Source organism: Variovorax sp. GW821-FHT10B04 (genome assembly GCF_059415645.1).
The window spans coordinates 1-56427 of record NZ_JBWKNQ010000013.1 but is presented as its reverse complement, the minus strand read 5'-3'; the positions used below and the strand labels follow the sequence as shown (position 1 = coordinate 56427).

At 64.7% G+C, this 56427-nt stretch carries 53 protein-coding genes and 1 tRNA gene (1 of these 54 only partly in view); 46 read left to right on the top strand and 8 right to left on the bottom strand.

Features of this window, described 5'->3' with window-relative positions; genetic code table 11:
* The 3 genes from ntrB to AC07PZ_RS25955 form a co-directional block, all read right to left on the bottom strand.
* On the bottom strand, window positions 1–762 hold the 5' portion of the coding sequence (ntrB, locus tag AC07PZ_RS25965) for a nitrate ABC transporter permease (protein ID WP_495298044.1). Its footprint begins 171 nt before the window's first position; the window shows 762 of its 933 coding nt (coding positions 1–762); the start codon lies at window positions 760–762; its stop codon lies off the left edge, out of view.
* A 13-nt stretch (window positions 763–775) separates the two neighbouring features.
* On the bottom strand, window positions 776–2020 hold the full coding sequence (locus AC07PZ_RS25960) for a CmpA/NrtA family ABC transporter substrate-binding protein (RefSeq protein ID WP_495298043.1): 1245 nt from the start codon (window positions 2018–2020) through the stop codon (window positions 776–778).
* Between the two features lie 341 nt (window positions 2021–2361).
* Window positions 2362–3636: a nitrate- and nitrite sensing domain-containing protein gene (locus AC07PZ_RS25955; RefSeq protein WP_495298042.1), complete on the bottom strand. Its 1275-nt coding sequence runs from the start codon at window positions 3634–3636 to the stop codon at window positions 2362–2364.
* Window positions 3637–3721: 85 nt separating this feature from the next.
* Here AC07PZ_RS25955 and tsaD point away from each other — a divergent pair, with 85 nt between their 5' ends.
* Complete coding sequence (gene tsaD, locus AC07PZ_RS25950) at window positions 3722–4765, top strand: tRNA (adenosine(37)-N6)-threonylcarbamoyltransferase complex transferase subunit TsaD (protein ID WP_495298041.1); 1044 nt, start codon at window positions 3722–3724, stop codon at window positions 4763–4765.
* 29 nt (window positions 4766–4794) lie between these two features.
* On the opposite strand, the gene AC07PZ_RS25945 is transcribed toward tsaD, so the two are convergent.
* Together AC07PZ_RS25945 and AC07PZ_RS25940 are read right to left on the bottom strand one after the other, a co-directional pair.
* A complete protein-coding gene (locus AC07PZ_RS25945) occupies window positions 4795–5412 on the bottom strand; it encodes a phospholipase D-like domain-containing protein (RefSeq protein ID WP_495298040.1) in 618 nt (205 codons plus the stop codon).
* A gap of 205 nt (window positions 5413–5617) precedes the next feature.
* A complete protein-coding gene (locus AC07PZ_RS25940; protein ID WP_495298039.1) occupies window positions 5618–5992 on the bottom strand; it encodes an Hsp20/alpha crystallin family protein in 375 nt (124 codons plus the stop codon).
* Between the two features lie 123 nt (window positions 5993–6115).
* Between AC07PZ_RS25940 and AC07PZ_RS25935 the strand changes: the two genes are divergently transcribed.
* The 25 genes from AC07PZ_RS25935 (at window position 6116) to AC07PZ_RS25815 (ending at window position 29880) form a co-directional block, all read left to right on the top strand.
* Window positions 6116–7396, top strand: a complete 1281-nt coding sequence (locus tag AC07PZ_RS25935; RefSeq protein ID WP_495298038.1) for a branched-chain amino acid ABC transporter substrate-binding protein — start codon at window positions 6116–6118, stop codon at window positions 7394–7396.
* Window positions 7393–8595, top strand: coding sequence for a pyridoxal phosphate-dependent aminotransferase (locus AC07PZ_RS25930; protein ID WP_495298172.1), 1203 nt, complete (start codon window positions 7393–7395; stop codon window positions 8593–8595). Before AC07PZ_RS25935 ends, AC07PZ_RS25930 begins: the two co-directional genes overlap by 4 nt.
* Window positions 8596–8680: 85 nt before the next feature.
* Window positions 8681–8947: a 30S ribosomal protein S15 gene (gene rpsO, locus AC07PZ_RS25925; protein WP_007837783.1), complete on the top strand. Its 267-nt coding sequence runs from the start codon at window positions 8681–8683 to the stop codon at window positions 8945–8947.
* A gap of 216 nt (window positions 8948–9163) precedes the next feature.
* Window positions 9164–11440, top strand: a complete 2277-nt coding sequence (gene pnp / locus AC07PZ_RS25920) for a polyribonucleotide nucleotidyltransferase (protein WP_495298037.1) — start codon at window positions 9164–9166, stop codon at window positions 11438–11440.
* Between the two features lie 88 nt (window positions 11441–11528).
* Window positions 11529–12527, top strand: a complete 999-nt coding sequence (locus tag AC07PZ_RS25915) for an NAD(P)H-quinone oxidoreductase (RefSeq protein ID WP_495298171.1) — start codon at window positions 11529–11531, stop codon at window positions 12525–12527.
* A gap of 17 nt (window positions 12528–12544) precedes the next feature.
* Window positions 12545–13291 carry a triose-phosphate isomerase gene (gene tpiA, locus AC07PZ_RS25910; protein WP_495298170.1) on the top strand — a complete coding sequence of 249 codons (747 nt, stop codon included), beginning with the start codon at window positions 12545–12547 and terminating at the stop codon, window positions 13289–13291.
* A 36-nt stretch (window positions 13292–13327) separates the two neighbouring features.
* A complete protein-coding gene (gene secG / locus AC07PZ_RS25905) occupies window positions 13328–13741 on the top strand; it encodes a preprotein translocase subunit SecG (protein WP_495298036.1) in 414 nt (137 codons plus the stop codon).
* Window positions 13742–13859: 118 nt separating this feature from the next.
* Window positions 13860–13944 (top strand) — tRNA-Leu (locus AC07PZ_RS25900).
* 56 nt (window positions 13945–14000) lie between these two features.
* Window positions 14001–14360 carry an NADH-quinone oxidoreductase subunit A gene (locus AC07PZ_RS25895; RefSeq protein ID WP_495298035.1) on the top strand — a complete coding sequence of 120 codons (360 nt, stop codon included), beginning with the start codon at window positions 14001–14003 and terminating at the stop codon, window positions 14358–14360.
* Between the two features lie 25 nt (window positions 14361–14385).
* Window positions 14386–14868: a NuoB/complex I 20 kDa subunit family protein gene (locus AC07PZ_RS25890; RefSeq protein WP_140839331.1), complete on the top strand. Its 483-nt coding sequence runs from the start codon at window positions 14386–14388 to the stop codon at window positions 14866–14868.
* An 11-nt stretch (window positions 14869–14879) separates the two neighbouring features.
* Entirely contained in the window at window positions 14880–15488 is a 609-nt protein-coding gene (locus AC07PZ_RS25885; protein WP_495298034.1) for an NADH-quinone oxidoreductase subunit C, read from the top strand.
* A gap of 27 nt (window positions 15489–15515) precedes the next feature.
* On the top strand, window positions 15516–16769 hold the full coding sequence (locus AC07PZ_RS25880) for an NADH-quinone oxidoreductase subunit D (RefSeq protein WP_495298033.1): 1254 nt from the start codon (window positions 15516–15518) through the stop codon (window positions 16767–16769).
* Window positions 16766–17296 (top strand): NADH-quinone oxidoreductase subunit NuoE family protein, encoded by a 531-nt coding sequence (locus tag AC07PZ_RS25875; protein WP_495298032.1) that lies wholly within the window; start codon window positions 16766–16768, stop codon window positions 17294–17296. Before AC07PZ_RS25880 ends, AC07PZ_RS25875 begins: the two co-directional genes overlap by 4 nt.
* The gene (gene nuoF / locus AC07PZ_RS25870) at window positions 17296–18636 is read left to right on the top strand and encodes an NADH-quinone oxidoreductase subunit NuoF (RefSeq protein ID WP_495298031.1); all 1341 of its coding nucleotides are present in this window, start codon (window positions 17296–17298) and stop codon (window positions 18634–18636) included. The genes AC07PZ_RS25875 and nuoF overlap by 1 nt, the downstream gene beginning before the upstream one ends.
* Window positions 18637–18653: 17 nt before the next feature.
* A complete protein-coding gene (gene nuoG, locus AC07PZ_RS25865; RefSeq protein WP_495298030.1) occupies window positions 18654–20834 on the top strand; it encodes an NADH-quinone oxidoreductase subunit NuoG in 2181 nt (726 codons plus the stop codon).
* Entirely contained in the window at window positions 20831–21907 is a 1077-nt protein-coding gene (gene nuoH, locus AC07PZ_RS25860; RefSeq protein ID WP_495298029.1) for an NADH-quinone oxidoreductase subunit NuoH, read from the top strand. The genes nuoG and nuoH overlap by 4 nt, the downstream gene beginning before the upstream one ends.
* Before the next feature lie 15 nt (window positions 21908–21922).
* Complete coding sequence (gene nuoI / locus AC07PZ_RS25855; RefSeq protein ID WP_495298028.1) at window positions 21923–22432, top strand: NADH-quinone oxidoreductase subunit NuoI; 510 nt, start codon at window positions 21923–21925, stop codon at window positions 22430–22432.
* 27 nt (window positions 22433–22459) lie between these two features.
* Window positions 22460–23122, top strand: a complete 663-nt coding sequence (locus AC07PZ_RS25850; RefSeq protein WP_495298027.1) for an NADH-quinone oxidoreductase subunit J — start codon at window positions 22460–22462, stop codon at window positions 23120–23122.
* On the top strand, window positions 23119–23427 hold the full coding sequence (gene nuoK / locus AC07PZ_RS25845; protein WP_495298026.1) for an NADH-quinone oxidoreductase subunit NuoK: 309 nt from the start codon (window positions 23119–23121) through the stop codon (window positions 23425–23427). The genes AC07PZ_RS25850 and nuoK overlap by 4 nt, the downstream gene beginning before the upstream one ends.
* Window positions 23428–23439: 12 nt before the next feature.
* A complete protein-coding gene (nuoL, locus tag AC07PZ_RS25840) occupies window positions 23440–25479 on the top strand; it encodes an NADH-quinone oxidoreductase subunit L (RefSeq protein WP_495298025.1) in 2040 nt (679 codons plus the stop codon).
* Between the two features lie 25 nt (window positions 25480–25504).
* Complete coding sequence (locus AC07PZ_RS25835) at window positions 25505–26983, top strand: NADH-quinone oxidoreductase subunit M (protein ID WP_495298024.1); 1479 nt, start codon at window positions 25505–25507, stop codon at window positions 26981–26983.
* Between the two features lie 24 nt (window positions 26984–27007).
* On the top strand, window positions 27008–28498 hold the full coding sequence (gene nuoN / locus AC07PZ_RS25830) for an NADH-quinone oxidoreductase subunit NuoN (protein ID WP_495298023.1): 1491 nt from the start codon (window positions 27008–27010) through the stop codon (window positions 28496–28498).
* A 15-nt stretch (window positions 28499–28513) separates the two neighbouring features.
* The gene (locus AC07PZ_RS25825) at window positions 28514–28825 is read left to right on the top strand and encodes a DUF2818 family protein (protein ID WP_495298022.1); all 312 of its coding nucleotides are present in this window, start codon (window positions 28514–28516) and stop codon (window positions 28823–28825) included.
* A 4-nt stretch (window positions 28826–28829) separates the two neighbouring features.
* A complete protein-coding gene (locus tag AC07PZ_RS25820) occupies window positions 28830–29420 on the top strand; it encodes an NUDIX domain-containing protein (protein WP_495298021.1) in 591 nt (196 codons plus the stop codon).
* A 10-nt stretch (window positions 29421–29430) separates the two neighbouring features.
* Entirely contained in the window at window positions 29431–29880 is a 450-nt protein-coding gene (locus tag AC07PZ_RS25815) for a DUF1178 family protein (RefSeq protein ID WP_495298020.1), read from the top strand.
* Between the two features lie 117 nt (window positions 29881–29997).
* On the opposite strand, the gene AC07PZ_RS25810 is transcribed toward AC07PZ_RS25815, so the two are convergent.
* Complete coding sequence (locus AC07PZ_RS25810) at window positions 29998–31806, bottom strand: ABC transporter transmembrane domain-containing protein (RefSeq protein ID WP_495298019.1); 1809 nt, start codon at window positions 31804–31806, stop codon at window positions 29998–30000.
* 81 nt (window positions 31807–31887) lie between these two features.
* On the opposite strand from AC07PZ_RS25810, the gene AC07PZ_RS25805 reads away from it, so the two are divergent.
* The 10 genes from AC07PZ_RS25805 (at window position 31888) to AC07PZ_RS25760 (ending at window position 43047) form a co-directional block, all read left to right on the top strand.
* Window positions 31888–32418, top strand: a complete 531-nt coding sequence (locus tag AC07PZ_RS25805; RefSeq protein ID WP_495298018.1) for a MarR family winged helix-turn-helix transcriptional regulator — start codon at window positions 31888–31890, stop codon at window positions 32416–32418.
* 20 nt (window positions 32419–32438) lie between these two features.
* Complete coding sequence (locus tag AC07PZ_RS25800; RefSeq protein WP_495298017.1) at window positions 32439–33896, top strand: efflux transporter outer membrane subunit; 1458 nt, start codon at window positions 32439–32441, stop codon at window positions 33894–33896.
* A 26-nt stretch (window positions 33897–33922) separates the two neighbouring features.
* Entirely contained in the window at window positions 33923–35260 is a 1338-nt protein-coding gene (locus tag AC07PZ_RS25795; RefSeq protein ID WP_495298016.1) for an HlyD family secretion protein, read from the top strand.
* A 17-nt stretch (window positions 35261–35277) separates the two neighbouring features.
* On the top strand, window positions 35278–36837 hold the full coding sequence (locus tag AC07PZ_RS25790; RefSeq protein ID WP_495298015.1) for a DHA2 family efflux MFS transporter permease subunit: 1560 nt from the start codon (window positions 35278–35280) through the stop codon (window positions 36835–36837).
* Window positions 36838–37068: 231 nt separating this feature from the next.
* The gene (locus tag AC07PZ_RS25785; protein WP_495298014.1) at window positions 37069–37839 is read left to right on the top strand and encodes an ABC transporter ATP-binding protein; all 771 of its coding nucleotides are present in this window, start codon (window positions 37069–37071) and stop codon (window positions 37837–37839) included.
* An 86-nt stretch (window positions 37840–37925) separates the two neighbouring features.
* A complete protein-coding gene (locus AC07PZ_RS25780) occupies window positions 37926–38633 on the top strand; it encodes an ABC transporter ATP-binding protein (RefSeq protein ID WP_495298013.1) in 708 nt (235 codons plus the stop codon).
* 31 nt (window positions 38634–38664) lie between these two features.
* Window positions 38665–39858, top strand: a complete 1194-nt coding sequence (locus AC07PZ_RS25775) for an ABC transporter substrate-binding protein (RefSeq protein WP_495298012.1) — start codon at window positions 38665–38667, stop codon at window positions 39856–39858.
* Between the two features lie 48 nt (window positions 39859–39906).
* On the top strand, window positions 39907–41100 hold the full coding sequence (locus tag AC07PZ_RS25770) for an ABC transporter substrate-binding protein (RefSeq protein ID WP_495298011.1): 1194 nt from the start codon (window positions 39907–39909) through the stop codon (window positions 41098–41100).
* A 69-nt stretch (window positions 41101–41169) separates the two neighbouring features.
* The gene (locus AC07PZ_RS25765) at window positions 41170–42045 is read left to right on the top strand and encodes a branched-chain amino acid ABC transporter permease (RefSeq protein ID WP_495298010.1); all 876 of its coding nucleotides are present in this window, start codon (window positions 41170–41172) and stop codon (window positions 42043–42045) included.
* A 12-nt stretch (window positions 42046–42057) separates the two neighbouring features.
* On the top strand, window positions 42058–43047 hold the full coding sequence (locus AC07PZ_RS25760) for a branched-chain amino acid ABC transporter permease (protein WP_495298009.1): 990 nt from the start codon (window positions 42058–42060) through the stop codon (window positions 43045–43047).
* 54 nt (window positions 43048–43101) lie between these two features.
* Here the strand turns inward: AC07PZ_RS25760 and pdxR are convergent, their stop codons facing one another.
* The gene (gene pdxR / locus AC07PZ_RS25755) at window positions 43102–44628 is read right to left on the bottom strand and encodes a MocR-like pyridoxine biosynthesis transcription factor PdxR (RefSeq protein WP_495298008.1); all 1527 of its coding nucleotides are present in this window, start codon (window positions 44626–44628) and stop codon (window positions 43102–43104) included.
* Window positions 44629–44836: 208 nt separating this feature from the next.
* On the opposite strand from pdxR, the gene AC07PZ_RS25750 reads away from it, so the two are divergent.
* From AC07PZ_RS25750 to AC07PZ_RS25705, 10 genes are all read left to right on the top strand, one after another.
* Complete coding sequence (locus tag AC07PZ_RS25750) at window positions 44837–45232, top strand: nuclear transport factor 2 family protein (RefSeq protein WP_495298169.1); 396 nt, start codon at window positions 44837–44839, stop codon at window positions 45230–45232.
* Window positions 45229–46629, top strand: coding sequence for an NAD(P)/FAD-dependent oxidoreductase (locus AC07PZ_RS25745; RefSeq protein ID WP_495298007.1), 1401 nt, complete (start codon window positions 45229–45231; stop codon window positions 46627–46629). The genes AC07PZ_RS25750 and AC07PZ_RS25745 overlap by 4 nt, the downstream gene beginning before the upstream one ends.
* A gap of 165 nt (window positions 46630–46794) precedes the next feature.
* Window positions 46795–48390, top strand: a complete 1596-nt coding sequence (locus AC07PZ_RS25740; protein WP_495298006.1) for an ABC transporter substrate-binding protein — start codon at window positions 46795–46797, stop codon at window positions 48388–48390.
* Window positions 48391–48417: 27 nt separating this feature from the next.
* Window positions 48418–49395 carry an ABC transporter permease gene (locus tag AC07PZ_RS25735; RefSeq protein ID WP_495298005.1) on the top strand — a complete coding sequence of 326 codons (978 nt, stop codon included), beginning with the start codon at window positions 48418–48420 and terminating at the stop codon, window positions 49393–49395.
* 1 nt (window position 49396) lies between these two features.
* On the top strand, window positions 49397–50284 hold the full coding sequence (locus AC07PZ_RS25730) for an ABC transporter permease (RefSeq protein WP_495298004.1): 888 nt from the start codon (window positions 49397–49399) through the stop codon (window positions 50282–50284).
* Complete coding sequence (locus AC07PZ_RS25725) at window positions 50284–51297, top strand: ABC transporter ATP-binding protein (RefSeq protein ID WP_495298003.1); 1014 nt, start codon at window positions 50284–50286, stop codon at window positions 51295–51297. The genes AC07PZ_RS25730 and AC07PZ_RS25725 overlap by 1 nt, the downstream gene beginning before the upstream one ends.
* 76 nt (window positions 51298–51373) lie before the next feature.
* Window positions 51374–52444, top strand: a complete 1071-nt coding sequence (locus AC07PZ_RS25720) for an ABC transporter ATP-binding protein (protein ID WP_495298002.1) — start codon at window positions 51374–51376, stop codon at window positions 52442–52444.
* A gap of 34 nt (window positions 52445–52478) precedes the next feature.
* Window positions 52479–54128: an amidohydrolase gene (locus tag AC07PZ_RS25715; protein WP_495298001.1), complete on the top strand. Its 1650-nt coding sequence runs from the start codon at window positions 52479–52481 to the stop codon at window positions 54126–54128.
* A complete protein-coding gene (locus tag AC07PZ_RS25710) occupies window positions 54125–55132 on the top strand; it encodes a CobW family GTP-binding protein (RefSeq protein WP_495298000.1) in 1008 nt (335 codons plus the stop codon). The genes AC07PZ_RS25715 and AC07PZ_RS25710 overlap by 4 nt, the downstream gene beginning before the upstream one ends.
* On the top strand, window positions 55129–56034 hold the full coding sequence (locus tag AC07PZ_RS25705; RefSeq protein WP_495297999.1) for an EamA family transporter: 906 nt from the start codon (window positions 55129–55131) through the stop codon (window positions 56032–56034). Before AC07PZ_RS25710 ends, AC07PZ_RS25705 begins: the two co-directional genes overlap by 4 nt.
* Here AC07PZ_RS25705 and AC07PZ_RS25700 read toward each other — a convergent pair.
* Window positions 56000–56427, bottom strand: a 428-nt coding sequence (locus tag AC07PZ_RS25700) for a hypothetical protein (protein ID WP_495297998.1), incomplete at its 5' end; no start/stop codon positions are given. The two genes, AC07PZ_RS25705 and AC07PZ_RS25700, sit on opposite strands and share 35 nt — an antisense overlap.

Below are 56427 nucleotides of genomic sequence, written 5' to 3'. Positions count from 1 at the left end.
CTCGGCCGCGACGATCACCAGCCACGCGGTGCCGACCGCCAGCCGCACGCCGGTCAGCATGTACGGCAGCACGGCGGGGAACAGGATCTTGGTGAGGATCTTCCATTCGCTCAGGTTCAGCACGCGCGCGACGTTCATGTAGTCGCTCGGTACGCGCTGCACGCCGACCGCCGTGTTGATCACCATCGGCCAGATCGAACAGATGAAGATGGTCCAGATGGCGGCCGGGTTGGCGCCCTTGAAGACCAGCAGGCCGATCGGCAGCCAGGCCAGCGGCGACACCGGGCGCAGCAGGCTGATCAGCGGGTTGAACATGCGCGACAGGAACTCGAATCGCCCGATCGCGAAGCCCGCCGGAATGCCGACCAGCGCGGCCAGCCCGAAGCCCATGGCCACGCGCTTGAGCGACGAGAGCACGTTCCAGCCGACGCCCTGGTCGTTCGGTCCCTTGCTGTAGAACGGATCGCTGAACACGTCGAGCGCCTGCTTGCCGGTCTCGATCGGCGAGGGGAAGCCGGTCGTGCTGTTGACCGAGATGAGTTCCCAGACCAACAGCAGCAGGCCGAAGCCCGCGAGCGGCGGCAGAACGCGCATCCAGAAGCCGCGCAGATCGAGCGCGCGGCGCGTCCTGGGTGCAGGCACCGGGGGCAGGGTTGCCGGCGGCTGGGCGGCTGCGGTGACGGCCGCAACGGCCGCGACCTTGGACGTGGCCGGCAGCGAGGTCGAAGCCTCGATCGGGTGGTGAAAAACGGCGCTGACCATGGCGGGCTCCTTCTCAGGCATGCAGCTTGAACGACTCGGCGTACTTCTTCGGATCCTTGCCGTCCCAGACCGTGCCGTCGAACAGCCTGCTGGTGCGCATCGGGTCTTTCGGCACCGGCGTCTGCGTGGCGGCGGCGGCCTGCTTGTAGATGTCGATGCGGTTGATCTCGGTCGCGACCTTCAGGTAGTCGGGATGTTCCTTCAGCAGGCCCCAGCGCTTGTGCTGCGTGAGGAACCACATGCCGTCGGACAGGTAGGGAAAGTTCACCGCGCCGTCGTTGTAGAACTTCATGTAGTTCGGGTCGTCCCAGGTCTTGCCCATGCCGTTGGTGTACCGGCCCAGGATGCGCTGGTTGATCGCGTCGACGCTGGTGTTGACGTAGCTCTTGTCGGCGATGGTGTCGGCCATCTTGTTCTTGTTCTGCAGGCCGGCGTCGATCCACTTGCCGGCCTCCAGCACCGCCGCCGTCACGGCGCGCGCGGTGTTCGGGTACTTCTTGACGAAGTCGGCGGTCGTGCCCAGCACCTTTTCCGGATGGTCCTTCCAGATGTCCTGCGTCGTGATGGCCGTGACCCCGATGCCGTCCATGATGGCGCGCTGGCCCCAGGGTTCGCCCACGCAGTAGCCGTCCATGTTGCCGATGCGCATGTTGGCGACCATCTGCGGCGGCGGCACGGTGATGTTCTTCACGTCCTTGAACGGGTCGACGCCGGCCGACGCGAGCCAGTAATAGAGCCACATCGCATGGGTGCCGGTCGGGAAGGTCTGGGCGAAGGTGTATTCGCCCTTTTCCTTCTGGATCAGCTTGGCGAGCGACCCGGCATCGACCGCGCCCTTGTCGGCCAGCTTCTTCGACAGCGTGATCGCCTGGCCGTTGTTGTTGAGCGTCATCAGCACGGCCATGTCCTTCTTGGCACCACCGGCCCCCACGTGCACGCCATAGACCAGGCCGTACAGCACGTGGGCCATGTCGAGCTCGCCGTTGACCAGCTTGTCGCGCACGCCGGCCCAGCTCGCTTCCTTGCTCGGGACGATCTTGACGCCGTACTTCTTGTCGATGCCGAGCACGGAGGCCATCACGACGCTGGCGCAGTCGGTCAGTGGAATGAAGCCGATCTTGACCTCCTCCTTTTCAGGCTTGTCGGAGCCTTGGGCATAGGCCAGGGCGCGCAGGGCCGGATCGATGCCGGCGGCACCGACGGCGGCGGCCTGCAGCACGCGGCGGCGACTGAGCTTGGTTTTCAGCAGATCGGTCATGGGGGCGAACTCCAGAAGAAAGACAACGAGAGAGAAAGGCGCGGCGAAAAACAAAAAAGGCGTCCGCATCGCGCAGAGGCCGTTCGAAAACGAGCCCATGCGGGGTGCGGACGCCTTTGTCCGGTCGGTAGGCAGCTCCCGTCGTTGGAAGTTGCCCGCCTGAAGACCTACGTCGGTCTGTGCAGGAAGTGATGCAAACGGCGTGCCAAGCCTGTCGAGGCGGCGGGTGCTTCAATTTTCATAGCAACGAAGCGTTGACTGGCAAGAAGATCCCGGGGTTTTCCAGCGTCTTGAATGCAGGGCACGCTTGTTGTGCGTCGCACCAATTCAGGATCGGCGGTTCAGCTCGACGTGCCCCGCGGCAGGTATTCGGCCATCGACAGCACCGATTCGGCCACGTCGACGACACGCCGGTTCTGGTTCATCGCGGTCTGGCGAAGCATCTTGTGCGCCTCTTCTTCGCTCAGCTGCCGATGCGCCATCAGCAGGCCCTTGGCGCGCTCGACCAGCTTGCGCTCGTTCAAGGTCGCGCGCACGGTGTCGAGTTCGTCGTTCATCGCCTGCAGCCGTTGCGACTGCTCTTGCACCATATCGAGGATCGAGCGCTCCAGTTGCCGGCCGTAGGGCGCCTTGGTATTGAGGGGCGGCACGGCATCCGCCGCGGGCGAATCGAAGAAGGCGGTGGCCGTGCTGCGGCCTTCGGCGGCAAGCTGCGCGAGCAGCGCCTCGTGCGCGGCGAGGTCGCTGCGGGCCTGCTTGATCTTCGACTCGCACAGCGTGCGCAGATCGGTCGCCAGGCGCTCCTCGATGACCTGCATGCCGTCGATCCGGCGCGAGCTGCAGTCGAACCAGGTGGGGCTGAGTTCCGGATTCAACGGCACGCCCGCCGGCGCGGCGCAGGCGATGCGGCGCAGCCGTTCGAGCTCGGCGGTCTGCGTGGGCGGCAGGTGGGCCTGCCATTGCAGGGCCAGTTCCGGACCGGAGAACTCGACGAAGACGTGGAAGCAGCGCTCCTGCGATTCGATCAGGTGCAGCCATTGCTGCTGGCGGGCGCTGTCGTTCAGGCCCGACGTGAAGGCCGCGGCACCGCAGGCACGCTCCTGGCCGGCGAATTCCTTGCCCTGCATGAAGTTGAACATCGCGACCAGCAGGCGCGAGATCTCCGGATCGGTGGCGCCATCGGCCGCTTCGAACACGACGGCGAGCAGGCCGGCGATCAGTTTCACGAAGGCGCTGGTGGCGTCGGCCGGCAGCATGCCGAGCTGATCGATCCGTCCACGCAGGTGGGGCAGGGCGTCGAGCCCCGGCAGCACCCAGGCGATCCGGCTGAACAGCCGCGCGCCGTTGCCGATGCGGTGCGCGTCGGCTTCCAACTGCTCGAAACCCGCCCGCACGATGTCCTCGAACTGCCCGCCGTCGGCAATCTGTTCGCCGCGCTCGGTGGCGAAGCGGCGGCCCGCCGAGGCCAGCAACACGTTCGACAGGCCGCGTTCGCGCTGAAGGGCGTGCACCAGCCGTCCGATGGCGCTGACCAATTCGCTCGTGCGGGCGAGCTGGTCCAGTTCGTCGATCTCGCAGCGCAGGGCCGCAATCAAAAAGCTCAGTCCGGATTTCATCGTGTGGGGTCCAGGAGGCGGACGGCGTTCAGGGACATGCAGCAACATCCATGCCCCGAGGGCGGGCGCATCCTACACTCGGCCGATGCTCGTATTGGGAATCGAATCATCCTGCGATGAAACCGGCGTGGCGCTGGTCGAGGCTGGCGCCAGCGGCCTGCCGCGGCTGGCCGCGCACGCGCTGCACAGCCAGATCGCCATGCACCAGGCCTACGGCGGCGTGGTGCCCGAACTCGCCAGCCGCGACCATATCCGGCGCGTGCTGCCGCTCGCGCAGGCGGTGTTCGACGAGGCCGGCCGCACGCTGGCCGAAGTCGACGTGGTCGCCTACACGCGGGGTCCGGGGCTGGCGGGTGCGCTGCTGGTGGGCGCGGGCGTGGCCTGCGCACTGGGCGCGGCATTGGGCAAGCCGGTGCTCGGCGTGCATCACCTCGAAGGCCATCTGCTGTCGCCCTTTCTGAGTGCGGACGCGCCGGAGTTCCCGTTCGTCGCGCTGCTCGTCTCCGGTGGACACACCCAGTTGATGCAGGTCGACGGCGTCGGCCGCTACCAGATCCTCGGCGAGACCATCGACGACGCCGCCGGCGAAGCCTTCGACAAGTCGGCCAAGCTCATGGGCCTGCCGTACCCCGGTGGCCCGTGGCTCGCCAAGCTGGCGGAGCAGGGCGACCCCGCGGCGTTCAAGCTGCCGCGTCCGCTGCTGCACAGCGGCAACCTCGACTTCTCCTTCGCCGGGCTGAAGACCGCGGTGCTGACCCAGGCCCGCAAGCTCGGTGACGAGCTGGAAGCCCGCAAGCCCGATCTCGCCGCCTCCACGCAGGCGGCGATCGTCGAGGTTCTTCTGAAGAAGAGTCTCGCGGCACTCGACCAGACCGGCCTGGACCGGCTGGTGGTGGCGGGCGGTGTCGGCGCCAACCGCGCCTTGCGCGAGCAGCTGAATGCAGCCTGCGCGCGGCGTGGCGTGCGCGTGCACTACCCGGAGCTCCACCTGTGCACCGACAACGGCGCGATGATCGCCATGGCCGCGGCGATGCGCCTGCAGGCCGGCATGCAGCAGCCGGCCGAGGTCTATGCCTTCGACGTCAAGCCGCGCTGGCCGCTGGACACGCTGGAGCAGGCCGCGGCCTGATTCCGGCAGCCGGGCGGCGGCGCCGACCGTCACTCGGCCTTTTCACCGGCCGAAGCCTTCTCGAACGACATGCCTGGCCGATAGGGTTCCGATTCGTCCTCGAGCCGCTTGAACTCCTTGGCGTAGAGCCCCGCGAGCTGTGGCCAGCGCCGGAACAGGTTGAAGTTTTCGGCGTTCTGCTGTGCGCCGGCGCGCGTGAAGTTCATCGATCCGAAGCCGATGGTGTCGGCGTCGATCACGACGAACTTGTGGTGCATCACCGGATAGCGCGAATTGATCCAGAGCGGCACCGCCTGGTTGTGCAGGAAGGTCGCGCTCGAGTATTTCAGCGTGGCCTGCGAACGGTCGAGCACGACCCGCACGTCGACGTCGCGCGCGTGCGCCGCCCGCAGCGCCTTGGCGATCACGGACGAAGTGAAGTAGTAGCCCGCGACCCAGACGCGCTGGCGCGCCGCGCCGATGGCGGCTGCAATGGCCTGGTCGGTGCGGCCGTCGGGCGAGAAGAAGACTTCGGCGCTGGCGCGTGCCGCGGCGGGCGGCAGCGGCACGACGATGCCGTCGGCGGCCTGCGCGGGTGCAGGCGCGATGAATACGGTGATCGCCGCGAGAGCGATGCAGGCCTGAGCCCGCCGGACAAGGCGCGTCATGTGGTTCCTCCTGATGTTCGATGCGCTCTGATCGGCGCGGGCCGATTGTCGGGGGCTTGAACACAGGAGGTTTTCATGTCCCGGCACGGCGCCGCATGCGCCGGGTCGGTGGGCTTCATGAACGAAAAAGGCCGGCAACCGAAGTTGCCGGCCTCGCCGCATAAAGGAGCCGCCACTTCGTCGTGGCGCCCTTCGGTGCGGGAGCTCAGTTGATCGCGAGTTGCTGGACGTTGCTGACCGGTGCCAGCTTGCCGAGCTTGAGCGTGAGCACGCCGTTTTCAAGCTTTGCTTCGCTGGTGGCGACGTCGATGTCCTGCGGCAGCTCGTAGGCGGCCTTCAGCTGGCGCTTGGCTTCGGCCTTGCTTTCGATGCGGACGACGGCGCCTTCGATGCCGATCGACAGGTCGTCGCGCGACAGGCCGGGCACGTCCAGCGTCAGGGTCCAGGTCTTGTCGTCCTGTTCGACGCCGACGGGGCGGCGGTTGCCGCCAGCGAGGGCGTCGTTGACGAAGCGTTCGAAGCTGCGGTCATAGGCGCGGGGCGCGAAACGGGCGGTACGGACTGCGGGTGCGAAGAACATGGTGAAAACTCCTGAAATGAACACAATGGGGACAAGAAAGGTGTGTCCCTTACACTGCGCGGCCTTTCAACATGAGTGCCGCTTGCCTCCCCATCTAGGCCCCGTGGCACGCGTTTCAAGAGAATGACCCAGAGCTTTATTTGCCGCCGCCAAGCCTTGAAATTCGGCGCTTCGGCGCTAGCGGCCATGGTGGCCGGACCCGTGTTCTCGCAGCCCACCGGCCCGATCCGGCTGGCGCTGATCGAGAGCATGAGCGGCCCTTTCGCCAACACCGGCGAGGCCGTGTTCCGCAACATCCTCTGGGCCGTCGAGCGCGTGAATGCGCGCGGCGGCATTGCGTTGCCGGGCGGTGCCCGCATGCTTCAGCTCGACCGCTACGACAGCAAGGGCCAGAACGAGGAGGCGCTCTCGGCGCTGCGCGCTGCGATGGACGACGGCGCCCGCATCGTGCTGCAGGGCAACTCGTCGGCGACCGCCGCCGCGCTGATCGACGCCATCGACAAGAACAACGAACGCGACCCTGCTCGGCGCGTGCTGTTCCTGAACTATTCCGCAGTCGACCCGGTGCTGACCAACGAGCGCTGCAGCTTCTGGCACTTCCGCTTCGATGCTCATGCCGACATGCGCGTCACCGCGTTGATGGATGTGGTCAAGGACGACGCCCAGCTCAAGCGCATCTACCTGATCGGCCAGGACTACAGCTTCGGCCAGGCGGTGTTGCGCGAGTCGAAGCGGCAGCTGGCTGCGCTGCGGCCCGACGTGCAGGTCGTCGGCGACGAACTCCACCCGATGGGCCGGGTCAAGGATTTCGCGCCCTATGCGAGCAAGATCCTCGCGAGTGGCGCGCAGGCCGTGGTCACCGGCAACTGGGGCAACGACCTCACGCTGCTCGTGAAGGCGGCGCGCGAAGCCGGCTTCAACGGCACCTTCTATACGTTCTACGGCAACGCGCTGGGTGCGCCGGCCGCGATCGGCGACGCCGGCATCGGCCGGGTGATCGCCGTGGCCGACTGGCTGCCGAACGTGCAGACGCCGCAGTCGGAAGCGTTCTACAAGGACTTCCGCACGCGCTTCCCCAAGCCGGCTGACGACTATGTGCACATGCGGATGCAGCTCCTGGTCGAGTCGCTGGCGCAGGCGGTGGCACGCGCGGGCAGCACCGACGCCATCGCCGTGGCGCGCGCACTGGAGCAGGCGGACGTCACGCTGGCCGGCCAGCGTGGCCGCATGCGTGCCGCCGATCACCAGTTCCAGCAGCAATTGGTCGTCGGCATGATGGATCGGCAGGGCGCGCCGGGCGTCAAGTTCGACGTCGAAGGTTCGGGTTACGGCTTTCGCGTGATCAAGACGGTCGCGGCGGAGCGCGCCGAAATGCCGACCACCTGCAAGATGCAACGCCCCTGAAAAGCCAGCAAGAAAGACAAGCCATGCGCCAAGCCATCCATCAGCTCGAAGCTTCCAAGATCCGTGAAGTCGCCAATGCCGGCCTGGGCCGTGACGACGTGCTCGCCTTCTGGTTCGGCGAGAGCGACGAAGTCACACCCGAAGTGATCCGCAACGCGGCGATCGAGTCGCTGCAGCGCGGCGAGACCTTCTACGCCCACAACCTGGGGCTGCCCGAACTGCGCGAGGCCGTGGCTCGCTACACCAGCACGCTGCATCCGGCGGTGGACGCGTCGCGCATCGCGATCACCTCGGGCGGGGTCAGTGCGCTGATGCTCGCGGTGCAGGCGCTGGTCGATGCGGGTGACGAAGTCGTGGCCGTCACGCCGGTCTGGCCCAACCTGGTGGCGCAGCCGGCCATCATGGGTGCCACGGTGCGCTGCGTGCCGCTCAAGCCGCGCGACGGCGAATGGACGCTGGACCTCGAAGCGCTGAAGAACGCGGTCACGTCGCGGACCAGGTTGCTCATCGTGAACGCACCGAACAACCCCACAGGTTGGACGCTGACCCGTGACGAGCAGCAAGAGATCCTGGCGCATTGCCGTTCGACCGGGACCTGGATCCTGGCGGACGAGGTGTACGAGCGTTTGTACTTCGAGCCCACGCCGAATGCCTGCGCGCCGAGCTTTCTCGACGTGGCTGCACCGGAAGATCGGTTGGTGGTGGCGCACAGCTTCTCCAAGAGCTTCCTGATGACCGGCTGGCGCCTGGGCTGGCTGGTGATGCCGGCCACGCTGATGGACGGGATGGGCAAGCTGATCGAGTTCAACACCTCGTGCGCCAGCGTCTTCACGCAGCGTGCCGGCGTCGCGGCGCTGGCGAACGTCAATGAAATCACGCCGCGTGTCGTCGCTCACCTCAAGTCCTGCCGCGACGTGCTGGTACCGTTCCTGGCCGAGGTGCCGGGGGTGCGCGTGGTGCCGGCCAAGGGCGGCATGTATGCGTTCTTCCAGCTCGAGGGCCATGGCAACTCGCTGGAGACAGCCAAGCGCCTCGTCATCGAAGCCGGCATCGGCCTCGCGCCGGGTGAAGCCTTTGCCCCGGAAGCGCAGGGCTGGCTGCGCTGGTGTTTTGCTTCGAAGGAGCCCCAGCGCCTCGTCGAGGGTGTGCAGCGGCTGAAAACCTGGCTGGCTGGGCAGCAAGTGGGCCGCACGCTATAATCCTGAGTTCTGCCGAAAGGCGCACGGTGGGTGCAGTTCCAGCGCACACCGCAAGTCAAACATCCCGGAACAAAGGAAATTCATCATGATCGCAGCCTCCATCAAGGCCGAAGTCGTCAAGGACAACGCCCGCGCCGCCAACGACACGGGCAGTCCCGAAGTGCAAGTTGCACTGCTGACCGCTCGCATCAACGAACTCACCCCCCACTTCAAGACCCACGCCAAGGATCACCATGGCCGTCGCGGTCTGCTCCGCATGGTGAGCCGTCGCCGCAAGCTCCTCGACTATCTCAAGTCCAAGGACGCCGACCGCTACACCGCGCTGATCGCCAAGCTGGGTCTGCGCAAGTAAATCGGATCGCATGAAAAAACGCCTGGGTTAGTCCGCTAGCTCAGGCGTTTTTTACTTCGCGATTCAGTTTCGGAGTGCCAAAACAGAGCGAAGCTGTGTCATTCCAATGAAGTCCGATCCGGGCTTCGCTGGAATGGCATCGTGTTCTGGGAAGCGCTCCCCACCCGCAGGTCTTGCCGTGTCGGCTTGGCCTGCTCTCACATCAGGAGCTAAAACATGAGCCTCTTCAACAAAGTCACCAAGTCCTTCCAATGGGGCGACAAGACCGTCGTCATGGAAACCGGTGAAATCGCCCGCCAGGCGAGCGGTGCCGTCAAGGTCGACATCGACGGTACCGTCGTGCTGGCGACCGTCGTTGCTTCGAAATCGGCCAAGCCGGGCCAGGACTTCTTCCCGCTGACCGTCGACTACATCGAGAAGACCTATGCCGCCGGCAAGATCCCCGGCAGCTTCTTCAAGCGTGAAGCCAAGCCCAGCGAATTCGAGACGCTGACCAGCCGCCTGATCGACCGTCCGATCCGTCCGCTGTTCCCCGAGGGTTTCCTGAACGAAGTGCACGTGGTCATCCACACGCTGTCGCTCAACCCCGAAGTCGATGCCGACATCGCCGCCATGGTCGGTGTGTCCGCTGCGCTGTCGGTCTCCGGCATCCCGTTCAGCGGCCCGATCGGTGCCGCCCGCGTGGGCTACGTCAACGGCCAGTACGTGCTGAACCCGGGCCAGACCGCGCGCAAGGATTCGCAGATGGACCTGGTCGTGGCCGGCACCGAAGCCGCCGTGCTGATGGTCGAATCCGAAGCACTGCAGCTGTCGGAAGAAATCATGCTGGGTGGTGTCGTGTTTGGCCATGAGCAGGCCAACATCGCCATCAATGCGATCCATGAACTCGTGCGCGACGCCGGCAAGCCGGTGTGGGACTGGACGGCGCCGGCCGAAGATGAAGCCTTCGTCGCCAAGGTCAACGGCCTGGCCGAAGAAAAGCTGCGCGCGGTCTACCAGATCCGCAGCAAGCAGGCCCGCACCCAAGCCCTGCGCGAAGCCAATGCCGGCGTGATGGCCGCGCTGAAGGAAAGCGGCGAGCCTTTCGACGCCGGCAAGGTCAACGACCTGCTGTTCGCGATCGAATCGAAGATCGTCCGCAGCCAGATCCTCGAAGGCGAGCCGCGCATCGACGGCCGCGACACGCGCACCGTGCGCCCGATCGAAATCCGCAATTCCGTGCTGCCGCGCACCCACGGTTCGGCCCTGTTCACCCGCGGTGAAACGCAGGCACTGGTCGTGACCACGCTCGGTACCGAGCGCGATGCGCAGCGCATCGACGCCCTGTCCGGCGAGTACGAAGACCGCTTCCTGTTCCACTACAACATGCCTCCGTTCGCCACCGGTGAAGTCGGTCGCATGGGCTCCACCAAGCGCCGCGAGATCGGCCACGGCCGCCTGGCAAAGCGCGCACTCGTTGCGGTGCTGCCGAACAAGGAAGACTTCCCGTACACCGTGCGCGTGGTCTCGGAAATCACCGAGTCGAACGGCTCCTCGTCGATGGCTTCGGTCTGCGGCGGCTGCCTGTCGATGATGGACGCCGGCGTGCCGATGAAGGCGCACGTGGCGGGTATCGCCATGGGCCTGATCAAGGAAGGCAACCGCTTCGCGGTGCTGACCGACATCCTGGGCGACGAAGATCACCTGGGCGACATGGACTTCAAGGTGGCCGGCACGACCAACGGCATCACCGCACTGCAGATGGACATCAAGATCCAGGGCATCACCAAGGAAATCATGCAGGTCGCACTGGCGCAAGCCAAGGAAGCCCGCATGCACATTCTCGGCAAGATGCAGGAAGCCATGGGCGAAGCCAAGGCTGAAGTCTCGAGCTTCGCTCCGCGTCTGACCACGCTGAAGATCAATCCGGAAAAAATCCGCGACGTGATCGGCAAGGGCGGCGCGGTCATCCGTGGCCTGCAGGAAGAAACCGGCACGACGATCAACATCGACGAAGACGGCACGATCACCATCGCGTCGACCGACCCGGAAAAGGCCGAGCTGGCCAAGAAGCGCATCGAGCAGATCACGGCGGAAGTCGAAATCGGCAAGGTGTACGAAGGCCCGGTCACCAAGATCCTGGACTTCGGCGCGCTGATCAACCTGCTGCCTGGCAAGGACGGTCTGCTGCACATCAGCCAGATCGCCCACGAGCGCGTCGAGAAGGTGACCGACTATCTGACCGAAGGCCAGATCGTGAAAGTCAAGGTTCTCGAAACCGACGAAAAGGGCCGCGTCAAGCTGTCGATGAAGGCTCTGGCCGAGCGCCCGGCCGGCATGGAGTTCCAGGAGCGTGCACCGCGCGAAGACCGTGGCGATCGCCGCGAGCGTCCGCAGCGCGAACGCGCACCGCGCTTCGACAACGGTGGCAACAACGGCGGTGAGTCGTCCGAGCAGCGCCCGGTCGAGCCGCAATCGCCCCAGGAATCGGGCCGCGGCGAACACCAGTCCTGAGCCCCGGACGGTGATGGCGGCAACGCCATCCCGTACGTTCTCCCAGCCACGCCTGCCCGTTCGGGCGGGCATCGTCGTCAGGAAGACCATGAAAGCCATTGAGATCACATCGTTCGGTGCACCGGAGGTTCTGCAGGTGGCGGAGCGCGCAGTGCCGACCGCCGGCGCTGGCGAGCTCCTGATCCGTGTCGCGGCGAGTGGTGTGAATCGACCTGATGTGCTGCAGCGCACCGGGAACTACCCGGTGCCGCCGGGTGCGTCCGATCTGCCAGGCCTCGAAGTGGCCGGTGAGATCGTTGCTGGCGATGCCGCCGCACTGGCGCAGGCAGGGTTCGCGATTGGCGATCGCGTTTGCGCGTTGATCGCCGGTGGTGGCTACGCCGAGTTCTGCGTGGCGCCGGTCGTGCAATGTCTGCCGGTGCCGCGCGGTTGGCGCGATGTCGATGCGGCTTCGCTGCCGGAGACCTTCTTCACGGTCTGGAGCAACGTCTTCGAGCGCGGTCGGCTGCAAAAGGGCGAGACGCTGCTGATCCAGGGTGGGTCCAGTGGCATCGGCGTGACCGCGATCCAGCTCGGCAAGGCGATGGGCGCCACGGTGATCGTGACGGCGGGCAGCGACGAAAAGTGCGATGCCTGCAAGGCGCTGGGCGCCGACCACGCGATCAACTACCGCACCGCAGATTTTGTGGAGCAGGTGCAGGCGATCACGGGTGGCAAGGGCGTGGATGTGGTGCTCGACATGGTGGCCGGTTCCTATGTCGGCCGCGAACTCGCGTGCCTGGCCGAGGATGGCCGCCTGGTGATCATCGCGGTGCAGGGTGGCGTGAAGAGCGAGATCAATGCAGGGCTCGTGTTGCGCAAGCGCCTGACCATCACGGGTTCGACGCTGCGTCCACGGCCGGTGGCGTTCAAGGGCGCAATCGCGTCGGCGCTGCGCGAGAAGGTGTGGCCGTTGCTCGAGGCAGGTGCGATCAAGCCGGTGATCCACAGCGTCTTTGCAGCCGTCGGCGAGCCGAGTGGCGCGGCGCAGGCGCACAGTCTGATGGAGTCCAACCAGCACATCGGCAAGATCGTGCTGACTTGGTAATGGAAGCGACAAGAGAGATGACGAATCGAAAACTGATTGCCGGCAACTGGAAGATGAACGGCAGCCTGTCTGCCAATGAGGCCTTGCTGAAGGCGCTGCTGCAGGGCGCACAGCCGGCTTGCGATGTGGCGGTATGCGTGCCCGCGCCGTATCTGGCGCAAGTCCAGGGATTGCTCGCGGGCTCATCGTTTGCACTGGGTGCGCAGGACGTGTCCGCGCATCCGCAAGGCGCGTTCACCGGTGAGCAGTCGGCGGCGATGCTGCAGGATTTCGGCGTGCGTTACGCGATCGTCGGTCATTCGGAGCGTCGTCAGTACCACGGTGAAACCGATGACGCAGTGGCGGCCAAGGCGGCGGCGGCGCTGTCCAAGGGCATCACGCCGATCGTCTGCGTCGGAGAGACGCTGGCCGAGCGCGATACCGGACGCACGGAGGAGGTCGTCAAGCGCCAGCTGGCTGCCGTCATCCATGTGAACGGACATTGCATCAGCGAAATCGTGGTCGCCTACGAACCGGTCTGGGCAATCGGAACCGGCAAGACGGCAACGCCCGAGCAGGCGCAAGCCGTCCATGCGGTGCTGCGTGCGCAATTGCATCATGCGGCCAGCCAGCATGCGGCCGGGATCAAGATCCTTTACGGCGGCAGCATGAACGCGTCCAACGCCGCCGAGCTGTTGTCGCAGCCCGATATCGATGGAGGTCTCATCGGTGGCGCATCCCTCAAGGCGCCGGACTTCCTGCAAATCATTGCCGCCGCGCGTTGAGCGTGCGCGGTCTTCCCCTCAAGGAGTTACAAAGAGATGAACGTCGTTCTTAATATTCTGGTGGGCGTGCAGATGCTCGCCGCGCTCGCGATGATCGGGTTGATCCTGGTCCAGCACGGCAAGGGCGCCGACATGGGCGCCGCCTTCGGCAGCGGCAGTGCCGGCAGCCTGTTCGGTGCCAGCGGCAGTGCGAACTTCCTGTCGCGCACCACGGCGGTGCTGGCTGCGGTGTTCTTTGTTTGCACGCTGCTCCTGGCTTATTTCAGCCATGCGCGTCCTACGGGTGGCGGCAGCCTGCTGGAGCGCGCCGCGGTCGGCGTACCGGCACCTGCTGCACCCAATTCGGCGAACCAGATTCCTTCGACGTCTGCGCCTGCGCCGAGTGCGCCAGGCAGTGCTTCCGCGCCAGCTGTACCGGCGTCGGGTGCGGCACAGATTCCCTCGAAATAAACTAGTAAGATTGAGGCAGTCGCTCAGTGAAAAAAGCGACATTTCAGGGTAAACTCTAAAGCTGTTCCGGAAAGCCAAAGACCTCTGGTCTCCTCATGCCATCCGGACAGAAAAAACCGCGGTCGTGGTGAAATTGGTAGACACGCTATCTTGAGGGGGTAGTGGCGAAAGCTGTGCGAGTTCGAGTCTCGCCGACCGCACCAAATATCACTGGCAGGAAGCTTGCTTTCTGCCAGTGGCAAGCGGTGATAGAACCCTGATGAACCTCGAATCCTACCTCCCCGTCCTCTTGTTCATTCTGGTCGGTATCGGTGTAGGTATCGGACCCCAGGTTCTCGGATATGTCCTCGGCCCCAATCGGCCCGACGCGGCAAAAAATTCCCCTTACGAGTGCGGCTTCGAAGCTTTCGAAAATGCCCGCATGCAGTTCGATGTCCGCTACTACCTGGTGGCCATCCTCTTCATTCTGTTTGATCTCGAGATCGCCTTTCTCTTCCCGTGGGCCGTTGCCCTGAAAGAGGTGGGTGCGACCGGCTTCTGGGCGGTCGTGATCTTCCTGGCAATTCTTGTCGTGGGCTTTGCCTACGAATGGAAAAAAGGCGCTCTCGATTGGGAATAGCCGGATTCCGGCAACAAGGATAGTCATGGCCATTGAAGGCGTATTTAAGGAAGGCTTCGTCACCACGTCCTACGACTCGGTGGTGAACTGGGCCAAGACCGGCTCGCTCTGGCCCATGACCTTCGGTCTGGCCTGCTGCGCGGTCGAAATGATGCATGCCGCTGCTGCACGCTACGACATCGGCCGCTTCGGCGCCGAGGTGTTTCGTGCCAGCCCGCGGCAATCCGACCTGATGATCGTCGCCGGCACGCTGTGCAACAAGATGGCGCCGGCGCTGCGCAAGGTCTATGACCAGATGGCCGAGCCGCGCTGGGTGCTGTCGATGGGCTCGTGTGCCAATGGCGGTGGGTACTACCACTACAGCTATTCGGTGGTGCGGGGCTGCGACAGAATCGTTCCAGTCGATGTCTATGTGCCTGGCTGCCCGCCCACTGCGGAAGCGTTGATCTACGGAATCATCCAGCTGCAGCAGAAAGTTCGTCGAACCAACACCATTGCCCGGGCCTGAGCGGGATCGCCATGACAGTTTTTGCAATCGATCCTGGTGTTCTGAAGGACACGATCACGCTGGCCCTGGGCGACAAGGTGAAAAGCATCGACGTCGCGCTCGGCGAGGTGACGGTGCTGGTGAAGGCTGCCGATTACCTGGAAGCCATGCAGACCCTGCGCGATGCGCCGGGCTGCAAGTTCGAGCAGCTGATCGACATCTGCGGTGTCGACTATTCGACCTATCGCGACGGCGCATGGGACGGCCTGCGCTTCTGCGCCGTGTCCCATCTGCTGTCCGTCAGCCTGAATCAACGCGTCCGCGTCAAGGTGTTCTGTGCGGACGACGACTTTCCGGTGCTCCCGTCGGTGATGCACATCTGGGCATCGGCCAACTGGTTCGAGCGTGAAGCTTTCGACCTGTACGGCATCGTGTTCGAAGGCCACGAGGACCTGCGCCGCATCCTGACCGACTACGGCTTCATCGGCCATCCGTTCCGCAAGGACTTCCCGCTGTCGGGTCACGTCGAGATGCGTTACGACGAAGAGATGAAGCGCGTCGTCTACCAGCCGGTGAGCATCGAGCCGCGCGAGGTCACGCCGCGCATCATTCGCGAAGAAAACTACGGAGGCCTGCACTGAGGGGCTCCGGCTCCACGGTGAACGAACATGGCTGAAATCAAGAACTACACGCTCAACTTCGGACCCCAGCATCCAGCCGCCCACGGCGTGCTGCGCCTGGTGCTCGAGCTCGACGGCGAAGTCGTCCAGCGCGCCGATCCGCACATCGGCCTGCTGCATCGTGCGACCGAGAAGCTCGCCGAGCACAAGACCTTCATCCAGTCGCTGCCCTACATGGACCGTCTCGACTACGTGTCGATGATGAGCAACGAGCACGCCTACTGCCTGGCAATCGAGAAGCTGCTCGGCCTGGAAGTGCCGATCCGTGCGCAATACATCCGCGTGATGTTCGCGGAGATCACGCGTCTGCTGAATCACCTGATGTGGCTCGGCTCGCACGGCAACGACTGCGGCAGCTCGACCATCCTGATCTACGCGTTCCGCGAGCGCGAAGACCTGTTCGACATGTACGAGGCCGTCTCCGGTGCGCGCATGCACGCGGCGTACTTCCGTCCGGGCGGCGTCTACCGCGACCTGCCGGACACGATGCCGCAGTACAAGGTCAGCAAGATCAAGAACGCCAAGGCGCTCGCTCGCATGAACGAGAACCGCCAGGGCTCGCTGCTGGACTTCATCGATGACTTCACGAAGCGTTTCGTGAAGCACATGGAGGAGTACCACACGCTCCTGACCGACAACCGCATCTGGAAGCAGCGTACCGTCGGCATCGGCGTGATGGACGCCGACCGTGCGTTGAATCTCGGCCTGACCGGCCCGATGCTGCGTGGCTCGGGCGTGGCCTGGGATCTGCGCAAGAAGCAGCCATACGACGTCTACGACAAGATGGACTTCGATATCCCCGTGGGCAAGACCGGCGACTGCTACGACCGTTATCTCGTCCGCATGGAAGAAATGGCGCAGTCGAACCGGATCATCAAGCAGTGCGTCGACTGGTTGCGTGTCAACCCCGGTCCGGTGATCACCGACAACCACAAGGTTGCAGCGCCCGAGCGCGAGGCCATGAAGGCCAACATGGAAGAGCTGATCCATCACTTCAAGCTCTTCACCGAAGGTTTCCACGTGCCCGAAGGCGAAGCTTATGCGGCTGTCGAGCACCCGAAGGGCGAGTTCGGCATCTACCTGATCAGCGATGGCGCCAACAAGCCCTATCGCCTGAAGATCCGTCCGCCAGGTTTCGTCCACCTTGCCGCGCTCGACGAGATGTCGCGCGGCCACATGATCGCGGACACCGTCGCCGTGATCGGAACACTGGACATCGTGTTCGGAGAGATCGACCGATGAGCAACGAAAGCACTCCCGCACCCGGTGCGGCCATCACCGCCGCAACGCTCGAGCGCTTCGCACGCGAAGTCGCCAAGTACCCGGCCGATCAGGCGCAGTCGGCCGTGATGGCCTGTCTGTCGATCGTGCAGCAGGAACAGGGCTACGTGAGCCTGGCGAGCGAGAAGGTCATTGCCGACTATCTGGGCATGGCGTCGATCGCCGTGCACGAGGTCACGACCTTCTACAACATGTACAACCAGCACCCGACGGGCAAGTTCAAGCTCAACGTGTGCACCAATCTGCCGTGCCAGCTGCGCGATGGCGTCACGGCGCTGGTGCATCTCGAAAAGAAGCTTGGCATCCGCATGGGCGGTACCACGGACGACGGCCTGTTCACGCTGCAGCAGAGCGAATGCCTGGGTGCTTGCGCCGATTCGCCGGTGATGCTGGTCAACGATCGCACGATGTGCAGCTTCATGAGCAACGAGAAGCTGGACCAGCTCATCGACGGCCTGCGCGCCTCTTCGACCGGAGAAGCCAAGTGATGACGCCAGAACAAGTCCTGTCGCAATTCCAGGCGACGGGTGTCCAGACCTGTTTCCATGACCGCCACATCGGCGCGCAGATCTATGCGGGCCTCGACGGCACCAACTGGCGGCTCGCGGACTACGAGTCTCGCGGTGGCTACCAGGCGCTGCGCAAGATCCTGACGGAGGGCCTGACGCCCGATCAGGTGATCGCCGAAGTCAAGGGTTCCGGCCTGCGCGGCCGTGGCGGCGCGGGCTTCCCGACCGGGCTGAAGTGGAGCTTCATGCCTCGCCAGTTCCCGGGCCAGAAATACCTCGTCTGCAATTCGGACGAAGGTGAACCGGGCACATGCAAGGACCGCGACATCCTGCAGTTCAACCCGCACATCGTGATCGAAGGCATGGCGATCGCCGCATATGCGATGGGCATTAGCGTCGGCTACAACTACATCCATGGCGAGATCTTCCAGGCGTACGAACGCTTCGAGGAAGCGCTTGAAGAGGCGCGCGCCGCGGGCTATCTCGGCAACGCCATCATGGGCAGCAGCTACAACTTCCAGTTGCACGCCGCCCACGGCTTTGGTGCCTACATCTGCGGCGAAGAAACCGCGCTGCTCGAGTCGCTCGAAGGCAAGAAGGGCCAGCCGCGTTTCAAGCCGCCGTTCCCGGCGAGCTTTGGCCTGTACGGCAAGCCGACCACGATCAACAACACCGAGACCTTCGCGGCAGTGCCCTGGATCATCCGCAATGGCGGTCCGGCCTACCTCGAGTGCGGCAAGCCGAACAACGGCGGCACGAAGATCTACTCGGTCAGCGGCGACGTCGAGTTGCCAGGCAACTACGAAGTCCCGATGGGCACGCCGTTCAGCAAGCTGCTGGAACTGGCGGGTGGCGTGCGCAAGGGCCGTCAGCTCAAGGCCGTGATTCCGGGCGGCTCGTCGTCGCCGGTGCTGCCGGCCGACATCATGATGGCCTGCACGATGGACTACGACTCGATCTCCAAGGCCGGCTCGATGCTGGGCTCGGGCGCCGTGATCGTGATGGACGACAGCCGTTCGATGGTCGAATCGCTCAAGCGCCTGTCGTACTTCTACATGCACGAATCCTGCGGCCAGTGCACGCCGTGCCGCGAAGGCACGGGCTGGCTCTGGCGCGTGGTCGATCGCATTCACAACGGGCAGGGCAGGGCGTCCGACATGGACCTGCTGAACTCGGTGGCCGACAACATCCAGGGACGCACGATCTGTGCGCTCGGCGATGCGGCCGCGATGCCCGTGCGCGCGATGATCAAGCATTTCCGCCACGAGTTCGAGGCGTTGATTCCGGGCTTCGTCCCCAAAGCGCCTGCCAAGGCCTGAGCGCGGGAAACTGATATATGGTTGAAATCGAACTCGACGGCAAGAAGGTCGAAGTGACCGAAGGCAGCATGGTGATGCATGCAGCCGACAAAGCGGGCACGTACATTCCCCACTTCTGCTATCACAAGAAACTCAGCATTGCGGCCAACTGCCGCATGTGCCTGGTCGATGTGGAAAAGGCGCCAAAGCCGATGCCGGCCTGTGCCACGCCCGTGACCCAGGGCATGATCGTCCGCACCAAGAGCGAGAAGGCCATCAAGGCCCAGCAGTCGGTGATGGAGTTCCTGCTCATCAATCACCCGCTGGACTGCCCGATCTGCGACCAGGGCGGCGAATGCCAGTTGCAGGATCTGGCCGTGGGCTACGGTGGTGGTTCCTCGCGCTACGAAGAAGAGAAGCGCGTCGTGTTCCACAAGGACGTCGGCCCGCTGATCAGCATGGAAGAGATGAGCCGCTGCATCCATTGCACGCGCTGCGTCCGCTTCGGCCAGGAGATGGCCGGCGTGATGGAGCTCGGCATGATCCATCGCGGCGAGCATTCCGAAATCACGACCGTGCTCGGCGAGACGGTCGACTCGGAACTCTCCGGCAACATGATCGACATCTGCCCGGTCGGCGCGCTCACCAGCAAGCCTTTCCGCTACAGCGCCCGGACCTGGGAACTGTCGCGCCGCAAGTCGGTGAGCCCGCATGATTCGACGGGCTCGAACCTGATCGTGCAGGTCAAGAACAACAAGGTGATGCGCGTCGTTCCGCTCGAAAACGAGGACGTGAACGAATGCTGGATTGCCGACCGCGACCGTTTCTCGTACGAGGCATTGAACAGCGACGCGCGGCTGACGCAGCCGATGCTCAAGCAAGGCGGCAAGTGGCAGTCGGTCGATTGGCAGACGGCCCTTGAATACGTGGCCAATGGCCTGCGCCAGATCAAGACGGACCACGGTGCATCGACGATCGGTGCACTGGTCAGCCCGCACAGCACGCTCGAAGAACTGGCACTGGCCGGCGCGCTGGTGCGCGGTCTGGGCAGCGAGAACATCGACTACCGCCTGCGCAGTGCCGACTTCACGCCGGCCAGCGGTGTCCGCTGGCTCGGTACTTCGATCGCTTCGCTGTCGCAACTGCAGCGTGTGCTCGTCGTGGGTTCGAACCTGCGCAAGGACCATCCTCTGTTCGCGCAGCGGATCCGCCAGGCAGTCCGCAAGGGTGCCGCTGTCCATGTGGTCGGATCGAGCGTCGAGCTGTCGACGCCGGACGCCTGGGCGATGTCGCTGGCTGGCGTGCAGACCGTGGCCGCAAGCGGCTGGCTCGGTGCACTGGCCGATGTGGCTGCGGCCATCGGTGCCGAAAAGGGTGTGTCCGCACCCGTCGCTGGTGAAGCGACCGAGTCGGCCAAGGCGTTTGCGGCTTCGCTGCTGGGTGGCGAGCGCAAGGCGGTGCTGCTGGGCAATGCGGCTGCGCACCACGCGCAGGCGTCGCAATTGCTGTCGTTGGCGCAGTGGATCGGTGAACAGACCGGTGCAAGCGTCGGTTACCTGACCGAAGCGGCGAACACCGTGGGCGCCCAATGGGCGAAGGCCCTGCCGGGTGCAGGTGGACTGAACGCCGCACAAATGCTGTCGGGTGGCCTGAAGGCCGTGCTGCTGCTGAACAACGAGCCCGAGTTCGACTCGGCGGCTGGTGCCGCCGCGCCGGCAGGCCTCGAGCATGCGCAGATGGTCGTGACGCTGAGCCCGTTCAAGGCCAATCTCGCATTCAGCGATGTGTTGCTGCCGATCGCTCCGTTCACTGAAACGCCAGGTACCTTCGTCAATGCCGAAGGTCGTGTGCAGAGTTTCCATGCCGTGGTGAAGCCGCAGGGCGAAGCCCGTCCGGCCTGGAAGGTGCTGCGCGTGCTCGCCAATCTGCTCGGGCTGCAGGGTTTCGACTTCGAATCCTCCCAGGACGTGCTCGCGCATGTGCGCAATGGGCAGGACGCCGCGGCGACACACCTGCCGGCAGACCTGCTGAGCAACGCAGCGCCGACGGGTATCGATCTCAAGGCGGCAGACGCTGTCGTGGCGCCGGTTACCGCGCGCATCTATCAACTGGACGGCACCGTGCGCCGCGCCACGTCGCTCCAGCTGACCGCCGATGCGCGCGGCAGTGCGCACGCCGTGACGGGTACGAAGCCAACGCTCGACGAGGTGACGGCATGATCGATTCCATCTACGGCTTTGGCCGCGGATTGATCTCCGCGCACTGGTGGGTGGCTGGTGGCTGGCCGGTGGTGTGGAGCCTCATCAAGATCATCTGCGTGCTGTTGCCGCTGCTGGGCGCCGTGGCTTACGCGACGCTGTGGGAGCGCAAGTTCCTGGGCTGGATCCAGGTTCGCCATGGCCCCAACCGCGTCGGGCCCTTCGGTCTGCTGCAACCCATCGCCGATGCGCTGAAGCTGCTGACCAAGGAACTGATCAACCCGACCGCTGCTGCGCCAGGGCTGTTCCGCCTCGGACCGATCATGGCGATCATGCCGGCGCTTGCTGCCTGGGTGGCGATTCCGTTCGGCCCGGAAGCGGTGTTGGCCAACGTCAATGCCGGTCTGCTGCTGATCATGGCGATCACCTCGATCGAGGTGTACGGGGTGATCATCGCCGGCTGGGCTTCGAACTCGAAGTACGCCTTTCTGGGCGCATTGCGCGCATCGGCCCAGATGGTCAGCTACGAGATCGCGATGGGCTTCTGCCTCGTGATCGTGATCATGGTGTCCGGCAGCCTGAACCTGGGCGATGTCGTCGCCGTGCAGGGCAAGGGCATGGGCGCCAACATGGGCCTGGGTTTCCTGTCCTGGAACTGGCTGCCGCTGTTGCCGGTCTTCATCGTCTACGTGATCTCCGGTGTGGCCGAAACCAACCGCCATCCGTTCGACGTGGTCGAAGGCGAAGCGGAAATCGTGGCCGGCCACATGGTCGAGTACTCGGGCATGGGTTTCGCGATCTTCTTCCTGGCCGAATACGCCAGCATGTGGCTCGTGTCGATCCTGGCCGCGTTGATGTTCCTCGGCGGCTGGCTGTCGCCGGTCGGCTTCCTCGACTTCATTCCAGGATGGATCTGGCTGGGCCTGAAGACCTTCTTCGTGCTCACGCTCTTCATCTGGATCCGCGGTACGTTCCCGCGCTTCCGGTACGACCAGATCATGCGTCTGGGCTGGAAGATTTTTATTCCGGTCACCTTGGTGTGGCTGCTGGTGGTCGGGGGCTGGATGCAGACGCCCTGGAACATCTGGAAATAAGCGGAGATACACACGATGTCAGCTGTTGCTGCCTCCCCCTTTTCGGTCAAGGATTTCCTCAAGAGCTTCATGCTCACGGAACTCTTCAAGGGCATGGTCCTGACCGGACGCTACGCCTTCCGCCGGAAGATCACGGTTCAGTTCCCGGAAGAAAAGACGCCGCTGTCGCCGCGTTTCCGTGGACTGCATGCACTGCGCCGCTATGAAAACGGCGAAGAGCGCTGCATCGCCTGCAAGCTGTGCGAGGCCGTCTGCCCCGCCGTGGCGATCACCATCGAGTCGGAAGTGCGTGACGATGGTTCGCGCCGTACCACCCGCTACGACATCGACCTGACGAAGTGCATCTTCTGCGGCTTCTGCGAAGAAAGCTGCCCGGTCGATTCGATCGTCGAGACCCACATCCTCGAATACCACGGCGAAAAGCGGGGCGACCTGTACTTCACCAAGGAAATGCTGTTGGCCGTCGGCGATCGCTACGAAACCGAGATCGCGGCCAACAAGGCCGCCGACGCCAAGTACCGTTAACGGCAGACGCCCGAAAAGAAAAAATCCATGGACGTCAAGACTGGCTTCTTCTATCTGTTCTCGTTGGTGCTGCTCTTCGCAGCCTTTCGAGTCATCACTGCGCGCAACCCCGTGCATGCGGTGCTGTATCTGATGCTCGCGTTCTCGCAGGCATCTGCCGTGTGGCTCCTGCTGCAGGCCGAATTCCTCGCGATCGTCCTGGTGCTCGTGTACCTGGGAGCGGTGATGGTGCTGTTCCTGTTCGTCGTGATGATGCTCGACCTCAACATGGACAGCTTGCGAGAGGGCTTCTGGAAGCATTTCCCGCTGGCGGCACTCGTCGGCGTGGTGATCGCGCTCGAAATGGCCTATGTGCTGATGGGCGGCTTCCGCGAGATGCCCGTCGCCGCCGTGCAGGGCGCCGCCGCGCAGGTGTCGAACACCAAGGCGCTGGGGATCCTGCTCTATACGCAATATCTCTATCCGGTGCAGATCGCGGCCGTCATTCTGGTGGTCGCGATGATCGCGGCGATCGCACTGACGCTGCGCCAGCGCAAGGACACGAAGTTCGTGGCCGTCAGCGATCAGGTCCACGTCAAGGCACGTGACCGCATGATGCTGGTCAAGGTCGATGCGACCAAGCCTTCGGTGCCGCCCGTACCGCCAGCTGTCGAGGCAGCACCTGCCGCCACTGGGGAGAAGAAGGCATGACTTTGACGCTTCCACACTATCTGTCGCTCGGCGCCATGCTGTTCGCGATGTCGGTGATCGGCATCTTCCTGAACCGCAAGAACCTGATCGTGCTGCTGATGTGCATCGAACTGATGCTGTTGGCGGTGAACATGAACTTCGTCGCCTTCTCCCATTACCTGGGTGACATGCACGGACAGATCTTCGTGTTCTTCATCCTGACCGTCGCTGCAGCCGAATCGGCCATCGGCCTGGCGCTGCTGGTGCTCCTGTTCCGCAACAGGTCGAGCATCAACGTCGACGAACTCAACTCGCTCAAGGGATAACAAGAGTTCACCATGAGCGCTACGCTTTCTGCATCCACCCTGCTGGCGGTTCCGCTGGCACCTCTGGTCGGCTCGGCCATTGCCGGCGTCTTCGGTACCAAGTTCGGCGGCAATCACATCGGCCGCAAGGTCACCCATTCGCTGACGATCCTCGGCGTGCTGGTCGCCTTCATCATTTCCGCGATCACGCTGCGCAGCGTGATCGTCGATGGCGCGCGCTTCAACGCGACGCTGTACGAATGGATGATGGTCGGCGGCCTGAAGATGGAAGTCGGCTTCCTGGTCGACGGCCTGACCGCCATGATGATGTGCGTCGTGACCTTCGTGTCGCTGATGGTGCACATCTACACCATCGGCTACATGGAAGAGGACGAGGGCTACAACCGCTTCTTCGCCTACATCTCGCTGTTCACCTTCTCCATGCTGATGCTCGTGATGAGCAACAACATGCTCCAGCTGTTCTTCGGCTGGGAAGCGGTGGGCTTGGTGTCCTACCTGCTGATCGGTTTCTGGTTCAACAAGCCCACGGCGGTCTTCGCGAACATGAAGGCCTTCCTGGTGAACCGCGTCGGCGACTTCGGCTTCATTCTGGGCATCGGCCTGATCGCGGCCTATGCAGGCACGCTGAACTACGCCGAAGCCTTCACCAAGGTCGACGCGCTGTCCAAGCTCACGTTCCCGGGCACCGAGTGGATGCTCGTCACGGTGATCTGCATCTGTCTGTTCATCGGCGCGATGGGCAAGAGCGCGCAGTTCCCGCTGCACGTGTGGCTGCCGGATTCGATGGAAGGCCCGACCCCGATCTCCGCGCTGATCCACGCAGCGACCATGGTGACGGCCGGTATCTTCATGGTGGCGCGCATGTCGCCGCTGTTCGAACTGAGTGACACGGCGTTGAGCTTCATTCTCGTGATCGGTGCGATCACGGCGCTGTTCATGGGCTTCCTGGGCATCATCCAGAACGACATCAAGCGCGTTGTGGCGTATTCGACGCTGTCGCAGCTCGGCTACATGACGGTCGCACTGGGCGCATCGGCCTATTCGGTCGCCGTGTTCCACCTGATGACGCACGCCTTCTTCAAGGCGCTGCTGTTCCTCGGTGCGGGCTCGGTCATCATCGGCATGCACCACAACCAGGACATCCGTTGGATGGGCGGCGTGCGCAAGTACATGCCGATCACCTGGATCACCTCGCTGCTGGGTTCGCTGGCGCTGATCGGTACGCCATTCTTCGCAGGCTTCTACTCGAAGGACAGCATCATCGAAGCGGTCCATGAGAGCCATCTGTGGGGCTCGGGCTTCGCGTACTTCGCGGTGCTGGCCGGTGTGTTCGTGACGGCGTTCTATTCGTTCCGCATGTACTTCCTGGTCTTCCACGGCAAGGAGCGCTACGACCAGAATCCGGACGCGCATCACGACGACCATGGCCATGACGACCATGATCACGGCCACGATCATCACGATGCCCACACGCCGCACGAGTCTCCGTGGGTCGTCTGGCTGCCCCTGGTGCTGCTGGCCATTCCGTCGGTCGTGATCGGTTTCATCACCATCGAGCCGATGCTCTATGGCGAGTTCTTCAAGGACGCGATCTTCGTGAACGGCAACACGCACCATGCGATGAAGGAAATGGAAGAAGCCTTCCACGGTCCGGTCGCGATGGCACTGCATGGCCTGACCACGGCACCGTTCTGGCTTGCGCTGGCTGGCGTCGTCCTGTCGTACTACATGTACATGATCAACCCGGCGTTGCCCGCGGCGATCAAGCGCGCATGCGGCCCGGTGTACCGCCTGCTGGAAAACAAGTACTACCTCGACTGGATCAACGAAAACATCGTCGCCCGTGGCGCGCGTGCCCTGGGTACGGCGTTCTGGAAGGGTGGTGATCAGGCGGTGATCGACGGGGCCATCGTCAACGGGTCGTGGAAGCTGATCGGCCGCATCTCGGGCATTGTTCGCTGGATGCAGTCGGGCTTCATCTATCACTACGCGTTCGCGATGCTGCTGGGCATCTTCGTGCTCATGACGTATTTCGTCTGGTTCAACAAGTAAGCGCGCGCGCTGGAGAAAAACAAAAATGGGTTTGTTGAGCCTTGCCATCTGGATGCCGATCGCGTTCGGCGTCCTGTTGTTGGCTTTCGGTCGTGATGAGCACGCGAAGACCGTTCGCTGGGTTGCTCTGGTCGGGTCGATCCTGAGCTTCCTCGTCACGCTGCCGCTCTATACGCGCTTCCAGAACGGAACCGCCGCGATGCAGTTCGAGGAGAAGTTCGGCTGGATCGAACGCTTCCACGTGAACTACCACCTCGGTGTCGACGGCCTGTCGCTGTGGATGGTCCTGCTGACGGCCTTCATCACGGTCATCGTCGTGATCTCGGCCTGGGAAGTGATCACCGAGCGCGTGAACCAGTACATGGGCGCGTTCCTGATCCTGTCGGGCCTGATGATCGGCGTCTTCTCGGCGCTCGACGGTCTGCTGTTCTACGTGTTCTTCGAAGCCACGCTGATCCCGATGTACCTGATCATCGGCATCTGGGGCGGCCCGAACAAGATCTACGCGGCATTCAAGTTCTTCCTGTACACGCTGCTCGGCTCGCTGTTGATGCTGGTCGCGTTGATCTACCTGTACAACAAGTCCGGCGGCAGCTTCGACATCCTGACGTGGCACAAGCTGCCGCTCGCGAGCGGTGCGCAGAGCTTCCTGTTCTTTGCCTTCTTTGCGGCTTTTGCGGTGAAGGTTCCGATGTGGCCCGTGCATACCTGGTTGCCCGACGTGCACGTCGAGGCGCCGACCGGCGGCTCCGCCGTGCTGGCCGCCATCATGCTGAAGCTCGGTGCCTATGGCTTCCTGCGCTTCTCGATGCCGATCGCGCCCGATGCCTCGCGCGAATGGGCCTGGCTCATGATCGCGCTCTCGCTGATCGCCGTGATCTACGTCGGCCTGGTGGCGCTGGTTCAGCGTGACATGAAGAAGCTGGTGGCGTACTCGTCCGTGGCGCACATGGGCTTCGTGACGCTGGGCTTCTTCATCTTCAACGACCTCGGCGTGTCCGGTGGCATCGTGCAGATGGTGGCCCACGGCTTCGTGTCGGCGGCGATGTTCCTGGGCATCGGCGTGCTGTACGACCGCATGCATTCGCGCCAGATCGCCGATTACGGCGGCGTGGTCAACACCATGCCCAAGTTCGCGGCCTTCGCGCTGTTGTTCGCCATGGCCAATTGCGGCCTGCCGGGTACCGCTGGTTTCGTGGGCGAGTGGATGGTGATCCTCGGTGCGGTCAAGGCCAACTTCTGGGTCGGCCTGGGGGCTGCAACCGCACTGATCTTCGGCGCGGCATACACGCTGTGGATGTACAAGCGCGTGTACCTGGGCGCAGTCGGCAACGACCACGTCAAGGAACTGAAGGACATCGGCGCGCGCGAATTCCTGATGCTGTCGCTGCTGGCGATCGCCGTGCTGTGGATGGGCCTCTATCCGAAGCCGTTCACCGATGTGATGAATGCGTCCGTGAGCGAATTGCTGCGCCACGTGGCGATGTCCAAGCTGCCTGCCTGAGCCCGAGCTGAACAAGAGAACGAGATGATTGACAAACTCAGCTGGATCACGATCTATCCGGAAATAGTGCTGCTGGCCATGGCCTGCATCATCGCGCTGGTCGACCTGTCGACGACCAGTGCTCGCCGTACCCGCACCTATGTGCTCACGCTGTTGACCCTGGCTGTCGTCGCGGTCATGACCGGCATGGCTGCCGCCGGCGGCAAGACGGTTTACGGTTTCGGCGGCATGGTCGTGAGCGACCCGATGGGCAACTGGCTCAAGTGCTTCGCGTCCGTCGCGTTGATGGTCACGCTGGTCTATGGTCGCCCGTACGCTGCCGATCGCGACATGCTGCGTGGCGGCGAGATGTTCACGATCAGCATGTTCGCGCTGCTCGGCATGTTCGTGATGATTTCCGGCAGCAACTTCCTGCTGATCTATCTCGGCCTGGAACTGCTGACGCTGTCGAGCTACGCGCTCGTCGCGCTGCGCCGTGACCATCCGCTCGCGAGCGAAGCCGCGATGAAGTACTTCGTGCTGGGCGCAATGGCCAGTGGCTTCCTGCTCTACGGCCTGTCGATGATGTACGGCGCCACGGGTTCGCTCGACATCAATGAAGTGTTCAAGGCCATCGCGAGCCGCAACGTGAACCACCAGGTGCTGGTGTTCGGTCTCGTGTTCGTGGTTGCCGGTCTGGCCTTCAAGGTCGGCGCAGCGCCTTTCCACATGTGGGTGCCCGACGTGTACCAAGGTGCTCCGACGGCGGTCACGCTGCTCATCGGCGCCGCACCCGAGCTGGCTGCGTTCGCGATCATCATCCGTCTGCTGGTCGAAGGCATGCTGCCGCTGGCGATCGATTGGCAACAGATGCTCGCGCTTCTGGCCATCGCATCGCTGCTGGTCGGCAACCTGGCGGCCATCGCGCAGACGAACCTGAAGCGCATGCTGGCCTACTCGACCATCTCGCAGATGGGCTTCATGCTGCTCGGCCTGGTGGCCGGCGTGGTCAACGGCAACACGTACAACGCGCAGTTCGCATACAGCGCATCGATGTTCTACATCCTGACCTATGTGCTCACCACGCTCGCGAGCTTCGGCATCATCCTGCTCCTGGCCCGCGAAGGCTTCGAAAGCGAAGAGATCGTCGACCTGGCAGGTCTGAATCAACGCAGCCCGCTGTATGCCGCGGTGATGGCCATCGCCATGTTCTCGCTGGCTGGCTTGCCGCCACTGGTGGGTTTCTACGCCAAGCTCGCCGTGCTGCAGGCCCTGATTGCTTCCGGGCAGGCCGTCTATATCGGACTGGCCGTGTTCGCGGTGATCATGTCGCTGATCGGCGCGTTCTACTACCTGCGTATCGTCAAGGTCATGTACTTCGATGCGCCTGTCACGGCCACCACCGTGTCGGCACCACGCGACGTGCGTGCGGTGCTCACATTGAACGGTGCGCTCATTCTGATTCTCGGCATCGTTCCCGGCGGCCTGATGACGCTGTGTGCGAACGCGATCGTGGCAACGCTCGCGAACAACTGATCGGCGAATCCACCGATGTCTCAGACCGCCTCGGTCTGGCTTGTCTTGTTGGCGGCCCTGGTGGCCGCCAATTTGCCTTTTGCCAATGAACGGCTGCTCGCCGTGATTCCGCTGCCTGTCGCTGCGAACACGAAAACGCTGGCCATGCGGATGGGCGAACTGGTCGTGCTGTATTTCGTGGTTGGCGCACTCGGACTGTTGTTCGAGCGGCGCGTCGGCCAGATCGCGCCGCAGGGCTGGGAGTTCTATGCCGTCACCGGAGCCTTCTTCGTCGTGCTCGCGTTCCCTGGCTTCACCTGGCGCTACCTGCTCAAACATCGGAACTAGATCCATGGACGACGCCCATCTGAGAGAAGAACGCATCGACAGCCGTGTGCTGGCCGATGGCAATTTCCTGCACGCCCGCCACGACACCGTTCGGCTGCCCGACGGCAAGACAGCGACGCGTGAATATGTGATCCATCCTGGCGCAGTCGTCGTGGTGCCGATGCTTGATGACGGCCGTGTGGTGCTCGAGCGCCAGTTCCGCTACCCGGTCGGCCAAGTGATGATCGAGTTTCCGGCGGGCAAGCTCGATCCGGGTGAGGACATCCTCTTTTGCGGCCAGCGCGAATTGCTCGAGGAAACCGGCTACACGGCGACCGAGTGGGCCTACGCAGGAAAGATGCATCTGGCGGTCGGGTATTCGACCGAGATCATCCATGTCTACTTTGCGCGCGGGCTCTCGCTGGGTGAACGCCATCTGGACCAGGGCGAGTTCCTCGACGTGTTCACGGCGACGCCGGACGAGTTGCTGGGCTGGTGCCGCGATGGCAGCGTGACCGATGCGAAGACGCTGACCTGCGCTCTGTGGCTCCAGAATTTCCTGTCCGGCGCATGGGCGCTCGACTGGCACGCGCACGCCACGGAACACCGCGGTTGATAATTCGCGCATGAAGGTCCTCAACCTCCAATGCGCGCACGGCCATGGCTTCGAAGGCTGGTTTGCGTCCAATGACGCCTTCGACACGCAGCTCGCCGCCGGCTTGGTCGAGTGCCCGATGTGCGGTGATACGGCCGTCGTCAAGATGCTGTCGGCACCGCGCCTGAACCTCGGCAATGCCAAAGCGCCCCAGGCGGCGGAGGCACCTTCCAGGAATGCGGTGGCAGAGGCTTCGTCACCCGAAGCGCGCTGGATGCGCGCGGTCCGCGAAGTGATGGCCAAGACCGAGGATGTCGGAGACCGTTTTGCCGACGAGGCGCGCAAGATGCACTACGGCGAGACCGAGGAGCGCGGCATCCGGGGTCAGGCGACGCGTGAGCAGGCCGAGCAACTCATCGATGAAGGCATTGCCGTGATGCCCCTGCCGTTGCCGGCAGCGCTCAAGGAAACGCTTCAGTAAGCCCCAGGCTTTCAGGCAAGACGGACAACAAGTGCCGGACCGGCATTGGCTGCAGTGCAGCCGCAGCCGGGCCATCCCCATCGCGATCCGGATCGATCCAGGCGGAGAAGAAGGCAGTTATTGCACGAACTGCAGCGCCGCCAGTTGCGCATAGACGCCGCCTTGCGCCACGAGTCCCGCATGCGTGCCTTGCTCAACGATGCCGCCGTGGTCCAGTACCACGATGCGGTCCGCCTTCTGGACCGTCGCGAGCCGGTGCGCGATGACCAAGGTGGTCCGGCCGGTCATGGCCGATTCCAGCGCGGCTTGAACCATGCGTTCGCTTTCGGCGTCGAGCGCGCTGGTCGCTTCGTCGAGCAGCAGCAGTGGCGGATTCTTCAGCATCGCGCGCGCGATGGCGATGCGCTGGCGTTGACCGCCCGACAGGCGAACGCCGCGTTCGCCGAGGAAGGTGTCGTAGCCTTCCGGCAATGCGCGCAGGAAATCGTCGGCAAAGGCGGCGCGTGCCGCGGCATGCACTTCGTCGGCGGTGGCATCGGGCCTGCCGTAGCGGATGTTTTCGAAGGCGCTGGTCGAGAAGATGACGGCGTCTTGCGGCACGAGGCCGATGCGCTCGCGAAGATCGTCCAGCGCCAGTGCGTTCAATGGCGCACCGTCGAGCAGGATCCGGCCGGACTGCGGGTCGTAGTAGCGCAGCAGCAGCTGGAAGACCGTGCTCTTGCCGGCGCCGCTGGACCCGACCAGCGCCACGGTCTCGCCGGGGGCGACGTCGATGCTGAAGTCCCGCAGCGCGGGCGTGCCCGGGCGCGATGGGTAGTGGAAGCCGACCGATTCGAGCCGCAGCGAACTGCCGCTGGTCGGCACGGGCACGGCCACCGGCTGCGCGGGCGAGGCGATGGCGGAGCGTGCATGCAGCAATTCCATCAGCCGCTCGGTGGCGCCGGCGGCGCGCAGCAGATCGCCATACACCTCGCCGAGCACGGCGGCCGAACTGGCCAGGATGATGACGTAGACCACGGTCTGACCCAGATGGCCGGCAGTGATATCTCCCCGAAGCACGGCCTGCGTGCCTTGGTACAGGCCCCAGAGCAGTGCAGCCGAAGTCGCGATGATGATGAAGGCCACCAATACCGCACGGGCCCGTGTGCGGCGCACCGCCGTCTGGAATGCGTCGTCCGTCGATGCGTCGAAGCGCGCCGACTCGCGCGCTTCGGCCGTATAGCTCTGCACCACCGGGATCGCATTCAATACCTCGGCCGCGATGGCGCTCGAGTCGGCCACGCGATCCTGGCTGGCCCGCGACAACTTGCGCACGCGCCGCCCGAACCACATGCTCGGCAGCACCACCAGCACGAGGATGCCCAGCACCTGCACCATCACGTAGGGATTGGTCCAGACCAGCATGGCGAGTGCGCCGATGCCCATCACCGCATTGCGCAGCCCCATGCTCAACGACGAGCCGACCACCGTCTGCACCAAGGTCGTATCTGCCGTCAGGCGTGACAGCACCTCGCCGGTCTGGGTGGTTTCGAAGAATGCCGGGCTCTGGCGCAGCACGCGCGCGTAGACCGCATTGCGCAGATTGGCCGTGATCCGCTCACCGAGCCAGCTCACCGTGTAGAAGCGCCCCGCGGAGAACAACCCCAGTGCGACTGCCACCCCGAACAGCGCAAAGAAATGGTCGCGCAGCGCCATGGTCTGCGCGCCCTTGTCCGTCGACACCAGGCCGCCGTCGATCAGGCTGCGCAGCGCCATCGGGAACACCAGCGTCGCAACGGCAGCCAGCACCAGAAAGACCCCCGCGAGACCGATCTGCCACCGGTAGGGCTGGAGGAAGGGGAGAAGCCCCGAAAGTGAGCGCGGGGAGCCCTTGGCGGGCATCGGCGATGCGGTGGATGAGAGGGAGACCGGAGCGGGAACAGCCATGCCTGGATTCTAGCCAGCCGAAGCTTGCCGCCACAAAGGCGGCCTTGACAATAATTGCCTAAGCAGTTAATATGCCGGCCCATGCAAAATGACCCGCACACAGCAGACGCGACGCCCGAAGCCCCTGCGCGGGAGATTCGATGCTTCTATCAGGCGGAGAACTACAACGCCGAAGAGAGCATCGGCTACATGATGCGGCGCATCATGGCGGCCGTGGGCCAGTCGATCGAGATGCAGATCTGCGATCCCGGCAGCCCGACGTACCCCCAGTGGGTACCGCTTTACAAAATCCATACCGGCAAGGCCACCACGGTGGCCGAGCTCGCGCGCGAGTGCCTGCTCGATACGGGTGCCATGACCCGCTTGCTCGACCGGCTCGAGGCCAAGGGCCTCTGCCGCCGTGTTCGGTCCGTCGAAGACCGCCGCGTCGTGCACATCGAATTGACTGAAGAAGGCCGCACTGCCGCAAAGGAAGTGCCGCATGTCCTGAGCCGTGTGCAGAACGAGCACCTGGCCGGTTTCAGCACCGAAGAGTGGGAACAGCTGAAGAGCTACCTGCGCCGCATTCTTGATAACGCCCAGGCGCTTGCCGCCCGTGGAGAAAAAAAATGATTCGATTCCTTCCTCAACACATGCCTGGCCGAACCACGGGCATCGCGGCGGCCGTCCTGGCGCTCGCACTGGCCGGTTGTGCCGACATGGGACATGTCACGCAACAGGCCACGTTGCGCGATCCGGGCTCGCTCGGCCTCGACGCCGCGCCCGGCGCTGCCGCCGTCCCGGCGATCGACGCCCAATGGTGGCGCAGCTTCGACGATCCTCAGCTGAGCGCGCTGGTCGATCAGGCGACGGCCGGCAGCCCCAACCTGCGCATCGCGCAGGCCCGGCTGCAGCGGGCGCAGGCGGCAACGTCTGCGGCCGAAGCGGCCGACAAGCCGCAACTCAATGGCTCGCTCGACATGACGCGCCAGAAATTCAGCGGCAACTACATCTATCCGTCGCCGCTTGGCGGCTCGGTGCAGGACATCGGCACGCTGCAGCTCAACGGCAGCTGGGAAATCGACTTCTTCGGAAAGAACAAGGCCGCGCTCGAAGCGACCATCGGTGCGGCCAACGCGGCGGCGGCGGATCTGGACGCCGCCCGCGTGCTGCTGGCCAGCAACGTCGCACGCAGCTACTTCCAGTGGGCGCGGCTGTCGGAGCAACTCGTCGTGGCCAAGCGCACGCTCGCTCAACGCGACGAGACGCTGAAGCTGGTGCGCGATCGTGTATCGGCCGGACTCGACACGCGGCTGGAGCTGCGCCAGAGCGAAGGCGGCCTGCCTGAGGCGCGCCAGCAGATCGAAGCGCTCAACGAGCAGGTTGCATTGGCACAGCACGCACTCGATGCACTGGTCGGCCAGCCCGGCGCGACGCAATCGATGGCGCCGCCGGCACTCGCCAAGGTTCACGGCATGGCATTGCAGGCGAGCATTCCGGCCGATCTGCTGGGCCGCCGCGCGGACATCGCTGCCGCGCGTTGGCGTGTGGAAGCCGCCGCGGGCGATGTCCGAAACGCAAAGACGCTGTTCTATCCCAACGTGAATCTGGTGGCCTTTGCAGGCTTCCAGAGCATCGGCCTCGACAACCTGCTCAAGTCCGGCAGCCAGCAGTGGGGCGTCGGCCCGGCGGTGCGCCTTCCGATCTTCGAAGGCGGCAAGCTGCGTGCCAATCTGCGCGGCAAGACGGCCGACCTCGATGCCGCCATCGAGAGCTACAACGCGAGCGTGCTCGACGCGGTGCGCGATGTCGCCGATCTCGTGAGCAGCGCCCAGTCGATCGGCCGCCAGCAGACCGAACAGCGCGATGCCCAGGCAGCCGCCGAAGGCGCCTATGAAATTGCGGTGCAGCGCTATCGCGCCGGCCTCGGCAACTACCTCAACGTGCTGACCGCAGAGACCGCCGTGCTGGCCCAGCGCCGTCTGGCCGTCGACCTCAGCGCCCGCGCGCTCGACACCCAGGTCGGACTGGCGCGCGCACTTGGCGGTGGCTGGCAGCCCGGCGCCGTCGTCGCCAGCAGCACCGAATCCGCGGCAAGCGCCGCTCACTGAACACCGCCGAATCGAAGGAAATCAAAATGGACAACAACACTTCCAACGCCGCCCCGGCCGCAGCCGCGCCGGTTCCCAATACCAAGCGCCGCCGTGCGTTGACGGCACTTGCCGCCGTGGTGATCGTTGCCGGCGCGGGCTGGGGTCTCTATGACTGGCTCGTGCTCAGCCACTACGAAGACACCGACAACGCCTATGTGCAGGGCAACGTGATCCAGATCACGCCGCAGATGGCGGGCACCGTGATGGCGATCACGGCGGACGACACCGACTTCGTGAAGGCCGGCCAACCGCTCGTGCAGCTCGACCCGGCCGATGCCAAGGTCGCGTTCGAGCAGTCCGAGGCCGCGCTCGCGCAGGCGGTGCGCCAGGTTCGCACGCTGTACGCCAACAACGGCTCGCTGGCCGCGCAGGTCACCTTGAAGCAGGCGGACATCGTCCGCGCGCAGAGCGACATCGCTCGCGCGCAGGACGACCTGAAGCGCCGGCAGGCCCTGACGGGCAACGGTGCGGTGTCCAAGGAAGAACTGAACCACGCCGAAACCGCAGTCGCCAACGCCAAGAGCGCGCTGGCTGCAGCGCAGGCCGGCGTTGCAGCGGCGCGCGAGCAGCTCACCAGCAACCAGTCGTTGACCGAGGGCACGAGTGTCGAGCAGCACCCGAGCGTGCTGGCTGCGGCCGCCAAGGTGCGTGAAGCATGGCTCGCCACGCAGCGCGCCACGCTGCCGGCACCGGTCGACGGCTATGTCGCTCGCCGTACCGTACAGCTCGGCCAGCGCGTTGCCGCGGGCACGCCGCTGATGTCGGTCGTGCCGCTGAACCAGCTGTGGGTCGACGCCAACTTCAAGGAAGTGCAGCTGCGCAACATCCGCATCGACCAGCCGGTCAAGCTGACGGCCGACCTGTACGGCAAGAAGGTCGAATACACCGGCAAGGTGGCCGGCCTGGGCATCGGCACCGGCGCGGCCTTCGCGCTGCTGCCCGCGCAGAACGCGACCGGCAACTGGATCAAGGTGGTGCAGCGTGTCCCGGTGCGCATCTCGCTCGATCCGGAGCAGCTCAAGGCCAACCCGCTGCGCGTCGGCCTGTCGATGGACGCCGTGGTCGACGTGACCACCAAGGACGGCAAGTCGCTGGCCGAGGCGCCGCGCGCCACGCCGTTTGCGCAGACCCAGGTCTACGCCGGCTTCGACAACGGTGCCGACGCTGAAGTGCAGCGCATCATCGCGGCCAATCTCGGACGTGCGTCCACGCCGACCGCGACGCGTGCAGCCCCCGTCGCGCCCGAGGCAGCTCCCGCCCCGCATCCTTCCGCTTCGAGCGGTCCGGGTGCGAAGCTGGCGATGCAGGCCACGCGCGGTTGAGAGCTGGCGCACGCGCGATGGCTACCGCTCCCGCCCACACACCCTACGCGCCGCTCGAAGGTTCGGCCCGCGTATGGGGCACGATCGCGCTGTCGGCCGCGACCTTCATGAACGTGCTCGATTCGTCGATTGCCAACGTGTCGCTGCCCGCGATATCCGGCGACCTCGGCGTGAGCTCGACCCAGGGCACCTGGGTGATCACCAGCTTCGCGGTGGCCAACGCCATCGCGGTGCCGCTCACCGGCTGGCTCACCCAGCGCTTCGGCCAGGTGCGCCTGTTCATGACCAGCGTGCTGCTGTTCATCATCAGCTCCTGGCTGTGCGGCCTGGCACCGAACATGACGACCCTGATCGGGTTCCGCGCGCTGCAGGGCTTCGTCGCCGGTCCGATGATTCCGTTGTCGCAGACGCTGCTGCTGGCGAGCTATCCGCGCGCCATGGCCGGGCTGGCGATGGCGATGTGGGCCATGACCACGCTGGTCGCGCCGGTGATGGGGCCGCTGCTTGGCGGCTGGATCACCGACAACATCTCGTGGCCGTGGATCTTCTACATCAACATTCCGGTGGGCTTGTTCGCGGCTGGCATCACCTGGGTCATCTTTCGCAAGCGCGACAGCCCGACCAAGAGCCTGCCGATCGATTCGATAGGACTGGCGTTGCTGGTGCTGTGGGTCGGGTCGCTGCAACTCATGCTTGACAAGGGCAAGGAGCTCGACTGGTTCCATTCGGGTGAGGTGATCGCGATGGCCGTCGTGGCGGTGGTTGGTTTCGCCTTCTTCATCGTCTGGGAGTTGACCGAGGAGCATCCGGTGGTCGACCTGTCGCTGTTCAAGCGCCGCAACTTCTGGTCGGGTGCGGTCGCGACCGCCGTGGCTTATGGGTTGTTCTTCGGCAACGTGGTGCTGCTGCCGCTCTGGCTGCAGCAGTACATGGGATACACCGCGACGCTGGCGGGCATCGTTCTGGCACCGGTCGGGCTGCTGGCGATCGTGCTGTCACCGATCGTCGGAATGACGGTCGGCAAGGTCGATCCACGTCGGTACGTGACTTTCTCGTTCCTGGTGTTTGCGCTGGTGCTGTTCATGCGCTCGCGCTTCAGCACCCAGGCGGACATCGCGACGATCATGGTGCCGACCATCATCCAGGGGGTGGCGATGGCGTTCTTCTTCATCCCGCTGGTGACGATCACGTTGTCCGGCCTGACGCCCGATCGCATCCCTGCCGCGTCCGGCCTGTCGAACTTCCTGCGGATCACCGCAGGCGCGATGGGCACGTCGATCGTCACGACCGTGTGGGACAACCGAGCGACCCTGCACCACGCGCAGCTGTCGGAATCGATCAACAACGGCAATGCCGCGGCGATGAGCACCATCAACAACCTGACCAGCAGCGGTTTCAGCAACGACCAGGTACTCGCACAGATCGCCCGCATGATCGATCAGCAGGCTTTCATGCTGGCGTCGAACGACGTGTTCTACGCATCGGCCTTGCTCTTCGTTCTGCTGATCCCGCTGGTCTGGCTGGCGCGGCCGGCGCGTGGCGGCGGCAACGCCGACGCGGCCGCCGGCGCGCACTGAGGGCGGCTGACAGCGGGTTTACTCGGATTGGAAAACAGGCGGCTTCGGCCGCCTTTTTCTTTGGGTGCGCAAAGGGCAGGGCGCGCCCGCTTGGTTGCAGTGCAGCATAGGCATTTGCCCCAGTACGCAAGGCTTCGGCGGCCGTCAACAATGCCCTCGGCGTTCGGATGGAGCGCAGCAGATGGACCGCATGACCGACCTCTTCCCACAACCCCAAGGCAGCCGCGCGAGATGAGCGACACGATCCTCGAAACACGTCAGCTCACCAAGGAATTCAAGGGCTTCACGGCGGTCAGCAAGGTCGACCTTTCCGTGGCCCGGGGTTCCATCCATGCGCTGATCGGCCCGAACGGCGCGGGCAAGACGACCTGCTTCAACCTGCTCACCAAGTTCCTCGAACCGACCTCGGGGACGATCCTGTTCAACGGGCAGGACATCACACGCGAGCGGCCGGCGCAGATCGCGCGGCGCGGCATCATCCGCTCGTTCCAGATCTCCGCCGTGTTCCCGCATCTCACGCTGCTGGAGAACGTGCGTCTGGGCCTGCAACGTGCGCTCGGCACGTCGTACCACTTCTGGAAGAGCGAAAAATCGCTCAAGCCGCTCGACGCGCGGGCGAGGGCGCTGCTCGCCGAGGTCGGCCTCGAGGAGCTGGCCGACGAGCAGACCGTGAACCTGCCCTATGGCCGCAAGCGTGCGCTCGAGATCGCGACCACGCTGGCCATGGAGCCCGAACTCATGCTGCTCGACGAACCGACCCAGGGCATGGGCCATGAAGACGTGCACCGCGTGGCGGAACTCATCAAGCGGGTCTCGGTCGGCCGCACCATCCTGATGGTCGAACACAACATGAGCGTGGTCTCGACCATCGCCGACACCATCACGGTGCTGCAACGCGGCGCGGTGCTGGCCGAAGGCCCGTATGCCGAGGTGTCGCGCAATCCGCAGGTCATGGAGGCCTACATGGGCACGACAGACGGCCAGTTGGCGGGAGCCCACTGAATGAATCCCACGCTCCGCACTTCGTGTCGTTCTCTGTCGCCCGAGGAGGCGCAGGCCTCCCTCGGGGCCGCCCGGCGGGAGGCCTCATGACGGCAGCTCTGGAAATCAAGGGCCTGCAGGCCTGGTACGGCGAGTCGCATGTGCTGCATGGCGTCGACCTGGTCGTGCAGCCGGGCGAGGTCGTCACGCTGCTGGGCCGCAACGGCGCGGGCCGCACGACCACCATGCGTGCCGTGATGGGCCTGACGGGCGCTCGCAAGGGCAGCATCCAGGTCAACGGCGTCGAGACCATCGGCTTGCCGACCTACCGCATCGCGCATCTCGGCGTCGGCTATTGCCCGGAGGAGCGCGGCATCTTCGCGAGCCTGTCGACCGAGGAGAACCTGATGCTGCCGCCGGCCCTCAAGGGCATGGGCGCGGGCATGTCGGTCGACGAGATCTACGAGATGTTCCCCAACCTGGCCGAGCGCCGCAACAGCCAGGGCACGCGCCTGTCGGGCGGCGAGCAGCAGATGCTGGCGGTCGCGCGCATCCTGCGCACCGGGGCGCGGCTGCTGCTGCTCGACGAGATTTCCGAAGGCCTCGCGCCCGTGATCGTGCAGGCGCTGGCGCGAATGATCCAGACGCTGCGCAGCAAGGGCTACACGGTCGTGATGGTCGAACAGAACTTCCGCTTCGCGGCCCCGCTGGCCGACCGCTTCTACGTGATGGAGCACGGACGCATCGTCGAGAAGTTCGGCGCATCCGAACTCGAATCGAAGATGCCCGTGCTCAAGGAATTGCTTGGCGTTTAATTCCCTTGTTGATGACTGGATGGAGACACACATGAAAAAACAACTCACCGCACTCACCCTGGCCATTGGCGCATTGGCGCTCGCTTCCGCCGCGCAAGCGCAGGAGAAGGTCAAGATCGGCCTGATCACCGACATGTCGAGTCTCTACTCCGACGTGGAAGGCAAGAACGGCGCGCTGGCCATCCAGATGGCGATCGACGACTTCGGCGGCAAGGTGCTGGGCCAGCCGATCGAGCTGATGTCGACGGACCACCAGAACAAGGCCGACATCGCGGCGTCGAAGGCCCGCGAGTGGATCGACACGCAAGGCGTGACCATGGTGTTCGGTGGCACCAACTCCGGCACGGCACTGGCGATGGCCAAGGTCGCGCAGGAGAAGAAGCGCGTGTATTTCAACAACGGCGCCGGCACGTCGGCGCTCACCAACGAGGCCTGCTCGCCTTACACCGTTCACTATGCCTACGACACGGTCGCGCTGGCCAAGGGCACCGGCAGTGCGGTGGTCGACAAGGGCGGCAAGACCTGGTTCTTCCTGACGGCCGACTATGCGTTCGGCCAGGCGCTCGAAGCCGACACCACGACGGTCGTCAAGGCCAAGGGCGGCACGGTGGTCGGCGCGGTGCGCCATCCGCTGAATGCCTCGGACTTCTCGTCCTTCCTGCTGCAGGCGCAGAACTCCAAGGCGCAGATCCTCGGCCTGGCCAATGCCGGCGGCGACACGATCAACGCGATCAAGGCGGCCAAGGAATTCGGCATCAACAAGACCATGAAGACGGCCGGCCTGCTGGTCTTCCTGAGCGACATCCACAGCCTCGGGCTCAAGAACACCGAAGGGCTGCTGCACACGACCAGCTGGTACTGGGACCTGAACGACGACACGCGCAAGTTCGCTCAGAAGTTCTGGGACAAGACCAAGCGCATGCCGACCGACGTGCAGGCCGCCGACTATTCGGCAACCACCACCTACCTCAAGGCCGTGGCGGCCGCCAAGACGACCGATGCCGACAAGGTCATGGCGCAGCTCAAGAGCATGAAGATCGACGACTTCTACGGCAAGGGCCAGATCCGCGCCGACGGCAGCTTCATCCACGACATGTACCTGGTCGAGGCCAAGTCGCCTGCGGAGTCGAAGAAGCCATGGGACTACCTCAAGGTCGTGACCAAGCTGCCGGGCGATCAGGTCTTCACGACCAAGGCCGAAACGAAGTGCGAGCTCTGGAAGTGACGCGACGCGTCGACCGGTTCACTGCCCATTCCTGAACGGACAACGATCATGAAAAAGACCATTGCGCTTTCCGCCGTTGCTCTCGCTGCCGCGCTCGCCGCTGCAGGTGCGCAGGCGCAGGACAAGGTGAAGATCGGCTTCATCACCGACATGTCGAGCCTCTACGCCGACGTGGAAGGCAAGAACGGCGCGCTGGCCATCCAGATGGCCATCGACGACTTCGGCGGCAAGGTCAACGGCATGCCGATCGAGCTGCTGTCGGCGGATCACCAGAACAAGGCCGACATCGCCGCGTCGAAGGCGCGCGAGTGGATCGACACGCAGGGCCTGACGATGCTGTTCGGCGGGACCAGCTCGGGCACCGGTCTCGCCATGGCCAAGGTCGCGCAGGAGAAGAAGCGCGTCTTCATGGTCAACGGCGCAGGCAGCTCGGCGCTCACCAACGAGCAGTGCAGCCCTTACACCGTGCACTATGCCTACGACACGGTTGCGCTCGCCAAGGGAACCGGCAGCGCAGTCATCGCGCGGGGCGACAAGAACTGGTACTTCCTGACGGCCGACTACGCTTTCGGGCAGGCTCTGGAAGCCGACGCGACCAAGGTCGTGAACGAGAAGGGCGGCAAGGTGCTGGGCAGCGTGAAGCATCCGCTCAACACCTCGGACTTCTCGTCCTATCTGCTGCAGGCGCAGAACTCGAAGGCGCAGGTGCTGGCGCTGGCCAACGCCGGCGGCGACACGATCAACGCGATCAAGGCGGCCAAGGAGTTCGGCATCAACAAGACCATGAAGATGGTCGGCCTGCTGGTCTTCGTGACCGACATCCACAGCCTGGGCCTGAAGAACACCGAAGGCCTGCTGCTCACGACGAGCTGGGACTGGAATCTCGACGACAAGACGCGCGCCTTCGGGCGGAAGTTCTTCGAGAAGACCAAGCGCATGCCGACCGACATCCAGGCAGCGGACTACTCGGCCACCATGACCTACCTGAAGGCCGTGCAGGCGGCCAAGACGATCGACGCCGACACGGTGATGGCGCAGATCAAGAAGACGCCGATCGACGACTTCTACGCCAAGGGCGTGGTGCGTCCGGATGGCCGCTTCGTGCACGACATGTACCTGGTGCAGGTCAAGTCGCCGGCCGAGTCGAAGGAGCCGTGGGACTACTACAAGGTGGTCTCGAAGCTGCCTGGCGATCAGGTCTACACGACCAAGGCCGAGAGCAAGTGCAGCCTCTGGAAATGACGACGTCCGGGTGTGGCGCTGCGGCGCCCGCCCGGTCCCACGACAGTCTCTGAAGCGTCCCCTGAATCCATGACCCTCTCGCTCCCAGCCTTGTTGAGCCAGCTCCTCCTCGGGCTGGTCAACGGGTCGTTCTACGCGATCCTCAGCCTCGGGCTGGCGGTGATCTTCGGCCTGCTCAACGTCATCAACTTCGCGCACGGCGCGCTGTTCATGCTGGGGGCGATCCTCAGCTGGATGGCCATGGAGTATTTCGGCATCAACTACTGGGTGATGCTGATTGCCGCGCCGATCGTCGTCGGCCTGTTCGGCGTGCTGATCGAGCGCTTCCTGCTGCGCTGGATCTACAAGCTCGACCATCTCTACGGCCTGCTGCTCACGCTCGGCCTCACGCTGCTGATCGAGGGCGTGTTTCGTTCGGTGTACGGCGTTTCGGGCCTGGGCTACGACGCGCCGGACGCGCTGTCCGGCGCCACCGACGTCGGCTTCATGGTGCTGCCCAACTACCGGGCCTGGGTGGTCGTCGCATCGCTCGTGATCTGCTTCGCCACCTGGTTCATCATCGAGAAGACCCGGCTCGGCGCCTACCTGCGTGCCGGTACCGAGAACCCGCGGCTGGTCGAGGCCTTCGGCGTGAACGTGCCGCTGATGATCACGCTGACCTATGCCTTCGGCGCAGCGCTCGCGGCCTTTGCCGGCGTGCTGGCCGCGCCCGTGATCCAGGTCACGCCGCTGATGGGGCAGAACCTGATCATCGTGGTGTTCGCAGTCGTCGTGATCGGGGGCATGGGCTCGATCATGGGCGCGATCCTCACGGGTCTCGGCCTGGGTGTGATCGAGGGCCTGACCAAGGTCTTCTATCCCGAGGCGTCGTCCACCGTCGTGTTCGTGATCATGGTCGTCGTGCTGCTGATTCGCCCCGCGGGACTGTTCGGAAAAGAAAAGTAAGTCGGCCGCCGCATGAAAAAAATCTCTGTCGCCATCTACGGCCTGCTGCTGATCGCGCTGGTGCTGGCGCCGTTCCTCGGTGCCTATCCGGTGTTCGTGATGAAGCTCCTGTGCTTCGCGCTGTTCGCCTCTGCCTTCAATCTGCTGCTGGGCTACACCGGCCTCCTGTCGTTCGGCCACGCGGCGTTTCTCGGTGGCTCGGCCTACGTGGCCGGCTATGCGATGAAGGCCTGGGGCTTCACCCCCGAACTCGGCCTGATCGCCGGGACGGTGTTCGGCGGCTTGCTGGGGTGGATCTTCGGCATCCTGGCGATCCGCCGCCAGGGCATCTACTTCGCGATGATCACGCTGGCGCTTGCGCAGATGATGTTCTTCGTCGCGCTCCAGGCCAAGTTCACCGGCGGCGAGGACGGCCTGCAGAGCGTGCCGCGCGGCAAGCTGTTCGGCGTGCTCGATCTGTCGAACGACCTCGCGATGTACTACGTGGTGCTGGTCGTCGTGGTCGCCGCGTTCCTGCTGATCGTGCGAACGATCCATTCACCCTTCGGACAGGTGCTCAAGGGCATCAAGGAGAACGAGCCGCGTGCGCTGTCGCTGGGCTACGACGTGAGCCGCTTCAAGCTGCTGGCCTTCGTCATCTCGGCGGCCATGTCGGGGCTGGCCGGTTCGCTCAAGACGCTGGTGCTCGGTTTCGCGACGCTCAGCGACGTGCACTGGACCGCATCGGGCCAGGTCATCCTGATGACGCTGGTCGGGGGGCTCGGCACCTTGTCCGGGCCGCTGGTCGGCTCGGCGGTGGTCGTGCTGCTGGAGAACAAGATCGGCGAGTTCGGCAGCCTGGTGGCGCGCCTCACGACCATCGACTGGTTCAACACGCTGGGTGAGTCGGTGACCATGGTCACCGGCTTGATCTTCGTGGTCTGCGTGCTGGCCTTCCGCCGGGGGATCATGGGCGAGATCATCGCGTTCGTGGACCGCCGCAGGGGCAGGGCGCGGCACTGACTCGACGAGGCGCCGCGGGCCGCCCGGGCCGCCGCCGCAACGGGCGCGATCGGCTCAGCTGCGTTCTCGCGCCATCGCACGCACCGCTTCGCGCAGCGCAAGAATCCCCGGCTCGATCTGCGTCACCTCGATCGACGACAGCCTCAACCTGAAGTAGGGGCAGGGCCGGGGCGGCTGCGCGAAGAACACATCGCCCGGTTCGATCAGCACGCCATGCTCGCGCGCACGAATGGCCAGTGCGCCGCCGTCCAGCCATGCCGGCGCCTGCACCCAGACCGATGCGCCGCCCTGTGCGAGCGTGCACTCGAATTCAGGCAGGTGTTCGGCCAGTGCCTTCAGCGTGGCCTCCATGCGCGGCATCAGCACCTGGTTGACGCGGCGTGCATGCGAGTCGTGATGGCCCAGCGACAGGAACAGGGCATACGCGTGCTGCAGGAAGGCGCTCGGGTGCCGCACCATGGCATGCCGCAGCACGCGCAACTCGCTGATGAACTCCTTCTGCGCCACGATGTAGCCGAGCCGCAGCGCGGGTGACAGGCTCTTCGACAGCGAGCCGATGTAGATCACCCGGCCGGTCTTGTCGAGGCTCTTGAGCGCGGGCATCGGTTCGCCGGCATAGAGGTTCTCGGCCTCGTAGTCGTCCTCGATCACCACGAAGTCCTGCAACGCCGCCTTGCGCAGCAGCCATTGGCGACGTTCCAGGCTCAGCGTGTGCGTGGTTGGGCTCTGGTGCGAGGGCGTGACGAACACATAGTCGAGCGCCGGCAGCGACTCGACCACCAGGCCTTCTTCGTCCACCGGGATGCCGACGATCTGCGAAGTGCGCAGCGAGAACGCGTTGCGCGCATGCGGATAGCCGGGCTCCTCGAAGCCGACACGCGTGCCGCGGTCGAACAGCGCTTCGGCCACCAGATAGCACGCATGCTGCGCGCCGACCGTCACCAGGATTTCTTCCGGCAAGGCGAACACGCCGCGCTTGGGCAGCAGCCGCGTACGGATCTGCTCGATCAGGTCGGGCGCGTCCTCGGTCTCGAAGTCGGGCGTCCAGCTCGGCAACTGCGAGCGCGCCAGGCTGCGCACGCAGCATTCGCGGAAGTCCTCGGTCGGAAACTGCTGGGCGTCGTGCGTGCCGTAGACGAAGGGGTAGGGCATCGCACGCCAGTGCTCGGGCTTCGACAGGGTCGGCTGATCGCGCAGCGAGCGCAGCACGCGTGTCGCCCAGACCGGCTGGGTGCCCTGGTCGGCGCCGTCCCGAACGAAGGGATCCACGAGGTGATCGGTCTCGCGGATCGACGCCGGCCGTGCGTCCTCGCGCACGAACACGCCCGAGCGAGGACGGGATTCCAGGTAGGCCTCGTCGACCAGTTGCTGGTAGACGGCCGTCACGGTGTTGCGGCTGAGGCCGAGCGTCTGCGCCAGGTCGCGCGAAGAAGGCAGGGCCGCGCCGGATGGCAACCGGCCGTCGAGGATGGCCTGGACGATCTTCAACCGCAGCCGCGATTGAAGCGGCAGGCCCGCACCGTGATCCAGCGCGAAGAGTTGCGCCCACAGCGGACTGCTGGCCGGTGGTCGCGCGCTCATGGCCTGCCTGTGCCGACGTGACGCGGCGCACCATGCATGTGCATGGCAACGGCGATGGTGCATGGGATGGCGCGTCTGGCTTTCACGATGGCTGCGGGCTGGCTCTATGAGGACGAAAAGGCCGAGCTTAACCTTTGGCCATCCTTTGAAAGCCCTCTGGCAAGCCCCGCTTGTCGACGGGTTTTCCCGCTGACAACCCATGGCCCGAATGGCCCAGGAGCCCCGTTTGAACACCGAAGTCACCACCGCCACGCTCGCCGCCTTTTCCGACGCGTGGAATCGCCACGACCTGCCCGCGCTGATGTCCTTCATGCATGCCGACTGCGTGTTCGAGGCCGCCGCCGGACCGAACCCGTTCGGCGTGCGCCACCAGGGGCACGAGGCCGTGGCCAAGGCCTTCGAGTCGGCCTGGATCAACGTGCCCGATGCGCAATGGCGCAACGGCCATCACTGGGTGGCGGGCGATCGCGGCGTGTCGGAATGGACCTTCACCGGCACCGCGGCCGATGGCTCCGCGATCGCGTCGAACGGCGTCGACCTCTTCACCTTCAAGGACGGCAAGATCCTCGTCAAGAACGTGTTCCGCAAGACGGTGACGCGATGAGCATCGCCACGCCGCGCGAGCTGTTCGCGCCTTACGACCCTGCCTACGATCCGCTGGTGTCGGATGGCCCGGGCCACAACCGCGACTACGCGCCGACCTACTGGGCCGCCACCGCCGGCCCGGCGCCGGACGACGACGGGCCGATCGCTGGCGATGTCGACGCCGACGTCGTCATCATCGGCTCGGGCTTCACCGGCCTGGCCACCGCGTTGTTCCTGGCCAAGGAACACGGCATCAAGGCGCTGGTGCTCGAAGCCAACCGCGTGGCCTGGGGCTGCACCAGCCGCAACGGCGGACAGGGCCAGAACGCGAGCGGTCGGCTCTATCGCTCGCAATGGATCGAGCGCTGGGGCATTGCGACCGCACGCCGGCTCGATGCGGAGATCCGCTATGGCTTCCAGACCTTCAAGGATCTGGTCGCCGAGGCCGATTGCGATGCGCAGCCTGGCGGCCATCTGTATATCGCGCATCGCCAGAAGAAGATGGCGTTCCTGGAGAACGAGACGCGCGTGATGCGCGATCAGTTCGGCTATGACGCGCACATGCTGACAGCCGACGAGGTGCATGCGCGGTACTGCAACGACCGGGATGCCGCTGGCGCGATGCACGAGTCCGAAGGCATCTCGGTGCATCCGCTGAAGCTGGCGTACAGCTACCTGCGCCGGGCCCGTGAAGGTGGTGCGCGCGTGCATCCGTCCAGTCCGGTGATCGGCTGGGAAACGAAGAACGGCGTGCACCACCTGAAGACGCCGGGCGGCACGGTGCGCGCGAGGACGGTCGGCATCGCCACCGGTGCCTACACCGCGCAGCACCTGCATCCGACGTTGAAGAACCGCGTGTTCCCGGTGCTGTCGAACTCGATCGTCACGCGGCCATTGACGCCTGCGGAACTGGCGGCGACCAACTTCCTGACGCACGAGGCCATCACCGACACGCGCACCTTGCGCTTCTATTACCGACTGCTGCCGGACAACCGCGTGCAGATCGGCAGCCGCAGCGCCATCACCGGCGCCGACGCGCACCGTGCCAGCCACTATGCGTTGCTGGTCGATGGCCTGGCGCGCAAGTTTCCGCCGCTCAAGGGCATCCAGATCGATTACTCGTGGTGGGGCTGGGTCGATGTCGCGCACGACATGATGCCGCGCATCGTGCAGCCCGATGCGAAGCAGAGCGTCTTCTATGCGCTGGGTTACGGCGGCAATGGCGTGTCCTTCTCCGCGCACGCCGGGCGCCGCATGGCCCAGCGCATCGCGGGCCAGGACGACGCGGCATTCGACCTGCCGATCTACGACAGCCCGCTGCAGTTTCCGGCGCAGGGTGAATGGGCTGCGCCCTTCCGCCGCTTCGGCCAGAGCATGCTCTACCACTGGTACCACCTGCGCGACGAGGTGCTCTGAACAGGCCGTCCGGCCGAAGGTGCTACGCCGCTGGCTCCATCGATAGGTCGGCACTGGCTCCACCCGATTCGGCCCGATGGAATGCATCTTGCGCAATTCCACTTGCATGCTTGAACGCACAAGCGATTTCTCTTTGCAGCTTTTTTTGAAACCGAGGAACCCGACATGACCGTCAACGCTTTCACTCGCCGCGCGCTATGTGCCGCCGCGTCCATTGCCTTCACGCTCGGTGCACTGCCGTTGGCCGCGCAAGCCCAGGAGATCAAGAAGGGCGGCACGCTCGTCATCGGCAGCACGCAGGCGCCGCGCCACCTGAATGGCGCCGTGCAGTCGGGTCTGGCCACGGCCCTGCCATCGACCCAGCTGTTCGCCAGCCCACTGCGCTTCGACGACAAGTGGAACCCGCAGCCCTATCTGGCCGAGTCGTGGAAGCTGGCCGAGGACGGCAAGTCGCTCACGCTGAACCTGCGCAAGGACGCGGTGTTCCACGACGGCAAGCCCATCACCTCGGAAGACGTGGCCTTCTCGATCATGCAGATCAAGGCCAACCATCCGTTCGCCACGATGATGGGTCCGGTGGAGAAGGTCGAGACGCCCGATCCGTACACCGCGATCATCCGCATGAGCACGCCGCACCCGGCGATCGTGCTGGCCATGTCGCCGGCGCTGTGCCCCATCCTGCCGAAGCACATCTACGGCGATGGCAAGGACCTGAAGACCAACCCGCGCAACGCCGAGAACGTGGTCGGCTCCGGCCCGTTCAAGCTGGTCGAGTTCAAGCCCGGCCAGCGCATCGTGCTGGAGAAGTTCGACAAGTTCTTCCTGCCCGGCAAGCCCTATCTCGACAAGATCATCTTCTCGATCTCGCCGGACGAGACCAGCCTGCTGCTGGGCCTGGAGCGTGGCGACATCCAGATGCTGCCGTACGTCACGGCATCGGTGAACCTGAAGCGCCTGAAGGCGAACCCGAAGATCGACCTGACCGACAAGGGCTTCGAAGGCATCGGATCGATCAACTGGCTGGCCTTCAACCTCGAACGCAAGCCGCTGGCGGACGTGAAGGTGCGCAAGGCCATCGCCTCGGCGATCGACAAGAACTTCATCACCAAGGCCTTGATGGGCGGCTTCGCGACGCCGGCCGACGGCCCGATCGTGCCGGGCAGTCCGTTCGCCGTTCCGGATCTGGTGAAGTACCCGCTCGACCTGAAGAAAGCCGAGGCGCTGCTCGATGAAGCAGGCTACAAGCCCGCGGCCAACGGCGAGCGCCTGAAGCTCACCATCGACTATCTGCCGGGCGGTGACGAACAGCAGAAGAACGTGGCGGAGTACGTGCGCTCGCAGTTGAAGAAGGTCGGCATCACGGTCGAGGTCCGCGCCTCGGCCGATTTCCCGACCTGGGCCAAGCGCATCGCCTCGCACGACTTCGACATGACGATGGACACGGTCTTCAACTGGGGCGATCCGGTGATCGGCGTGCACCGCACCTACCTGTCGAGCAACATCAAGCCGATCATCTGGACCAACACCCAGTCGTACAACAACCCGAAGGTCGACGAGCTGCTGAACCAGGCCGGCTCGCTGCTGGACCCGGTCAAGCGCAAGGCGTACTACGCGACCTTCCAGAAGCTCGTGACCGACGACGTGCCGATCGTCTACATCAACCTCACGCCCTACTACACGGCGACGACCAAGAAGGTGGGCAACGTGCCGACCACGATCTGGGGCCCGGTGTCGCCCATGGACGAGGTCTACCTCAAGTAAGCGACACGACCTGAGCCGGCCACTTCCATGAACGTCCTGCGCTTCATCGCCCAACGCCTGCTGCAGGCCCTGATGCTGGTCATCGCGGTCGTGGTGCTCAACTTCGCCCTGGTGCATGCCGCGCCGGGCGATCCGGTCGAGACCATTGCCGGTGCCAGCGGCGGCATGTCCGAGGAACTCAAGGCCGAGCTGCGGCAGAGCTACGGGCTCGACAAGCCTTTGCCCGTGCAGCTCGGCGTGTACCTCGTGCGCGTCGCGCAGCTCGACCTGGGCTATTCGTACTTCTTCAATCTGCCGGTCTCGGGCCTGATCGCCGACCGCATTCCGGCCACGCTGTTGCTGGTCCTGTGTTCGGTGCTCTGGGCCTTTCTGGCCGGCACGGCGCTGGGTGTTCTGGCGGCACGCAAGCCCAACGGCTGGCTGTCGCAGGCCATCACGGTGCTGTCGATGGTCGGCTTTGCGGCGCCGGTGTTCTGGACCGGGATGATGCTGGTCATCGTGTTCGCAGCGGCGTTTCCGATCTTTCCGATCTCGGACATGCGCGCCATCGACTCGAGCGGCGCCGGCAGTCTGGCCGATGTGATCGACGTCGCACATCACCTGGTGCTGCCGTCGATCACGCTCGGCCTGGTGTATCTCGCGCAATACAGCCGGCTGGCGCGCGCCAGCATGCTGGAAGTGCTCGGCGCGGACTACATCCGCACCGCACGCGCCAAGGGCCTGGCCGAGCGCTTCGTTCTCTACAAGCACGCGCTGCGCAATGCGGTGCTTCCGGTCATCACCGTGCTCGGGCTGCAGTTCGGCAACGTGATGGCGGGTGCCATCCTGGTCGAGACGGTCTTCAACTGGCCCGGCCTGGGCCGGCTCGCGTTCGAGGCGGTGCTGCGCCGCGACTATCCGACCGTGCTGGGCGTGCTGCTGTTCGCCTCGGTGGTGGTGCTGGTGATGAACCAGCTCACCGACCTCTGCTACCGCCTGGTAGACCCTCGCATCAAGGCCCGCTGATATGAGCGCCTCTCTTCCTCTTCGCCCCGGTGCGCCGGTCGCCAAGGCGCCATCGCCTTTCACCGAAGCGCTGCGCATGTTCGTGCGCAATCCGTCCGCCGTCGTCGGGCTCGTGATGCTGGGCGTGATCGTGTTGCTCGCGGTCTTCGGGCCGATGCTCTACGTCGCCGATCCGTTCGAGATCCGTGCCGCGCCGCTCACGCCGCCAGGTACCGCCGACGCCTGGTTCGGCACCGACTATCTGGGCCGCGACGTGATGATCTCGCTGTTGTACGGTGGCCGCGCGACATTGCTGGTCGGTGCCGTCTCGGCGTTGCTGTCGGTGCTGATCGGCATCACGATCGGTGCGTTCGCCGGCTACTACGGCGGCCGGGTCGACGGCGTGCTGATGCGCGTGACAGAGTTCTTCCAGGTGCTGCCCGCGCTGCTGTTCGCGATGGTGGTGGTCACGCTGTTCTCGCCGTCGCTGGTCACGGTCACGCTGTCGATCGGCCTGGTGAGCTGGCCGGGTACCGCGCGGCTGGCACGTGGCGAGTTCATGCGCTACCGCGACCTGGAGTTCGTGCGTGCCGAGCGCGCGATCGGGGCCGGCAACGCCCGGATCATCTGGAAGGTGATCCTGCCGAACGCCTTTGCACCGTTGATCGTCTCGGCCACGCTGGCCGTCGGTGCCGCCATCCTGTTCGAGGCGGGCCTGTCCTTCCTCGGCCTGGGCGACCCGAACCAGATGAGCTGGGGAATGATGATCGGCTCGAGCCGGCAGTACGTGCTGTCGTGCTGGTGGGCTGTGGCTTTCCCGGGCATTGCGATCTTCCTGACCGTGCTCGCCGTGAGCCTGATCGGCGACGGCCTGAACGACGCGCTCAACCCCAAGCTGAGGGAACGTTGATGACTGCCCTGCTCAAGGTCGAAGACCTGAAGGTCGAATTCAAGACGCGCCGCGGCCAGGCGCTGGTGCTCAATGGCGTGGACTTCGAGCTCGAGCCCGGCGAGACGCTGTGCGTGGTCGGCGAGTCCGGCTGCGGCAAGAGCATGACCGCGCTGGCGCTGCTGGGCCTGATCCCGATGCCGCCCGGTCGCGTGGCTGCCGGGCGCGTCCTGTTCCAGGGTGAAGACCTGCTGAAGGCCGCGCCCGAGCGCATGAGGCAGGTGCGCGGCAATCGCATCTCGATGATCTTTCAGGAGCCGATGACCTCGTTGAACCCGGTCTTCACGGTCGGCGACCAGATCGCCGAATCGCTGCGGCTGCACCGCGGCCTGGACGCGAAGGGTGCGCGCGAGCGTGCCATCGACATGCTGCGCCAGGTCGGCATTCCGGCGCCGGAACGGCGCGTCGACGAGTACCCGCACCAGCTCTCGGGCGGCATGCGGCAGCGCGTGATGATCGCGATCGCGCTGGCCTGCCAGCCCGACATCCTGATCGCCGACGAGCCGACCACGGCGCTGGACGTCACCGTGCAGGCGCAGATCTTCGACCTGCTGCGCGAGCTGCAGCGCGAGAAGGGCACGGCGATCGTGCTGATCACGCACGACATGGGCGCGGTCGCCGAGATGGCCGATCGCGTGATCGTGATGTACGCCGGCCGCGTGATCGAGCAAGGCACCACCGACCAGGTGATCTCGAACCCTCAACATCCGTACACGCAGGGCCTGATCGCCTGCCTGCCCGAACTCGGCAGCAGCCAGCTTGGCGAGCGCGCTGAGCTGAAGGAGATCAGCGGCGTGGTGCCGTCGATCTGGGAGCTCGGCACCGGTTGCGCCTTTCGCGAACGTTGTCCGCATGCACATGCGCGTTGTGCCCAGGTGCCGCCGCTGTTCGCCGCCGTGGATGGCGGCCGGCACGGTGCTGCCTGCTGGTTGCTCGACGAGCTCGCCCATCCCGCCGAGGCGCTCGCGGCATGAGCGCCGCACGCCGCGCCGACCCAGGCACGCCCGCGCCAGGGGCGGAGCCGAAGGTAGACCAGTGAGAGATCACACCATGCCCCACGAAGAAACGACATCCCGCTCGCCGGTACTGCTCAGCGTCACCGATCTCCAGGTGCATTTTCCGCGGCCGTCCGCAGGCATGTTCAAGCCGCCGGAGGTCGTGAAGGCGGTCGACGGCGTGTCCTTCGATGTCCGCCGCGGCACGACGCTGGCTGTCGTCGGCGAATCGGGGTCGGGCAAGACGACGACCGCGCTCGCGGTGATGCGGCTTGCGCCCGTGACCGGCGGCAGCATCCGCCTGGGCGCGACCGACCTCAGCCTGCTTGGCGACGATGCGATGCGTGAAGCGCGCCGTCGGCTGCAGATCATTTTTCAGGACCCCTATTCGTCGCTCAACCCGCGCCAGCGCGTGGGCGAGGCGGTGCGTGCACCGCTCGATCTGATGAAGATCGGCACGCCCGATGAGCGGGCGCGCCGCGTGGACGAACTCTTCACCGCGGTCGGCCTGCGTCCCGAACAGAAGAACCTGTTCCCGCATCAGTTCTCCGGCGGTCAGCGGCAGCGCATCAACATCGCGCGCGCGCTGGCCACGAATCCGGAGCTGGTGGTGTGCGACGAGCCGGTGTCGGCACTCGACATCGCCATCCGTGCGCAGATCCTGAATCTCCTGGCCAAGCTGCAGCGCGAGCTGGGGTTGACTTATCTCTTCATCTCGCACGACATGGCCGTGGTCGAGCACATCTGCGACGAGATCGCCGTGATGTACCTCGGGCAGATCGTCGAGCGCGCGCCGCGCAAGGCCTTCTTTGCACGGCCGCTGCATCCCTACAGCGTGGCGTTGATGTCCGCCGTGCCCGATGTCAAGGGCGGCCGGGCACGTGCTGCGCAGCGCATCAAGCTGATCGGCGATCCGCCGAGCCCGATCTCGCCTCCGCCGGGTTGCCGCTTTGCAGGCCGCTGCCCGGTCGCCGAGCCTGCCTGCGCAGAAGCGCTGCCACCGCTGGTGCAGATCCAGCCCGACCATTGGGTTCGTTGCCGCCGGGTCGAGCTGATCGATGGCCGCGCGATCGCACCGCTGTCGCTGCCCGTGATCGCGCCGGCAGCGATGCCGCTGGCCGCTTGAGTCCTTCTTCCATTCCGAACCGTTCGCTATCGCCATGACCGTCACCACCGTTTTCCAGGCCCGCAAGATCCTCACCATGAACCCGATGCAGCCGGAGGCCACGCATGTGGCCGTCCGCGAGGGCAAGGTGCTGGCGGTGGGCGACCTGGCGCGCATGGGCGCCTGGGGCGACTACACCCTCGACACCCGGTTTGCCGACAAGGTGTTGATGCCGGGCCTGGTCGAAGGCCACTCGCACCTGATGGCTGGCGGCTTGTGGAAGTTTCCCTTCGTGGGTTTCCATGCGCGCACGGCGCCCGACGGCAAGGTCTGGACCGGCTGCGTCAACTTCGACGAGGTGATCGCCCGGCTGGCGAAGATCTCCGCGTCGATGGCCGACCCGAATGCACCGCTGCTGGCCTGGGGTTTCGATCCGATCTTCTTCGGCAGCGAACGGATGACCGTGAAGCATCTCGATCAGGTCTCGACCACGCGTGCCGTGGTCATCCTGCATGCCAGCCAGCATCTGATGAACGTGAACTCGGCTGCGATGGCGCAGGCAGGCATCACGCGTGACATCGAGATCGAAGGCATCGCGCGTTTCGAGGATGGCGAGCCTACCGGTGAACTGCAGGAGTTTGCCGCGATGTTCCCGATCACCCGGTTGACGGGCAACATCTTCCGCGTCGCGGGTTCGTCTCCCGACAGCCTGCGGCTCTTCGGGCAGATGGCGCAACTCGCGGGCGTGACGACGGCAACGGACCTGGTCAACGACCTGTCCGACCCGAACCACAACGCGATGGCGACCGTGACGGCCGAAGAGGATTTCCCGGTGCGCTTCGTTCCGGCCTACATCAGCATGGATGGCAACACGGGCCGCGAGCAGGGCGCCGAACGGATTCGCGCGCGCATGGCGGCCGGCAATGACAAGCTGCACTACGGGCTCGTGAAGATCGTGGCCGACGGATCGATCCAGGGCTTCACGGCGCGCGTGCGCTGGCCTGGTTACTTCAATGGCGCACCGAACGGCATCTGGATTCTTCCGCCTGCCGAGTTGAAGGCGACCATCTCGCATTTCCACGCCGCCGGCTTCCAGCTGCACATCCACACGAACGGCGACGAGGCGACCGAGGTCGCGCTCGACGGCATTCAGGAAGCGCTCGAGGCGCATCCGCGCGCTGATCATCGCCACACGCTGCAGCATTGCCAGATGGCCGATGCCGCGCAGTTCCGCCGCATGGCCGAACTCGGCGTCTGCGCCAACCTGTTTGCGAATCACATCTACTACTGGGGCGATGCGCACCGGGAATTGACGATGGGGCCGGACCGCGCGTTCCGCATGGATGCCTGCGCCACGGCGCTGGCACATGGCGTGCCGTTGGCGATTCACTCCGATGCGCCGATCACGCCGCTGGGGCCGCTGTTCACTGCGTGGTGCGCGGTCAATCGAATCACCTCGTCGGGCCGGCAACTGGGCGAAGCCGAGCGCATCTCCGTGAAGGACGCGCTCTATGCGATCACGATGGGCGCGGCGTTCACGCTGTCGATGGACCATCTGGTCGGGTCGATCGACATCGGCAAGTTCGCCGACTTCTGCGTGCTCGAAGAAGACCCGCTGGCCGTCGAGCCGATCGCGCTCAAGGACATCGGTATTACCGGCACGGTCATTGGCGGGCGCGTGATTGCGCTGCCGGTGGCGGCATGAGCGTACAGATCGCGGGTGCCGCGCCTGGTGCCGCACGCATTCCGCTGACCGTGATCGGTGGCTTCCTGGGTGCCGGGAAGACCACGTTGCTGAATCATCTGCTGATGCAGGCCGGTGGACGACGCATCGCCGTGCTGGTGAACGACTTCGGCGCGATCAACATCGATCGGGCGCTGATCGCAACGCAGGACGCTGGTGCGATCGAATTGACCAACGGCTGCGTCTGCTGCCAGATCGGCGACGACCTCACGGCTGCGCTGATCGGTGTGATCGAGTCGCCGACGCCGCCTGATGCCATCGTGATCGAAGCGAGCGGCGTGTCGGATCCATGGCGCATCGCGCAGGTCGGTCTGACCGATCCCGCGCTTTCGCTGGAATCGGTGTTGGTGCTCGTCGATGCGGCCGCGGTGCAGTCGCAAGCGGCTGATCCGCTTTTGGCCGATACCGTCGCGCGGCAGTTGGCGGCGGCCGATCTGTTGGTGATCAACAAGTGCGATCAGTCCAGCGATGTCGAGTTGATGTCTCTGCGCGCATGGCTCGATGCGCAGGCGCCAGGTACGCCGCGTTACGAGACTTCGCTCGGGCGCATACCCTCGGATCTGCTGGGCATGCCGCTGCAACACCATGCCGCAGCTTGCACGGGTTGCGCAGATCACGGCGGGCGTGACCACGCGCTGCATGCTCATGCGCGTCACGGTGATCTGTTCGACACCTGGGCGCTGCAGGATGCACCGGTGTTTCGCGCGAAGGCGTTGCGCGCGTTGCTCAAATCCATGCCGCGCGGCGTGCTGCGGCTGAAGGGGCTGGTCCGCACGGATGAGCATGCGCTGGCCGAGCTCCAATTTGCCGGTCGACACGGTTCGCTGCGCCTGGCACGCGGCGCATCGATGACTGCGGCAGGAACGGTGGTGGCTATTGGTCTGCGCGGTGTACTGCCGGTCGCCGATCTGATGCACGGATTTGAAGACGCGGCGCTGCCCGCAAGAATGGGCTGCATTGCATGAAGAGCACACCTTTCGTCGGCCGCGATCTGTTCGCGGCACTTGGCGTCGTCGTCATCTGGGGATTGAACTTCGTGGCCATGAAGTATTCGCTGCGCGACTTCACGCCTTTCCAGCTGGGCACCTTTCGGTACCTCTTTGCGGTGCTGCCGCTGCTGCTGTTCGTGAAGCGCCCCAAGCTCTCCTGGCGTTGGCTGGTTCCGGCCGGACTCGCACAGTTCGGCCAGTTCGGACTGTTGTTCGTGGCGCTTCAGATTGGCATGACGGCTGCACTGGCGTCCGTGTTGATGCAGACCCAGGTGTTCTTCACGACGCTGATGGGCGTGGTGCTGCTGAACGAACGACTCAGTGGTCAACTGCGCATCGGCCTGGCGCTGGCTGCGATCGGATTGGCCTGTTTCGCAGCCAACTTCATTGCAGGCGATGCCACGGGTGGCATCACTCTGGCGAGCCTTCTGCTGAACTTGTTCGCCGCGAGCATGTGGGCGGCATCCAATGTGATCGCTCGCAAGGCACAGCAGGCGCAACCTGGATACGACGCCTTGCAGTTCGTGGTCTGGATGTCGTTGGTGCCGATCCTTCCATTCGCGTTGATGGCTTGGCTCTTCGACCCTGTTGGCGTACGGTGGAACTGGATGCACGCGAGCCCGGGCGCGTGGCTTGGCGTGGCTTATCTGGGATGGTTCGCCACTGTCGCGGCCTACGCGCTGTGGACATGGCTACTCAAACGGCACCCTGCAAATCGGGTGGCGCCATTCAGCCTTGGCGTGCCCGTCATCGGCCTTGCCGCCGGCATGCTCACGCTGGGTGAACATGTCACGTCATGGCAGTGGGCGGGCAGTGCGTGTGTCGTCGCTGCGCTCGTTGTTGTCATGTTCGGTGGATGGTGGACGAAGAGGCGTTGAGCTGTATGTCTGCGTCCAGGGGCGTTGCGTAGCGCCGTGGGGTAGGTGCTCCGCGGCCAGGCACGTGCTTCGTGAGCAGCGAGGCTGTTGCCGGAAACCAAGTGTGAGATGAAATATTTGGTCTGGCAACGCGACGCGGCTGTTCGCTTGAGATTTTCGTGTCATAATCGAAGGCTGCGCTGAACAAGTTGCTTGGTGTTGGTGCGATGCTGGTGGAACTGGTGTTGTGCTGAGAGGGCTGGGTGGATTTGTTGGGTGTGGGGGTCGAGAAAATAGTTTGACTGCGGTTTAAAAACTGTGTCATAATTCGAGGCTCAGCGGAAGGGGTTGCTGGTTGATTCGGTAGTCGAATTGATTGGAGATTCTGGAAGTTGTTTGAAAAGAAATTTTCAA

Bases quoted from the DNA above. Each gene is read 5' to 3' on its own strand.
- AC07PZ_RS25825 (WP_495298022.1), top strand. From the start codon at position 28,514: ATGTCTCAGACCGCCTCGGTCTGGCTTGTCTTGTTGGCGGCCCTGGTG.
- tsaD (WP_495298041.1), top strand. From the start codon at position 3,722: ATGCTCGTATTGGGAATCGAATCATCCTGCGATGAAACCGGCGTGGCG.
- AC07PZ_RS25705 (WP_495297999.1), top strand. From the start codon at position 55,129: ATGAAGAGCACACCTTTCGTCGGCCGCGATCTGTTCGCGGCACTTGGC.
- tpiA (WP_495298170.1), top strand. From the start codon at position 12,545: ATGACGAATCGAAAACTGATTGCCGGCAACTGGAAGATGAACGGCAGC.
- AC07PZ_RS25725 (WP_495298003.1), top strand. From the start codon at position 50,284: ATGACTGCCCTGCTCAAGGTCGAAGACCTGAAGGTCGAATTCAAGACG.
- AC07PZ_RS25770 (WP_495298011.1), top strand. From the start codon at position 39,907: ATGAAAAAGACCATTGCGCTTTCCGCCGTTGCTCTCGCTGCCGCGCTC.
- AC07PZ_RS25850 (WP_495298027.1), top strand. From the start codon at position 22,460: ATGGACGTCAAGACTGGCTTCTTCTATCTGTTCTCGTTGGTGCTGCTC.
- AC07PZ_RS25740 (WP_495298006.1), top strand. From the start codon at position 46,795: ATGACCGTCAACGCTTTCACTCGCCGCGCGCTATGTGCCGCCGCGTCC.
- pnp (WP_495298037.1), top strand. From the start codon at position 9,164: ATGAGCCTCTTCAACAAAGTCACCAAGTCCTTCCAATGGGGCGACAAG.
- AC07PZ_RS25780 (WP_495298013.1), top strand. From the start codon at position 37,926: ATGACGGCAGCTCTGGAAATCAAGGGCCTGCAGGCCTGGTACGGCGAG.
- pdxR (WP_495298008.1), bottom strand. From the start codon at position 44,628: ATGAGCGCGCGACCACCGGCCAGCAGTCCGCTGTGGGCGCAACTCTTC.
- AC07PZ_RS25885 (WP_495298034.1), top strand. From the start codon at position 14,880: ATGACAGTTTTTGCAATCGATCCTGGTGTTCTGAAGGACACGATCACG.
- AC07PZ_RS25710 (WP_495298000.1), top strand. From the start codon at position 54,125: ATGAGCGTACAGATCGCGGGTGCCGCGCCTGGTGCCGCACGCATTCCG.
- AC07PZ_RS25835 (WP_495298024.1), top strand. From the start codon at position 25,505: ATGGGTTTGTTGAGCCTTGCCATCTGGATGCCGATCGCGTTCGGCGTC.
- AC07PZ_RS25875 (WP_495298032.1), top strand. From the start codon at position 16,766: ATGAGCAACGAAAGCACTCCCGCACCCGGTGCGGCCATCACCGCCGCA.
- AC07PZ_RS25790 (WP_495298015.1), top strand. From the start codon at position 35,278: ATGGCTACCGCTCCCGCCCACACACCCTACGCGCCGCTCGAAGGTTCG.
- nuoH (WP_495298029.1), top strand. From the start codon at position 20,831: ATGATCGATTCCATCTACGGCTTTGGCCGCGGATTGATCTCCGCGCAC.
- AC07PZ_RS25720 (WP_495298002.1), top strand. From the start codon at position 51,374: ATGCCCCACGAAGAAACGACATCCCGCTCGCCGGTACTGCTCAGCGTC.
- AC07PZ_RS25735 (WP_495298005.1), top strand. From the start codon at position 48,418: ATGAACGTCCTGCGCTTCATCGCCCAACGCCTGCTGCAGGCCCTGATG.
- AC07PZ_RS25795 (WP_495298016.1), top strand. From the start codon at position 33,923: ATGGACAACAACACTTCCAACGCCGCCCCGGCCGCAGCCGCGCCGGTT.
- nuoI (WP_495298028.1), top strand. From the start codon at position 21,923: ATGTCAGCTGTTGCTGCCTCCCCCTTTTCGGTCAAGGATTTCCTCAAG.
- AC07PZ_RS25760 (WP_495298009.1), top strand. From the start codon at position 42,058: ATGAAAAAAATCTCTGTCGCCATCTACGGCCTGCTGCTGATCGCGCTG.
- AC07PZ_RS25750 (WP_495298169.1), top strand. From the start codon at position 44,837: ATGGCCCAGGAGCCCCGTTTGAACACCGAAGTCACCACCGCCACGCTC.
- nuoK (WP_495298026.1), top strand. From the start codon at position 23,119: ATGACTTTGACGCTTCCACACTATCTGTCGCTCGGCGCCATGCTGTTC.
- AC07PZ_RS25800 (WP_495298017.1), top strand. From the start codon at position 32,439: ATGCCTGGCCGAACCACGGGCATCGCGGCGGCCGTCCTGGCGCTCGCA.
- AC07PZ_RS25815 (WP_495298020.1), top strand. From the start codon at position 29,431: ATGAAGGTCCTCAACCTCCAATGCGCGCACGGCCATGGCTTCGAAGGC.
- AC07PZ_RS25745 (WP_495298007.1), top strand. From the start codon at position 45,229: ATGAGCATCGCCACGCCGCGCGAGCTGTTCGCGCCTTACGACCCTGCC.
- AC07PZ_RS25895 (WP_495298035.1), top strand. From the start codon at position 14,001: ATGAACCTCGAATCCTACCTCCCCGTCCTCTTGTTCATTCTGGTCGGT.
- AC07PZ_RS25890 (WP_140839331.1), top strand. From the start codon at position 14,386: ATGGCCATTGAAGGCGTATTTAAGGAAGGCTTCGTCACCACGTCCTAC.
- AC07PZ_RS25775 (WP_495298012.1), top strand. From the start codon at position 38,665: ATGAAAAAACAACTCACCGCACTCACCCTGGCCATTGGCGCATTGGCG.
- nuoL (WP_495298025.1), top strand. From the start codon at position 23,440: ATGAGCGCTACGCTTTCTGCATCCACCCTGCTGGCGGTTCCGCTGGCA.
- nuoF (WP_495298031.1), top strand. From the start codon at position 17,296: ATGACGCCAGAACAAGTCCTGTCGCAATTCCAGGCGACGGGTGTCCAG.
- AC07PZ_RS25810 (WP_495298019.1), bottom strand. From the start codon at position 31,806: ATGGCTGTTCCCGCTCCGGTCTCCCTCTCATCCACCGCATCGCCGATG.
- nuoN (WP_495298023.1), top strand. From the start codon at position 27,008: ATGATTGACAAACTCAGCTGGATCACGATCTATCCGGAAATAGTGCTG.
- AC07PZ_RS25955 (WP_495298042.1), bottom strand. From the start codon at position 3,636: ATGAAATCCGGACTGAGCTTTTTGATTGCGGCCCTGCGCTGCGAGATC.
- AC07PZ_RS25960 (WP_495298043.1), bottom strand. From the start codon at position 2,020: ATGACCGATCTGCTGAAAACCAAGCTCAGTCGCCGCCGCGTGCTGCAG.
- rpsO (WP_007837783.1), top strand. From the start codon at position 8,681: ATGATCGCAGCCTCCATCAAGGCCGAAGTCGTCAAGGACAACGCCCGC.
- AC07PZ_RS25880 (WP_495298033.1), top strand. From the start codon at position 15,516: ATGGCTGAAATCAAGAACTACACGCTCAACTTCGGACCCCAGCATCCA.
- secG (WP_495298036.1), top strand. From the start codon at position 13,328: ATGAACGTCGTTCTTAATATTCTGGTGGGCGTGCAGATGCTCGCCGCG.
- AC07PZ_RS25730 (WP_495298004.1), top strand. From the start codon at position 49,397: ATGAGCGCCTCTCTTCCTCTTCGCCCCGGTGCGCCGGTCGCCAAGGCG.
- AC07PZ_RS25765 (WP_495298010.1), top strand. From the start codon at position 41,170: ATGACCCTCTCGCTCCCAGCCTTGTTGAGCCAGCTCCTCCTCGGGCTG.
- AC07PZ_RS25945 (WP_495298040.1), bottom strand. From the start codon at position 5,412: ATGACGCGCCTTGTCCGGCGGGCTCAGGCCTGCATCGCTCTCGCGGCG.
- AC07PZ_RS25820 (WP_495298021.1), top strand. From the start codon at position 28,830: ATGGACGACGCCCATCTGAGAGAAGAACGCATCGACAGCCGTGTGCTG.
- AC07PZ_RS25805 (WP_495298018.1), top strand. From the start codon at position 31,888: ATGCAAAATGACCCGCACACAGCAGACGCGACGCCCGAAGCCCCTGCG.
- AC07PZ_RS25915 (WP_495298171.1), top strand. From the start codon at position 11,529: ATGAAAGCCATTGAGATCACATCGTTCGGTGCACCGGAGGTTCTGCAG.
- AC07PZ_RS25785 (WP_495298014.1), top strand. From the start codon at position 37,069: ATGAGCGACACGATCCTCGAAACACGTCAGCTCACCAAGGAATTCAAG.
- AC07PZ_RS25935 (WP_495298038.1), top strand. From the start codon at position 6,116: ATGACCCAGAGCTTTATTTGCCGCCGCCAAGCCTTGAAATTCGGCGCT.
- AC07PZ_RS25715 (WP_495298001.1), top strand. From the start codon at position 52,479: ATGACCGTCACCACCGTTTTCCAGGCCCGCAAGATCCTCACCATGAAC.
- AC07PZ_RS25940 (WP_495298039.1), bottom strand. From the start codon at position 5,992: ATGTTCTTCGCACCCGCAGTCCGTACCGCCCGTTTCGCGCCCCGCGCC.
- nuoG (WP_495298030.1), top strand. From the start codon at position 18,654: ATGGTTGAAATCGAACTCGACGGCAAGAAGGTCGAAGTGACCGAAGGC.